This is a genomic window from Streptomyces sp. NBC_00178, assembly GCF_036206005.1.
Lineage (GTDB): Bacteria > Actinomycetota > Actinomycetes > Streptomycetales > Streptomycetaceae > Streptomyces.
Window position 1 is genome coordinate 2,058,271 of record NZ_CP108143.1, and the last position, 56,916, is coordinate 2,115,186.

At 71.3% G+C, this 56,916-nt stretch carries 52 protein-coding genes (2 of these 52 cut by a window edge); 26 read left to right on the forward strand and 26 right to left on the reverse strand.

Going from position 1 to position 56,916, the window contains the following annotated elements; all coding sequences use genetic code 11:
* From trpD to ctaE, 5 genes are all read right to left on the reverse strand, one after another.
* Positions 1-962, reverse strand: the 5' portion of a protein-coding gene (gene trpD / locus OHT61_RS08875; protein ID WP_329036608.1) for an anthranilate phosphoribosyltransferase. 103 nt of this gene lie to the left of the window's left edge; 962 of the gene's 1,065 nt are visible here — the first part of the coding sequence; it begins with the start codon at positions 960-962; its stop codon lies beyond the left edge, outside the window.
* 123 nt (positions 963-1,085) lie between these two features.
* Entirely contained in the window at positions 1,086-2,711 is a 1,626-nt protein-coding gene (gene qcrB / locus OHT61_RS08880; RefSeq protein ID WP_329036610.1) for a cytochrome bc1 complex cytochrome b subunit, read from the reverse strand.
* The gene (gene qcrA, locus OHT61_RS08885) at positions 2,708-3,760 is read right to left on the reverse strand and encodes a cytochrome bc1 complex Rieske iron-sulfur subunit (RefSeq protein ID WP_329036612.1); all 1,053 of its coding nucleotides are present in this window, start codon (positions 3,758-3,760) and stop codon (positions 2,708-2,710) included. Before qcrA ends, qcrB begins: the two co-directional genes overlap by 4 nt.
* Positions 3,757-4,566 carry a cytochrome bc1 complex diheme cytochrome c subunit gene (gene qcrC / locus OHT61_RS08890; protein WP_329036614.1) on the reverse strand — a complete coding sequence of 270 codons (810 nt, stop codon included), beginning with the start codon at positions 4,564-4,566 and terminating at the stop codon, positions 3,757-3,759. Before qcrC ends, qcrA begins: the two co-directional genes overlap by 4 nt.
* A 55-nt stretch (positions 4,567-4,621) precedes the next feature.
* A complete protein-coding gene (gene ctaE / locus OHT61_RS08895; protein ID WP_327119360.1) occupies positions 4,622-5,242 on the reverse strand; it encodes an aa3-type cytochrome oxidase subunit III in 621 nt (206 codons plus the stop codon).
* Between the two features lie 187 nt (positions 5,243-5,429).
* Between ctaE and OHT61_RS08900 the strand changes: the two genes are divergently transcribed.
* On the forward strand, positions 5,430-5,831 hold the full coding sequence (locus tag OHT61_RS08900) for a hypothetical protein (RefSeq protein WP_329036616.1): 402 nt from the start codon (positions 5,430-5,432) through the stop codon (positions 5,829-5,831).
* A 77-nt stretch (positions 5,832-5,908) separates the two neighbouring features.
* On the opposite strand, the gene OHT61_RS08905 is transcribed toward OHT61_RS08900, so the two are convergent.
* The 4 genes from OHT61_RS08905 to ctaC form a co-directional block, all read right to left on the reverse strand.
* On the reverse strand, positions 5,909-7,162 hold the full coding sequence (locus OHT61_RS08905; RefSeq protein WP_329036618.1) for a L,D-transpeptidase: 1,254 nt from the start codon (positions 7,160-7,162) through the stop codon (positions 5,909-5,911).
* 125 nt (positions 7,163-7,287) lie between these two features.
* Complete coding sequence (locus tag OHT61_RS08910) at positions 7,288-7,686, reverse strand: cytochrome c oxidase subunit 4 (RefSeq protein ID WP_329036619.1); 399 nt, start codon at positions 7,684-7,686, stop codon at positions 7,288-7,290.
* Positions 7,683-9,419: an aa3-type cytochrome oxidase subunit I gene (gene ctaD / locus OHT61_RS08915; protein ID WP_329036621.1), complete on the reverse strand. Its 1,737-nt coding sequence runs from the start codon at positions 9,417-9,419 to the stop codon at positions 7,683-7,685. The genes OHT61_RS08910 and ctaD overlap by 4 nt, the downstream gene beginning before the upstream one ends.
* The gene (ctaC, locus tag OHT61_RS08920; protein ID WP_329036622.1) at positions 9,416-10,384 is read right to left on the reverse strand and encodes an aa3-type cytochrome oxidase subunit II; all 969 of its coding nucleotides are present in this window, start codon (positions 10,382-10,384) and stop codon (positions 9,416-9,418) included. Before ctaC ends, ctaD begins: the two co-directional genes overlap by 4 nt.
* A gap of 271 nt (positions 10,385-10,655) precedes the next feature.
* Here ctaC and OHT61_RS08925 point away from each other — a divergent pair, with 271 nt between their 5' ends.
* On the forward strand, positions 10,656-12,038 hold the full coding sequence (locus OHT61_RS08925; RefSeq protein ID WP_329036625.1) for a cysteine desulfurase/sulfurtransferase TusA family protein: 1,383 nt from the start codon (positions 10,656-10,658) through the stop codon (positions 12,036-12,038).
* A 19-nt stretch (positions 12,039-12,057) separates the two neighbouring features.
* Here the strand turns inward: OHT61_RS08925 and OHT61_RS08930 are convergent, their stop codons facing one another.
* Positions 12,058-13,032, reverse strand: a complete 975-nt coding sequence (locus tag OHT61_RS08930; protein WP_329036627.1) for a carbohydrate kinase family protein — start codon at positions 13,030-13,032, stop codon at positions 12,058-12,060.
* A gap of 160 nt (positions 13,033-13,192) precedes the next feature.
* On the opposite strand from OHT61_RS08930, the gene OHT61_RS08935 reads away from it, so the two are divergent.
* Together OHT61_RS08935 and OHT61_RS08940 are read left to right on the forward strand one after the other, a co-directional pair.
* The gene (locus OHT61_RS08935; protein ID WP_329036629.1) at positions 13,193-13,390 is read left to right on the forward strand and encodes a hypothetical protein; all 198 of its coding nucleotides are present in this window, start codon (positions 13,193-13,195) and stop codon (positions 13,388-13,390) included.
* A gap of 144 nt (positions 13,391-13,534) precedes the next feature.
* Positions 13,535-14,989, forward strand: coding sequence for a hypothetical protein (locus OHT61_RS08940; RefSeq protein WP_329036630.1), 1,455 nt, complete (start codon positions 13,535-13,537; stop codon positions 14,987-14,989).
* A 102-nt stretch (positions 14,990-15,091) separates the two neighbouring features.
* On the opposite strand, the gene OHT61_RS08945 is transcribed toward OHT61_RS08940, so the two are convergent.
* Positions 15,092-15,448 carry a HesB/IscA family protein gene (locus tag OHT61_RS08945; RefSeq protein ID WP_327119342.1) on the reverse strand — a complete coding sequence of 119 codons (357 nt, stop codon included), beginning with the start codon at positions 15,446-15,448 and terminating at the stop codon, positions 15,092-15,094.
* A gap of 218 nt (positions 15,449-15,666) precedes the next feature.
* Between OHT61_RS08945 and nadA the strand changes: the two genes are divergently transcribed.
* Positions 15,667-16,854, forward strand: a complete 1,188-nt coding sequence (gene nadA / locus OHT61_RS08950) for a quinolinate synthase NadA (RefSeq protein ID WP_329036633.1) — start codon at positions 15,667-15,669, stop codon at positions 16,852-16,854.
* A gap of 135 nt (positions 16,855-16,989) precedes the next feature.
* Here the strand turns inward: nadA and OHT61_RS08955 are convergent, their stop codons facing one another.
* The 5 genes from OHT61_RS08955 to OHT61_RS08975 form a co-directional block, all read right to left on the reverse strand.
* Positions 16,990-20,145: an efflux RND transporter permease subunit gene (locus tag OHT61_RS08955; protein WP_329036634.1), complete on the reverse strand. Its 3,156-nt coding sequence runs from the start codon at positions 20,143-20,145 to the stop codon at positions 16,990-16,992.
* A gap of 288 nt (positions 20,146-20,433) precedes the next feature.
* Positions 20,434-21,126: a response regulator transcription factor gene (locus OHT61_RS08960; protein ID WP_329036636.1), complete on the reverse strand. Its 693-nt coding sequence runs from the start codon at positions 21,124-21,126 to the stop codon at positions 20,434-20,436.
* Positions 21,123-22,391 (reverse strand): histidine kinase, encoded by a 1,269-nt coding sequence (locus OHT61_RS08965; protein ID WP_329036638.1) that lies wholly within the window; start codon positions 22,389-22,391, stop codon positions 21,123-21,125. The genes OHT61_RS08960 and OHT61_RS08965 overlap by 4 nt, the downstream gene beginning before the upstream one ends.
* A 209-nt stretch (positions 22,392-22,600) precedes the next feature.
* A complete protein-coding gene (gene pspAA / locus OHT61_RS08970; protein ID WP_329036640.1) occupies positions 22,601-22,879 on the reverse strand; it encodes a PspA-associated protein PspAA in 279 nt (92 codons plus the stop codon).
* A gap of 10 nt (positions 22,880-22,889) precedes the next feature.
* Positions 22,890-23,672, reverse strand: a complete 783-nt coding sequence (locus tag OHT61_RS08975; protein ID WP_329036642.1) for a PspA/IM30 family protein — start codon at positions 23,670-23,672, stop codon at positions 22,890-22,892.
* Positions 23,673-23,969: 297 nt separating this feature from the next.
* On the opposite strand from OHT61_RS08975, the gene OHT61_RS08980 reads away from it, so the two are divergent.
* The 3 genes from OHT61_RS08980 to OHT61_RS08990 all read left to right on the forward strand — a co-directional run bounded on the left by OHT61_RS08980 (position 23,970) and on the right by OHT61_RS08990 (position 26,511).
* Positions 23,970-24,569, forward strand: coding sequence for a DUF3043 domain-containing protein (locus tag OHT61_RS08980; protein WP_329036644.1), 600 nt, complete (start codon positions 23,970-23,972; stop codon positions 24,567-24,569).
* A 26-nt stretch (positions 24,570-24,595) separates the two neighbouring features.
* Entirely contained in the window at positions 24,596-25,363 is a 768-nt protein-coding gene (locus OHT61_RS08985) for a class I SAM-dependent methyltransferase (protein WP_443049380.1), read from the forward strand.
* Positions 25,364-25,437: 74 nt separating this feature from the next.
* Positions 25,438-26,511, forward strand: a complete 1,074-nt coding sequence (locus OHT61_RS08990; protein WP_329036646.1) for a S1C family serine protease — start codon at positions 25,438-25,440, stop codon at positions 26,509-26,511.
* Positions 26,512-26,600: 89 nt separating this feature from the next.
* Here the strand turns inward: OHT61_RS08990 and OHT61_RS08995 are convergent, their stop codons facing one another.
* On the reverse strand, positions 26,601-26,804 hold the full coding sequence (locus OHT61_RS08995; RefSeq protein ID WP_329036649.1) for a hypothetical protein: 204 nt from the start codon (positions 26,802-26,804) through the stop codon (positions 26,601-26,603).
* Between the two features lie 86 nt (positions 26,805-26,890).
* Between OHT61_RS08995 and OHT61_RS09000 the strand changes: the two genes are divergently transcribed.
* On the forward strand, positions 26,891-28,093 hold the full coding sequence (locus tag OHT61_RS09000) for a bifunctional adenosylcobinamide kinase/adenosylcobinamide-phosphate guanylyltransferase (protein ID WP_329036654.1): 1,203 nt from the start codon (positions 26,891-26,893) through the stop codon (positions 28,091-28,093).
* A 112-nt stretch (positions 28,094-28,205) separates the two neighbouring features.
* Positions 28,206-29,354, forward strand: a complete 1,149-nt coding sequence (gene cobT, locus OHT61_RS09005; protein ID WP_329036655.1) for a nicotinate-nucleotide--dimethylbenzimidazole phosphoribosyltransferase — start codon at positions 28,206-28,208, stop codon at positions 29,352-29,354.
* Positions 29,355-29,359: 5 nt separating this feature from the next.
* On the opposite strand, the gene OHT61_RS09010 is transcribed toward cobT, so the two are convergent.
* Positions 29,360-30,133, reverse strand: coding sequence for a hypothetical protein (locus OHT61_RS09010; protein ID WP_329036656.1), 774 nt, complete (start codon positions 30,131-30,133; stop codon positions 29,360-29,362).
* An 87-nt stretch (positions 30,134-30,220) separates the two neighbouring features.
* On the opposite strand from OHT61_RS09010, the gene OHT61_RS09015 reads away from it, so the two are divergent.
* The 8 genes from OHT61_RS09015 (at position 30,221) to OHT61_RS09050 (ending at position 41,725) form a co-directional block, all read left to right on the forward strand.
* Positions 30,221-31,003: an adenosylcobinamide-GDP ribazoletransferase gene (locus OHT61_RS09015; protein WP_329036657.1), complete on the forward strand. Its 783-nt coding sequence runs from the start codon at positions 30,221-30,223 to the stop codon at positions 31,001-31,003.
* A 207-nt stretch (positions 31,004-31,210) separates the two neighbouring features.
* The gene (locus OHT61_RS09020; RefSeq protein ID WP_329036660.1) at positions 31,211-32,764 is read left to right on the forward strand and encodes a leucyl aminopeptidase; all 1,554 of its coding nucleotides are present in this window, start codon (positions 31,211-31,213) and stop codon (positions 32,762-32,764) included.
* Positions 32,765-33,105: 341 nt separating this feature from the next.
* Positions 33,106-34,494, forward strand: coding sequence for a dihydrolipoyl dehydrogenase (gene lpdA / locus OHT61_RS09025; RefSeq protein WP_329036662.1), 1,389 nt, complete (start codon positions 33,106-33,108; stop codon positions 34,492-34,494).
* Between the two features lie 57 nt (positions 34,495-34,551).
* Positions 34,552-36,348, forward strand: a complete 1,797-nt coding sequence (sucB, locus tag OHT61_RS09030; RefSeq protein WP_329036664.1) for a 2-oxoglutarate dehydrogenase, E2 component, dihydrolipoamide succinyltransferase — start codon at positions 34,552-34,554, stop codon at positions 36,346-36,348.
* 150 nt (positions 36,349-36,498) lie between these two features.
* Positions 36,499-37,122 carry a GntR family transcriptional regulator gene (locus OHT61_RS09035; RefSeq protein ID WP_329036665.1) on the forward strand — a complete coding sequence of 208 codons (624 nt, stop codon included), beginning with the start codon at positions 36,499-36,501 and terminating at the stop codon, positions 37,120-37,122.
* A gap of 268 nt (positions 37,123-37,390) precedes the next feature.
* Positions 37,391-40,072, forward strand: a complete 2,682-nt coding sequence (gene aceE, locus OHT61_RS09040; protein WP_329036666.1) for a pyruvate dehydrogenase (acetyl-transferring), homodimeric type — start codon at positions 37,391-37,393, stop codon at positions 40,070-40,072.
* A gap of 79 nt (positions 40,073-40,151) precedes the next feature.
* The gene (locus OHT61_RS09045; protein WP_329036667.1) at positions 40,152-41,120 is read left to right on the forward strand and encodes a helix-turn-helix transcriptional regulator; all 969 of its coding nucleotides are present in this window, start codon (positions 40,152-40,154) and stop codon (positions 41,118-41,120) included.
* 83 nt (positions 41,121-41,203) lie between these two features.
* Entirely contained in the window at positions 41,204-41,725 is a 522-nt protein-coding gene (locus tag OHT61_RS09050) for a DUF4240 domain-containing protein (protein ID WP_329043160.1), read from the forward strand.
* Positions 41,726-41,738: 13 nt separating this feature from the next.
* On the opposite strand, the gene OHT61_RS09055 is transcribed toward OHT61_RS09050, so the two are convergent.
* Complete coding sequence (locus tag OHT61_RS09055; protein ID WP_329036669.1) at positions 41,739-42,263, reverse strand: GNAT family N-acetyltransferase; 525 nt, start codon at positions 42,261-42,263, stop codon at positions 41,739-41,741.
* Between the two features lie 95 nt (positions 42,264-42,358).
* Here OHT61_RS09055 and OHT61_RS09060 point away from each other — a divergent pair, with 95 nt between their 5' ends.
* Complete coding sequence (locus OHT61_RS09060) at positions 42,359-43,258, forward strand: TIGR01777 family oxidoreductase (RefSeq protein ID WP_329036671.1); 900 nt, start codon at positions 42,359-42,361, stop codon at positions 43,256-43,258.
* A 186-nt stretch (positions 43,259-43,444) separates the two neighbouring features.
* A complete protein-coding gene (locus tag OHT61_RS09065; RefSeq protein ID WP_329036674.1) occupies positions 43,445-44,758 on the forward strand; it encodes an NAD(P)/FAD-dependent oxidoreductase in 1,314 nt (437 codons plus the stop codon).
* Positions 44,759-44,765: 7 nt separating this feature from the next.
* Here OHT61_RS09065 and OHT61_RS09070 read toward each other — a convergent pair whose 3' ends face one another.
* Positions 44,766-46,331, reverse strand: a complete 1,566-nt coding sequence (locus OHT61_RS09070) for a regulator (RefSeq protein WP_329036676.1) — start codon at positions 46,329-46,331, stop codon at positions 44,766-44,768.
* A 314-nt stretch (positions 46,332-46,645) separates the two neighbouring features.
* Between OHT61_RS09070 and lipB the strand changes: the two genes are divergently transcribed.
* From lipB to OHT61_RS09090, 4 genes are all read left to right on the forward strand, one after another.
* Positions 46,646-47,458 (forward strand): lipoyl(octanoyl) transferase LipB, encoded by an 813-nt coding sequence (gene lipB / locus OHT61_RS09075; protein ID WP_329036678.1) that lies wholly within the window; start codon positions 46,646-46,648, stop codon positions 47,456-47,458.
* A 135-nt stretch (positions 47,459-47,593) separates the two neighbouring features.
* A complete protein-coding gene (lipA, locus tag OHT61_RS09080; protein WP_329036680.1) occupies positions 47,594-48,562 on the forward strand; it encodes a lipoyl synthase in 969 nt (322 codons plus the stop codon).
* Between the two features lie 270 nt (positions 48,563-48,832).
* Entirely contained in the window at positions 48,833-49,033 is a 201-nt protein-coding gene (locus tag OHT61_RS09085) for an SCO2195 family GlnR-regulated protein (protein WP_329036682.1), read from the forward strand.
* A 30-nt stretch (positions 49,034-49,063) separates the two neighbouring features.
* Positions 49,064-49,771: a DUF4191 domain-containing protein gene (locus tag OHT61_RS09090; protein ID WP_329036683.1), complete on the forward strand. Its 708-nt coding sequence runs from the start codon at positions 49,064-49,066 to the stop codon at positions 49,769-49,771.
* Between the two features lie 190 nt (positions 49,772-49,961).
* On the opposite strand, the gene OHT61_RS09095 is transcribed toward OHT61_RS09090, so the two are convergent.
* A complete protein-coding gene (locus OHT61_RS09095; protein ID WP_329036684.1) occupies positions 49,962-50,429 on the reverse strand; it encodes an RDD family protein in 468 nt (155 codons plus the stop codon).
* A 222-nt stretch (positions 50,430-50,651) separates the two neighbouring features.
* On the opposite strand from OHT61_RS09095, the gene glnA reads away from it, so the two are divergent.
* Complete coding sequence (gene glnA / locus OHT61_RS09100; RefSeq protein ID WP_329036685.1) at positions 50,652-52,061, forward strand: type I glutamate--ammonia ligase; 1,410 nt, start codon at positions 50,652-50,654, stop codon at positions 52,059-52,061.
* A gap of 104 nt (positions 52,062-52,165) precedes the next feature.
* Here glnA and OHT61_RS09105 read toward each other — a convergent pair whose 3' ends face one another.
* The 4 genes from OHT61_RS09105 to OHT61_RS09120 form a co-directional block, all read right to left on the reverse strand.
* Positions 52,166-53,977, reverse strand: coding sequence for a choline/carnitine O-acyltransferase (locus OHT61_RS09105; RefSeq protein ID WP_329036687.1), 1,812 nt, complete (start codon positions 53,975-53,977; stop codon positions 52,166-52,168).
* Between the two features lie 48 nt (positions 53,978-54,025).
* Positions 54,026-54,832, reverse strand: coding sequence for a class I SAM-dependent methyltransferase (locus tag OHT61_RS09110; RefSeq protein WP_329036689.1), 807 nt, complete (start codon positions 54,830-54,832; stop codon positions 54,026-54,028).
* A gap of 52 nt (positions 54,833-54,884) precedes the next feature.
* Entirely contained in the window at positions 54,885-55,754 is an 870-nt protein-coding gene (locus OHT61_RS09115; RefSeq protein ID WP_329036690.1) for a HalD/BesD family halogenase, read from the reverse strand.
* Between the two features lie 242 nt (positions 55,755-55,996).
* Positions 55,997-56,266, reverse strand: coding sequence for a hypothetical protein (locus OHT61_RS09120; protein WP_329036691.1), 270 nt, complete (start codon positions 56,264-56,266; stop codon positions 55,997-55,999).
* Between the two features lie 129 nt (positions 56,267-56,395).
* Between OHT61_RS09120 and OHT61_RS09125 the strand changes: the two genes are divergently transcribed.
* Positions 56,396-56,743, forward strand: a complete 348-nt coding sequence (locus tag OHT61_RS09125; RefSeq protein ID WP_329043161.1) for an ArsC/Spx/MgsR family protein — start codon at positions 56,396-56,398, stop codon at positions 56,741-56,743.
* Between the two features lie 10 nt (positions 56,744-56,753).
* Here the strand turns inward: OHT61_RS09125 and OHT61_RS09130 are convergent, their stop codons facing one another.
* A protein-coding gene (locus tag OHT61_RS09130; RefSeq protein WP_329036692.1) for a Gfo/Idh/MocA family protein crosses the window boundary here: on the reverse strand, positions 56,754-56,916 show its 3' end. 767 nt of this gene lie beyond the right edge of the window; only the last 163 of its 930 coding nucleotides appear in the window; its start codon lies beyond the right edge, outside the window — the gene reads right to left on this strand; its stop codon occupies positions 56,754-56,756.

A 56,916-nucleotide genomic window follows, 5' to 3' on the forward strand; every position in this document is an offset into this window, starting at 1 on the left:
AGCGTGCCCGCACCCGGGTCCAGCGCGACCAGCGCTGCCGCGGAGTTGAGGAGCACGGCCTCGCGCACGGGCCCGGTCTCCCCGTCGAGCAGCCGGCGGGCGACATCGGCGTTGTACGACGCGTCGGCGCCCCGCAGGGCCTCGACGGGGACCAGCTGGAGACCGACGTCGCGCGGGTCGAAGGGCTCCTCGCGGACCGTGCCGTCGCGCACGGTCCACACCCGGGAGGTGGCGGTGGTCGTCAGCTCGTCCAGGCCGTCGTCACCGCGGAAGACCAGCGCGGAGTTGCCCCGGTCCGCCAGCACACCCGCCACGATGGGCGCCATCTTCGGGTCGGCGACGCCGATGGCCTGGGAACGCACCCGTGCCGGATTGGTGAGCGGACCCAGGATGTTGAAGGTGGTCTGGGTCCCCAGCTCCTTGCGGGCCTTGGCCGCGTACCGCAGGGCGGGGTGGAACTTCACGGCGAAGCAGAAGGTGATGCCGGCCTCCTCCGCGACGGAGACGACCCGCTGCGGGGTGAGTTCGAGGTTGACGCCGAGCTTCTCCAGCACGTCGGAGGCCCCGCTGGCCGAGGAGGAGGCGCGGTTGCCGTGCTTGACGACCTTGGCCCCCGTCCCCGCGACGACGATGGCGGACATGGTGGAGATGTTGACCGTCTTGGCCATGTCGCCGCCGGTCCCCACGATGTCGACCGTGCGGCCGGGCACCTCGATGGTGTGGGCGTGCTCGTACATGGCGCGGACCAGTCCGGTCACCTCGTCGACCGTCTCGCCCTTGGCCCGCAGCGCGACCGCGAACCCGGCGATCTGCGCGTCCGTGGCCTCACCGCTCATGATGCGGTTCATGGCCCAGGCCGTGTCGTCGGCGCCGAGGTCCTCGCCCCGCAGGAGAGGGGTCAGCACGCCCGGCCAGGTGCGGGCCGCCGTGTTGTCGCCGCCGTCCTGGGTCGCCACGTTCATGGTCCGCTCCTGGGAGTCCACAGCCGGTACAAGGATGTCTCCCACCCTATCCAGCCCGGAGGCAGCGAAGAGCCCCGTCCACCGGATGGACGGGGCTCTCGCTGTGGCGTTCAGCTGAGGTGATCAGTGGTGGCCGTGGCCGCTCGTGATCTCCTTGTACTCCTCGGCGGTGGGCTTGGCGATCTGACTGTCCTCACCGAAGTAGCCCTTGCTGAGGCTCGCCCGCACCTTCTGCAGTACGGACGGCTTGCGCTCGACGCCGTTCTCGTCGACCGTCGGGCCGATCTCGACCGGCTTGTACTGCTCATGCGCGGTGAGCGTGTGCAGCTGCCCCGGGCCGAGCGGCTCGTGGATCTCGACGAACTCACCGTGCGGCAGGCGCTTGATGGTGCCGGACTCGCGCCCGTGCAGCACCTTCTCCTTGTCGCGTCGCTGGAGGCCGAGGCAGATCCGCTTCGTGACGATGAACGCCAGGACCGGGCCGACGAAGAAGGCGATCCGGACGAACCAGCTGATCGAGTTCAGCGACAGGTGGAAGTGGGTCGCCCAGATGTCGTTGCCGCCGCCGATGAGCATGACGAAGTAGATCGTCACCCAGGCGACACCGATCGCGGTGCGGACCGGGGCGTTGCGCGGCTTGTCCAGGATGTGGTGCTCGCGCTTGTCCCCGGTGATCCAGGACTCGATGAACGGGTACATCGCGAGCGCCCCGAGGACGACACCGAACAGGACCAGCGGGATGAGCACGCCCAGGACCAGCGTGTGGCCCCAGAGGTTGATCTCCCAGCCGGGCATCACACGGACGAAGCCCTCGGCGAATCCCATGTACCAGTCCGGCTGGGCGCCCGTGGACACCTGGTCGGGGCGGTACGGGCCGAGCGCCCAGATCGGGTTGATCGAGGCGATGGCCGCGAGGATCGCGATGAAGCCGAAGACCAGGAAGAAGAAGCCTCCGGCCTTGGCCATGTACACCGGCAGCAGGGGCATGCCGACGACGTTCTTGTTCGTGCGGCCGGGGCCGGCGAACTGGGTGTGCTTGTGGAAGAACACCAGGATGAGGTGGCCGACCACGAGCCCGAGCATGATGCCGGGCAGCAGCAGGATGTGGATCGAGTAGAACCTCGCGATGATGTCCGTGCCGGGGAACTCCCCGCCGAACAGGAACATCGAGATGTACGTACCGACGATCGGCATCGACAGGATGGCGCCCTGCGTGAAGCGCACACCCGTACCGGAGAGCAGGTCGTCCGGGAGCGAGTAACCGGTGAACCCGGTGAACATGCCGAGGACGAAGAGCAGGAAGCCGAACAGCCAGTTGATCTCGCGCGGCTTGCGGTACGCGCCGGTGAAGAACACCCGGAACATGTGCACGAACATGCCGGCGAGGAAGATCACCGCTGCCCAGTGGTGGATCTGCCGGACCAGCAGGCCGCCGCGGACGTCGAAGCTGATGTCCAGCGTCGAGGCGTAGGCCTCGGACATCCGGATGCCCTGCATCGGCTCGTACGAGCCGTGGTACACGACCTCGTTCATGCTCGGGTGGAAGAACAGCGTCAGGTACACACCCGTGAGGATGATGATGATGAAGCTGTAGAGGCAGATCTCGCCGAGCATGAAGGACCAGTGGTCCGGGAAGATCTTGCGCATGTTGGCCTTGGCCAGGCCGTAGATGCCGAGCCGGCCGTCCGCCCAGTCGGCCACCCGCTCGCCGGCGGGCGCCTTGCGCTGTGTTTCCGTCGCAGTACTCATCCGCGCTCCCAGAAGGCAGGACCGACGGGCTCTTCGAAGTCACCGAGCGCTTCGAGGTTGCCCTCGCTGTTCACGCCGATCCGCAGCTGCGGGAGGGCGTGACCGGCCGGACCGAAGATGACGCGGGCGCCGTCGGAGAGGTCGAAGGTGGACTGGTGGCACGGGCAGAGCACGTGGTGCGTCTGCTGCTCGTACAGGCTGATCGGGCAGCCGACGTGGGTGCAGATCTTGGAGAAGGCCACGATTCCCTCGTGGGCCCACTCGCGCTCCCGCTTGTCCTTGATGTTGTCCGGCTCGATGCGGATGATCATCAGGGCGGCCTTGGCGATCTGCGTCTGGAAGTCGTGCGCGTCCTCCTCCAGGCCCTCGGGCATGGCGAAGGTGAGCGAACCGACCACGACGTCCTCGGGACGCAGCGGCTCCATCGTGTTCATGTTGACGAGCAGCTTGCCCTTGGCCCACAGGGTGTTGCGGAGCTTCTTCTCCGGAAGCGGACCGAGGTCGCGCAGCAGCACCACACCGGAGAGCGGCACCAGGGCCAGCGCGCCGAACATGGTGTTGCGGATCAGCTTGCGCCGTCCCAGCGCGGACTCCTCGGCACCGGCCGCGAAGTCCGCCATGACCTTGGCCTTGACCTCGGGCGTGGCCTCGATGGCGTGCCGGTCGTCGGCGACCTCGACGTCGGACATCAGGGTGCGCGCCCAGTGGACGGCGCCCGCGCCGATGAGGAACAGCGCCAGGCCGAGCGTCAGCCCCAGGGAGAAGTTGAGCACGCTCACGTGGCCGAAGGGCCAGATGAACACGATCTTGTCGACCGGGAAGATGACGTAGCTGGCGATGAAGCCGACCGTCGCCAGCATGGACAGCGTGAACATGAACGCGACGGTGCGCTCGGAGCGCTTCGCGGCACGTTCGTCGATGTCCTGGATGCGCGGCCGGTGTGCCGGCAGCCCCGGGTCGGCGAACGGGTCGTCCGCGACCGCTACCGCGCCGTGCGCGGTGTCCTGCCCTGCAGGCAGGCCCTCTTCTGAAATCTCTTGGCTACTCATGACTTCTTGGCCTTAGCGGTGTGGGCCGCGACCCAGACGGCGATGGCGACCAGTCCGCCCAGTCCGAAGATCCAGCCGAAGAGACCCTCACTCACGGGACCGAGGCCACCGAGCGAGAGCCCGCCGGGGCTCGCGGAGTCGCCACCGTTCACGGTCTTGATGTACGCGATGATGTCTTTCTTCTCCTGCTCCGGCATGGTGCTGTCCGGGAAGGAGGGCATGCTCTGCGGGCCGGTCTGCATGGCCTCGTAGATGTGCTTCGGGCTCACGCCTTCCAGGCTGGGGGCGTACTTGCCGTGTGTCAGCGCGCCGCCCTCGCCGGTGAAGTTGTGGCACTGCGCGCAGTTGGTGCGGAACAGGTCCCCGCCCTTGGCCACGTCGGCGCCCGAGGGGTCGACCTGGCTCTTGGTGGGCGTGATCGGACCGGCGCCCAGCGACGAGATGTACGCCGCGAGCTGGTCGATCTCGGCCTGGTTGTAGATGACCTTCTTCTTCGGCACCTGGGCGCCCGGCTGCTGGGCCGGCATGCGTCCGGTGGCGACCTGGAAGTCGACGGCGGCGGAGCCGACGCCCACGAGGGACGGTCCGTCGGTGGTGCCCTGACCGCCGGCCCCGTGGCAGCTGGCACAGCCCACGGAATAGAGCTTCTTGCCCTCGTCGATGGCGAGGGACTGGGCGGTGTCGTCGGCCTGCGCCTTACCCGCAGGCGCGAACGCGGCGTACAGCCCCCCGGTGGCCGCCAGCGCGAGGAGTAGTACGACGACCGCCGCCAGCGGATGGCGTCGTCGTGCGGAGAGCTTTTTCACGGATTACCCCGGTGTCAGGATCTTCTGCGTCGATGATGGGTGGGCGCGAGCCCGGTTACTTGATCATGTAGATCGTGGCGAACAGGCCGATCCACACGACGTCGACGAAGTGCCAGTAGTAGGACACGACGATGGCGGCGGTGGCCTGTTCGTGGGTGAATCTCGAGGCCGCGTATGTCCTGCCCAGGACGAGCAGGAAGGCGATGAGGCCGCCTGTCACATGCAGACCGTGGAAGCCGGTCGTCAGGTAGAACACCGAACCGTACGGGTCGGAGGACAGGGAGAGTCCGTCCTTCTTGACCAGCTCGGTGTACTCGAAGACCTGGCCGCCGATGAAGATCGCGCCCATCACGAACGTGATCATGAACCAGGTGCGGAGCTTCTTCACATCGCCGCGCTCCGCGGCGAAGACGCCGAGCTGGCAGGTGAGGGAGGAAAGCACCAGGATCGTGGTGTTCGTCGCCGAGAACGGGAAGTTCAGATGGTCGGCCATCTCCTTCCAGTGATCGGGTCCCAGCACCGATCGCAGGGTGAAGTACATCGCGAAGAGGGCCGCGAAGAACATCAGCTCGGAACTCAACCAGATGATGGTTCCGACGCTGGTGAGGTTCGGCCGATTGACCGACGGGTGCGCGTGCCCGGTTTCTACTGTCGTTGCTGTCGCCACGACCGACATTATGTCGGTCGCTTATCCCGCCCTCACTCCGGGGGGTGCCGTTCGGTGTGTCAGCGGCGTGTGTCCTCACCGAACGGCCCATCGAATCGCTGTCTTTACCGGTGCTGACACGCTGTCGGCCGGAGTACGATCCGCCCATCGGTTCATGCCCACAGAGCCCCGAAGACACAGACGTCACGGAGGAACAATGCAGCCGACCGCCACGGTCCTGGTCTACAGCGACGACGCCAACACGCGTGAGCAGGTGAGGCTGGCAGCCGGGCGCAGGCCCGCGGCGGACGTGCCGCCGGTGGAGTTCCTGGAGTGCGCCACCCTGCCCGCCGTGCTGAGCGCGCTCGACAAGGGCGGGATCGACGTCTGCGTACTGGACGGGGAGACCGCGCCCGCGGGCGGCATGGGCGTCTGCAGGCAGATCAAGGACGAGATCTTCGACTGCCCGCCGGTGCTGCTGCTGATCGGGCGCCCGCAGGACGCCTGGCTGGCCACCTGGAGCCGTGCCGACGCCGCTGTGACGCTTCCGGTGGACCCGGTCGGCTTCGCGGACGCCCTGGCGTCCGTGCTGCGGCACAGGCTGTCCGTAGGGGCCTGAAGGGCGCGGCGCGGCGGAGGGGCCCCGATCCCCTCCGCGGTGTCCTCCCGGGGCGCGAAGGCGCACTCCCGGCCTGGTCAGACCTGGGGGCGCAGGCGCGCGGTCTGCACGTCGGTACCGGCGTCCGGCGTACCGCTGCGCAGTGCACTGCCCTTCTGCCAGGCGTCCCAGTCCAGGTTCCAGTCGCCGAAGCCGTTGTCGAACGGCGTCATGGTCTCGCCCTCGCTGCCGACGACCTTGACCACGTCGCCCTCGCGGACCGTGTCGAAGAACCATTCGGCGTTGGCCGTGCTCATGCCGGTGCAGCCGTGGCTGACGTTGGCGCTGCCCTGGGAGCCCGTGGACCAGGGCGCGGCGTGGACGTACTCGCCGCTCCAGGTCACCCGTGTCGCCCAGTAGACCGGCAGGTCGTAGGACTCCGAGGAGCCGGCGGCGATGCCGATGCTCTCACCGCGCATGCGTACGAACTGCTCCTTGGCCAGCACGACCTTGACGCCGTTGCGCGTGTCGAAGCCGGGCTTGCCCGTGGTGACCGGGATGGTGTTGATCACTTCACCGTTGCGCAGGACCGTCATCGAGTGGTCCGACGCGTCGGTGATGGCTTCTATCCGGTCGCCGGTCTTGAGTTTCAGGGCCTTGGCGTCACCGCCGTACAGGGCGTTGCCCACCTTTATGCCCTTGAGGTTGCTGCGCAGGTCGATGGTGGCGTTGGCCGGCCAGTACTCCTGGGGGCGGTAGTGCAGGGTCTTGTCGTCGACCCAGTACCAGGAGCCGGTGACGGCGGGCGCGGACCGGACCTGCAGCCCCCGCTCGACGGTGGCGCGGCCCGCCCGGTCGGCGACCGGAGCGCTGAGTTCCGCTGTGAGGGGCTGTCCGACCCCGTAGGTGCCCGCCTGCGGGCCGAAGGTGACCTTCAGGAACTTCTTGGCCGAGGTCGTGCCGAACGTGTACGTACGGCTGCCGGGGGCGCCGTCGTCGTTCTCGGTGGAGACCTTGACGGTGTATCGGGTCCCGGCGGCGAGCGAGGTGGTGGAGTGCCACCGCTTGCCGTCGGCGTCGAGCTCACCCGCCAGATGGCGGCCCTCGGTGTCGACGGCCGTCACGTCCGTGATGGTCACGTCGTCGTCCTTGACGGTGAATTCGAGGGGCTTGTCGGGGTCGGCCTTCTTGTTGCCGGAGGGGCCGTTGAAGGAGACGTGGTCGGCTGCGTCGTAGGGCCTCAGGGACAGTTGATGCCCGTCAGGCTCTCCACAGGCGGTCGCACCCGCTACCAGGGCGACGACCAGCAGGGTGCAGCTCACTACGGTGCGGATGCGCGGCGTGTGGTTCATGAACCCACGCTAAGAAGATTCATCCGATCCAGCGCGTTCAGTGACTGCAAACGGGGGCCCGGTCCGCTCATTGCTGAGCGGACCGGGCCCCCGTACGGGTACTGCGTGCCCTTCGGCGGCGTGTCCTACTGGGTGCGGTTCTCGCCCCGGTAGTACTCGAACACCCAGCCGAACAGGCCGATCAGGAGCAGCGGCGCCGCGAAGTAGGCGAGCCACCAGCCGAAGACGACGCCCATGAAGAGGAAGGCGCCTCCGATGGCCAGCGAGAGCGGCTGCCAGCTGTGCGGCGAGAAGAAGCCCACCTCACCGGCCTCGTCCGCGACGTCGGCCTCCTTGTTGTCCTGCGCCATCGCGTCGACCCGGCTGGCCGTGAAGGCCAGGTAGAAGCCGATCATGAGGGTCAGGCCGAAGGACAGGACCAGCGCGGTGGTGCCGACCGGCTCCTTGGACCACACGCCGTACGTGACGGCCATGGCCAGCATGAAGAGGCTCAGCCAGAGGAAGAGCTTGCCCTGGATCTTCACTTGCCGTCCTCCTTGCCGCCGACGAGGACCTTGTCACCCTCGGAGAGGTGGTCCAGCTGCTCCAGCGCCGCGATCTCCGGGTGGTGGAGGTCGAACGCCGGGGATTCGGAACGGATCCGCGGCAGGCTGACGAAGTTGTGCCGCGGGGGCGGGCAGGACGTCGCCCATTCGAGCGAACGGCCGTAGCCCCAGGGGTCGTCGACCTCGACCTTCTTGCCGTACTTGGCGGTCTTCCAGATGTTGTAGAAGAACGGCAGCATCGACAGACCGAGCACGAACGAGGAGATCGTCGAGATCGTGTTCAGGGCGGTGAAGCCGTCGGCCGCGAGGTAGTCCGCGTACCGGCGGGGCATGCCCTCGGCGCCGAGCCAGTGCTGCACCAGGAAGGTGCCGTGGAAGCCGGTGAACAGCGTCCAGAAGGTCATCTTCCCGAGCCGCTCGTCCAGCATCTTGCCGGTGAACTTCGGCCACCAGAAGTGGAACCCGGCGAACATCGCGAAGACCACGGTGCCGAAGACGACGTAGTGGAAGTGCGCGACGACGAAGTACGAGTCGGAGATGTGGAAGTCCAGCGGCGGCGACGCCAGGATCACACCGGTCAGACCACCGAAGGCGAAGGTGATCAGGAAGCCGACGGACCAGAGCATCGGTGTCTCGAAGGACAACGACCCCTTCCACATCGTGCCGATCCAGTTGAAGAACTTCACACCGGTCGGTACCGCGATGAGGAATGTCATGAAGGAGAAGAACGGCAACAGCACACCGCCCGTGACGTACATGTGGTGGGCCCACACCGTCACGGAAAGACCGGCGATGGCGATCGTCGCGCTGATCAGACCGACATAACCGAACATCGGCTTGCGGCTGAATACCGGGATGATCTCCGAAATGATTCCGAAGAACGGCAGAGCGATGATGTACACCTCTGGATGGCCGAAGAACCAGAAGAGGTGTTGCCACAGCAATGCGCCACCGTTCGACGCATCGAAGATATGTGCGCCGAATTTACGGTCGACCTCCAGCGCGAAGAGCGCGGCGGCCAGGACCGGGAAGGCCAGCAGGACCAGAACACCGGTCAGCAGGACGTTCCACACGAAGATCGGCATGCGGAACATCGTCATGCCGGGGGCGCGCATGCAGATGATCGTGGTGATGAAGTTGACCGAACCGAGGATCGTGCCGAACCCGGAGAAGGCCAGACCCATGATCCACATGTCGGCGCCAATGCCCGGCGAGCGGACCGCGTCCGACAGCGGGGAGTAGGCGAACCAGCCGAAGTCGGCGGCACCCTGCGGGGTGAGGAAGCCGGCCACCGCGATGAGCGAGCCGAAGAGGTACAGCCAGTACGCGAACATGTTCAGCCGCGGGAACGCCACGTCGGGCGCGCCGATCTGCAGCGGCATGATCCAGTTCGCGAATCCGGCGAACAGCGGCGTCGCGAACATCAGCAGCATGATCGTGCCGTGCATCGTGAACGCCTGGTTGAACTGCTCGTTCGACATGATCTGCGTACCGGGGCGGGCCAGCTCGGCGCGCATGAAGAGCGCCAGAAGGCCACCGATGACGAAGAACGCGAACGATGTGACCAGGTACATCGTGCCGATCGTCTTGTGGTCAGTGGTGGTCATCCACTTGACGACGACACTCCCCGGCTGCTTGCGCCGCACCGGCAGCTCGTCCTCGAACGAGTCGTCTGCTGCCGCGGCACCCTGGGATTCATTGAGGATGCTCACAGTTTGTTCGTCTCCGCATTCCTGGCCGGGTCCGTCTGCTCGATGCCTGCCGGCACGTAGCCCGTCTGACCCTTCTCCGCCAGCTCCTTGAGGTGCTGCTGGTAACGCTCGGGAGAGACGATCTTGACGTTGAAGAGCATCCGGGAGTGGTCGACGCCGCACAGCTCGGCGCACTTGCCCATGTAGGTGCCCTCCTTGTTCGGCGTGACCTCGAAGGAGTTGGTGTGGCCCGGAATGACGTCCTGCTTCATGAGGAACGGCACCACCCAGAAGGAGTGGATGACGTCACGCGAAGTCAGAACGAAGCGGACCTTCTCGCCCTTGGGCAGCCACAGGGTCGGACCCGGGTTGCCGTTCTGCGGGTTCCTCGTGCCGGGGACGCCCACGTCGTAGACGCCGCCGGCACCCTTCGGGAAGTCCTCACGGAACCTGTCGGGGATGGCGTCGAGTTCCTTGGGGACCTCGTTGCCGGCGGAGGGCTGGCCCTCCACCTTCTCGATGTAGTTGAAGCCCCAGCTCCACTGGTAGCCGACCACGTTGATCGTGTGGGCAGGCTTCGGGCTGAGCTCGAGGAGCTTCGATTCATCGCGCGCGGTGAAGTAGAACAGCACCGAGACGATGATCAGGGGAACCACTGTGTACAGCGCCTCGATAGGCATGTTGTACCTGGTCTGGTGCGGTACCTCCACCTTGGTCCTGCTACGCCGGTGGAAGATGACGCTCCACAGGATCAGCCCCCAGACAAGGACACCCGTGGCGAGCGCTGCCGCCCACGAGCCCTGCCAGAGGGAGAGGATCCGTGGGGCCTCTTCCGTTACCGGGGTGGGCATACCGAGGCGGGGGAAATCCTCCCAGTTGTATGAACAACCGGAGGCCGTCGCCAGGACCAGGCCCGCAGTCAGCACCTGCGGCAGCTTCCGCCGCATCGGGCGCCGCGACGAGCGGTCGGAGCCGTTGGGACTCACGTAGCGCCTTCCCGAGAGTCTCGCCCGCACGGTCGGCGCGCCCGTCTCACTTGGTCGGTCGCCGGCCCTGACGCGGGCAGGGGTTTGGATGTTTATGCGGACCAAACCCTACTGGACGCTATCTGGGGTCGCGCGGGGAGGGTGCCCAACGCGCCGCCCGACTCCCCGAAGGGGTGGAATCCGCGCGTCCGGCCACCATCTGACGCCCCCTCTTCCACCGCACGGGGAGCCCGTCACCTGGGGAAGCCCTCCCGCGGACTAGCGTGACGGCGTGCCCTACTTCGACGCGGCTTCCTCCGCTCCCCTGCATCCCGTCGCCCGCCAGGCCCTGCTTGCCTCCCTGGACGAGGGCTGGGCGGATCCCGCGCGGCTCTACCGCGAGGGGCGGCGCGCCGCGCTGCTGCTGGACGCGGCCCGGGAGACCGCCGCGGAGGCGGTCGGCTGCCGTCCGGACGAGCTCGTGTTCACCTCTTCGGGCACCCGGGCGGTGCACTCGGGAACGGCCGGAGCGCTTTCCGGCCGTCGGCGTGTCGGCCGCCATATGGTCCTCTCCGCCGTCGAGCACTCCTCGGTCCTGCACGCGGCGGCGTCCCTGGAGGCGGCCGGCGGTTCGTCCACCGAGGTGGCGGTGGACCGGACCGGGGCGGTGGACCCGGCGGAGTTCGGCAGGGCGCTGCGCGCGGACACCGCGCTGGCCTGCCTGCAGTCCGCCAACCACGAGGTAGGCACCGAGCAGCCGGTGGCTCGGACCGCCGAGATCTGCGCCGAGGCCGGTGTGCCGCTGCTGGTGGACGCCGCCCAGTCGCTGGGCTGGGGGCCGGTGGCCGGCCGCTGGTCGCTGCTGACCGCGAGCGCCCACAAGTGGGGCGGGCCGGCCGGTGTCGGGCTGCTCGCCGTGCGCAAGGGGGTCCGCTTCGCGCCCCAAGACCCCGTCGACGAAAGGGAGTCGGGCCGTGCCGCCGGCTTCGAGAACATCCCGGCGATCGTGGCGGCGGCGGCCTCGCTGCGGGCAGTGCGCGCGGAGGCGGCGGCGGAGGCGGTCCGGCTGCGCGCCCTGGTGGAGCGCGTCCGGGCGACGGTGCCCGGCCTGGTGCCCGACGTGGAGGTGGTCGGCGATCCGGAACGGCGGCTGCCGCACCTCGTCACCTTCTCCTGTCTCTATGTCGACGGGGAGACACTGCTCCACGAGCTGGATCGCGCCGGATTCTCCGTTTCATCCGGTTCGTCCTGCACGAGCAGCACACTGACGCCCAGCCACGTCCTCAAGGCGATGGGGGTGCTCACCGAGGGGAACGTGCGCGTGTCGCTGCCCGCCGGAACCACCGGGGACGAGGTCGACCGCTTCCTGGGCGTGCTCCCCGGCGTGGTGGCGGGGGTGCGGGCCAGGCTCGGCGCGCCCGCCGCACCGGCGCCCTCGCCGGGCACGCGGGCCTCACTCGTGGTCGACGCGCTGGGCCGGCGCTGCCCGATCCCGGTCATCGAACTCGCAAAGGTGATCGGAGAGGTACCCGTCGGCGGCACGGTGACGGTGCTCGCCGACGACGAGGCGGCCCGGCTCGACATCCCGGCCTGGTGCGAGATGCGCGAACAGGAGTACGTGGGAGAGGAGCCGGCGGACCGCGGCTCGGCCTATGTGGTCCGCCGGCTCCTCTGACACCCGGTCGGCGGAGCCCTCAGGAGAGGTGCTTGCGGACCTCGGAGGCGGCCTCGTCGCCGTAGGCCTTGGTGAAGCGGTCCATGAAGTGGGTGCGGCGCAGGGTGTACTCCTGGGTGCCGACCGTCTCGATGACCAGGGTCGCGAGCATGCAGCCGACCTGGGCGGCGCGCTCCAGGCTGACGCCCCAGGCGAGGCCCGAGAGGAAGCCGGCGCGGAACGCGTCGCCGACGCCGGTCGGGTCCACCTTGCGCTCCTCCTCGGCGCAGCCGACCTCGATGGGGTCGTGGCCGGCCCGCTCGATCCGGACGCCGCGGGCACCGAGGGTGGTGACGCGGTGGCCGACCCGGGCGAGGATCTCCTCGCCGGTCCAGCCGGTCTTGGACTCGATGAGCCCCTTCTCGTACTCGTTGGAGAAGAGGAAGGTCGCTCCGTCGACGAGGATGCGGATCTCCTCGCCGTCCATCCGGGCGATCTGCTGGGAGAAGTCGGCGGCGAACGGGATTCCCCGCGAGCGGCACTCCTCCGTGTGGCGGAGCATCGCCTCGGGGTCGTTGGCTCCGATGGAGACGAGGTCGAGGCCGCCGACGCGGTCGGCGACGCTCTTGAGCTCGATCAGCCGGGCCTCGCTCATCGCTCCTGTGTAGAAGGAGCCGATCTGGTTGTGGTCCGAGTCCGTCGTGCAGACGAAGCGCGCCGTGTGCAGGACCTCGGAGATGCGGATCGACTCGGTGTCGACACCGTGCCGGTCGAGCCAGGCGCGGTACTCCTCGAAGTCCGCCCCGGCGGAGCCGACCAGGATCGGCTGCGTGCCGAGCACACCCATGCCGAACGCGATGTTGGCGCCGACACCGCCGCGGCGCACGTCGAGGTTGTCGACCAGGAAGGAGAGCGAGACCGTGTGCAGCTGGTCGGCGACCAGCTGGTCCGCGAACCGGCCGGGGAAGGTCATGAGGTGGTCAGTGGCGATGGAGCCTGTGACTGCGATGCGCACGGGGAGGCTGCTCCTGCGGAAGGCGGGGGGAACGCGTGAGCGCACCCTCCGGGACGGCGTGACAGTTCACGCTACCCGGTGACGCCAGGGTGCCTGAAAGGGCAAAACTACCTGATAGTAGGTCTTTCTACCTGGGGCCCACCCTGCGTACGGTGCGTTTATGTCGAACACGATCGTTTCGCGCGAGTCCGAGATGAGCCTGGCGGAGCTGCGCGGTGACTGCGCGCGCATGGCACCGCACTGGGTCGTACCCGAGAGGACACCCGTGAAGCCGGTGGAACCCTCGCTCATCCACGGAGTCACGGTGCCGCCGTCCTCCGCCCGGCTGATCGACGGCATGTCCGACTACGGGGACTGATCCCGGCCGTGCGCGGCCCTCGGCGCGTCCGTGCGGAGCACCCGGTGGAACCGTGCGCTTCCCTGCCCCGTCCCACCGGTGTCCTCCGGCCCCGGAGGACGGAGGACGTGCCGGCGACGGCAAGGCAGCCGAAGGAGCGATCCGGTGAGCGACGGGCGACCAGAGAATGACGTGACCGGTAGCCGGCGGCGGCGTTCGCCGCTCGCCGTGACCACGGTGGCGGCGGCTGTGCTGCTGGCCGGAGGCGGAGCGGCGTACTGGGCCTCCAGCGCGTCGGGCCGGGGCGGGGCGGACGCCGGCCCGGCCGCCGCCGGTGACGCCGCTCCCCCGCTGCTGGCGCTGGACCACGCGGACGGCCCGACCGGACCGCCGCCGGGGATCGCGCCCGGTGAGCCGGACCCGCACGGCGGCGGGGTCGTCTACCGCGCCGCCGGCGAACTGCCCGACGGGCCCGCCTCGGCCGCGGTCCGGCGCGCCGGGGGCACCGTCACGGCCGCCGAGGTGGCGCGGCTGGCCGAGGCCCTCGGGGTACCGGGCGCGCCGCGTGCGGACGGCGACGCGTGGAGGGTCGGCAGCGACGGGGACGGGTCGGGACCGGTGCTGCGCGTCCTCAAGCAGGCGCCGGGCACCTGGACCTTCGCCCGCTACGCCTCGGGCGGGCCCGACGCCTGCGAGTCCGCGCGCACCTGCGCGAAGCGGGATTCCGCGCCGCGATCCGGCTCCCCGGTCGACGAGAAGGCCGCGAAAGCGGCGGCCGTCCCCGTACTGAAGGCCGTGGGGCAGGACGACGCCTCGCTCGACGCCCGGCAGGTGATGGGCTCGGTGCGGGTCGTGAACGCCGACCCGATGGTGGGCGGACTGCCGACGTTCGGCTGGTCGACCGGTATCCAGGTGGGCGCCACCGGCGAGGTCGTCGGAGGCACCGGGCACCTCAAGGGCCTGGAGAAGGCGGACAGCTATCCGGTGATCGGCGCGGACGAGGCGCTGGAGCAGCTCAACGCGGAGGGCCGCCGGTCCGCGAAGGGCGGCCCGGGTGACTGCGCCACCCCCGTGCCGCTGGAGGACGGCGCGGCCGCGTCCGCCTCCGCGCCGTCGGGCGACTGCGGTGCCCCGGGTGCGCCGGAGCCCGCCACCGCGGTGGTCGACAAGGCCGTGTTCGGCCTTTCCGCGCAGTACGCGGACGGGGAACAGATCCTCGTGCCCTCGTGGATCTTCTCCGTGCGGTCCGTCGATGGCGGCCCGGCACACACCGTGGTCCGCGTCGCGGTCCACCCGGACCACCTGGCCCCGCCGAGCAGCCCGCCCGCCCCGGAGCCCACGAAGGACCCCGGAGCCGGGGACAGGGCCATCACCTCGTACACCGCGGACGGCAGGACCCTGGAGGTCACCTTCTGGGGTGGCGTGTGCAGCACCTACACGGCACGTGCCACGGAGAGCGGCTCGGCGGTCCGGGTCACGGTCACCGAATCGCGGCGGGAGCCGGGGAAGGCCTGCGTCATGATCGCGAAGGAGCTGACCCGGAAGGTGACGCTGGACACACCGCTGGGTGAGCGCAACGTGGTCGACGCCGAATCGGGCGCGAGGGTGCCCCGCACCTGACACCGGGCGCACACATGACGGCGGCGGCGCCCCCCGGTCCGGGGGGCGCCGCCGTCGTACGTCTCGGACTTCGGCCGGGTCCTGCCGTGGCCGAATCGCGCTCTAGCTGAAGGAGTCGCCGCAGGCGCAGGAACCCGTCGCGTTCGGGTTGTCGATCGTGAAGCCCTGCTTCTCGATGGTGTCCACGAAGTCGACGGACGCGCCGCCCAGGTACGGGGCGCTCATCCGGTCGGTGACGACCTTGACGCCGCCGAAGTCCTTCACGACGTCGCCGTCGAGCGAGCGCTCGTCGAAGAAGAGCTGGTACCGCAGGCCCGAGCAGCCGCCGGGCTGGACGGCGACGCGCAGCGCCAGGTCGTCCCGGCCCTCCTGCTCCAGCAGGGTCTTGACCTTGGATGCGGCGGCGTCGGACAGGAGGATGCCGTCGCTCACGGTGGTGGTCTCGTCCGATACGGACATCTGCTTCTCTCCCGGGTTGTACGGACTGCTTGCCGACGGTCCAACCATCGGGGCCACGGATTCATTCCGGGCCGGGCGTGTCTGTTCCCTTCATGCTCGCACACCGCACCGGCGGGCGGATGCGTCACATCGACGCTATCGGCATCGTCAAGCTGACGCGAAGCGGTTATGATAGATAGCGTCAATTAGACGAAAAGGCGTTCCGCAGAAAAGAGAGGGTGCGTGTCGTGACCACCGCCCAGCCCCTGGATGTCCAGCCGACCCCGCTCGCCCTCCTGCTGCTCGGCCGCGAGGCCGACCCGCGGAGCGAGCGCGGGGTCGAGTGCCCCGGCGACCTGCCCTCACCGTCCGACCCGGACCTGGTGGAGCGGGCCCGCGCGGCCAAGGAGAAGCTCGGGGACAAGGTGTTCATCCTCGGCCACCACTACCAGCGCGACGAGGTCATCCAGTTCGCGGACGTCACCGGCGACTCCTTCAAGCTCGCCCGCGACGCCGCCGCCAGGCCCGACGCGGAGTACATCGTCTTCTGCGGCGTGCACTTCATGGCCGAGTCCGCGGACATCCTCACCGGCGACGACCAGAAGGTCGTGCTGCCCGACCTGGCGGCGGGCTGCTCGATGGCCGACATGGCCACCGCCGAGCAGGTCGCCGAGTGCTGGGACGTGCTGACCGAGGCGGGCGTCGCCGACGGGGTCGTGCCGGTCTCGTACATGAACTCGTCCGCCGACATCAAGGCCTTCACGGGCCGGCACGGCGGCACGATCTGCACCTCCTCGAACGCGAAGCGGGCGCTGGAGTGGGCCTTCGAGCAGGGCGACAAGGTGCTCTTCCTGCCGGACCAGCACCTGGGCCGCAACACCGCCGTGCGGGACATGGGGATGAGCCTGGAGGACTGCGTCCTCTACAACCCGCACAAGCCGAACGGCGGACTGACCGCCGAGCAGCTGCGCGACGCGAAGATGATCCTGTGGCGCGGGCACTGCTCGGTGCACGGCCGCTTCTCGGTGCAGTCCGTCGAGGACGTACGGGAGCGGATCCCGGGCGTCAACGTGCTGGTGCACCCGGAGTGCAAGCACGAGGTCGTGGCGGCCGCGGACTACGTGGGCTCGACGGAGTACATCATCAAGGCCCTGGAGGCAGCTCCGGCCGGTTCCAAGTGGGCCATCGGTACGGAACTGAACCTGGTGCAGCGGCTGGCGAACCGTTTCGCCGCCGAGGACAAGGAGATCGTCTTCCTCGACCGGACGGTCTGCTTCTGCTCGACGATGAACCGGATCGACCTGCCGCACCTGGTGTGGACCCTGGAGTCGCTGGCCGAGGGGAACCTGGTCAACCGCATCCAGGTCGACGAGGAGACCGAGAAGTTCGCGAAGCTGGCGCTGGAGCGGATGCTGGCGCTGCCGTAGGGCGCGTCGCGTGAACGGTGGAGCTGAACGCACCCGCCGGCGCGCACGAGAGGGCCCCTGGCACCGTCCGGACGGACGGTGCCAGGGGCCCTCTCCCTTCTGGTCGTGAACCGCTCCTCACGAAGCGGCGGCAGGTCAGGCCTTCGCGGGCTCCGGCTCCTCGGAGGAGACCTCCTCGGGCGCCTCCGCGGCCGGGGTGCCGGACGTCGCCTCGCGCCTGGCGGCCTTCTTCTTCGCGCGGCGCTCCTTGCGGAGCTCCACCACCGCGTAGAGCGTCGGCACCAGGAGCAGCGTCAGCAGCGTGGAGGTGATCAGACCACCGATCACCACGACCGCCAGGGGCTGGGAGATGAAGCCGCCCTCGCCGGTCACACCGAGCGCCATCGGGAGCAGCGCGAAGATCGTCGCCAGTGCCGTCATCAGGATCGGGCGCAGGCGGTGACGACCGCCCTCGACGACCGCCTCGACGACGCCCATGCCCTGCGACCTGTACTGGTTGATCAGGTCGATGAGCACGATCGCGTTGGTCACCACGATGCCGATCAGCATCAGCATGCCGATCATCGCCGGCACACCCATCGGGGTGCCCGTGAGGACCAGGAGGCCGATGGCTCCCGTCGCGGCGAACGGGATGGAGACCAGCAGGATCAGCGGCTGGATCAGCGACCGGAAGGTCGCCACCAGCAGCATGAAGACGATCGCGATGGCCGCCAGCATGGCCAGCCCCAGCTTCACGAAGGCGTCGCCCTGGTCCTGCGTGACACCGCCGATGGTCGCGGTGGCGCCCTCGGGGAGGTCCAGTTCGTCGATCCTGCTCTGGAGCGAGGCGCCGACCGCGCCGGTGTTGTCACCGGTCGGCTTGGCGGTGATCGTCGCCGCGCGCTGGCCGTCGATCCGGGTCATGGAGACCGGGCCGGGCACCAGTCGGACGTCGGCGATGTCGCCGAGCTTCACGGGGCCGAGGGGCAGCGCCTTCAGCTCGGCCATGGTGGTGGCCGGACGCGAGGACTTCACGACGATGTCGCGCTCGGCGTCATCCATGATCGCCTTGCCGGACGGGGTGCCCTGCACCGCGCCCGCGACCACCGCGCCCAGCGTGGTCTGGTCGAATCCGGCGTCCGCCGCCTTGTCGTTGGCCTTGACCGAGATGCGCGGCACGCTCTGCGCCAGGTCGCTCTGGACGTCGGTGACGTCCTTCAGCTTCGCGACCTCTCCCCGGACCGCTTCCGACGCCTTCCGCAGGACGTCCCCGTCGGCGGCCTTGACCACGACGCTCAGGTCCTGGCTGCCGAACCCGTCGCCCGCCGCGATCGTGGTGTCGCCGATCCCGTCGAGCTTGCCGAGGGCCTCGTCGATCCGCTCCTGCGTGGCCTCGAAGTCCGCCGAGTCCTTGAGGGTGATCTGGTAGGACGCCTGGTTGGCACCCGTACCGCCGCCGAAGGCCGCCATGAAGCCGGAGGAGCCGACGGTGACCTGGTAGTCCTCCACGCCCTTGTCGGCGGCGAGGACCTTCTCGACCTTCCGCGCGGCCTCGTCCGCCGCTTCCAGGCTGGTGCCGGGGGTCAGCTCCTGCTTGATGGAGAGGACCTCCTGCTCGCCCTGGTCGAAGAAGTTCGTCTTCAGCAGCGGCGCCATGCCGAAGGTGCCGAACAGGACCGCGAAGGCGATGAGGACGCTGGTGACGCGGCGCCGGGTGGCGAAGCGCAGGACGGGGACGTAGATCCGCTGGAGCCGGCTGGCGGCTTCCTTCTCCTCGGCCTTGCGGCGCGCCTCGTCCGGGTCCGCGTCGGTGCCCTTGGGGGGCCGCAGGAACCAGTACGAGAGGACCGGCACGACGGTCAGGGAGACCAGCAGCGAGGCCAGCAGCGCCGCCGTGACGGTGAGGGAGAACGAGCCGAAGAGCTGGCCGACCATGCCGCCGACCAGGCCGATCGGCAGGAAGACCGCCACGGTGGTGAGCGTGGACGCGGTGACCGCGCCGGCCACCTCCCGGACGGCGGCGATGATCGCCGGCTGCCGCTCCTCGCCGTAGCCGAGGTGCCGCTTGATGTTCTCCAGGACCACGATCGAGTCGTCGACGACGCGGCCGATCGCGATGGTCAGCGCCCCGAGCGTGAGCATGTTCAGCGACAGGTCACGGGTCCAGAGCACGATCAGCGCCAGGACCACGGACAGCGGGATGGAGACGGCGGTGACCAGCGTCGAGCGGATCGACGCGAGGAAGACGAGGATCACGACGACCGCGAAGACCAGGCCGAGCCCGCCCTCCGTGGTGAGACCGGAGATCGCCTTGGAGACGGCGGGCCCCTGGTCGGACACGACGGTCAGCTCGGCGGACGCGCCGAGGTCCTTGCGCAGGTCCGGGAGCTTGTCCTGGACGGCGTCGGAGATGGCGACGGCGCTGCCGTCCTTGTCCATCGTCGCCATGACGGCGAGGCTGGGCTTGCCGTTCGTCCGGGTGATGGAGACCGCGGTGGCGGGCTCCTGCGTCACCGTGGCGATGTCGCCGACACGGACGGCCTTGCCGCCCTTGCCCGCGCCCTCGGCGGCCGGCGGGATCCTCAGGTCCTGGATCTGCTGGAGCGAGGAGAAGGCACCGCCGACCTGGATGGTGCGGCTCTTGCCCGACTCGGAGAAGGAACCGGCCGGGACGGTGGCGCCGCCCGCCTGGAGGGCCTGGGCCAGCGAGCCGGCGTTCAGACCGGCCGCGGCGAGCTTCCGGTCGTCGGGGACGACGGAGACCTGGAGGTCCTGCACGCCGTCGACCGTCACCTGGCCCACGCCGTCGATGTCCTCGAGCGCCGGGACGACCGTGCGGTCCAGCTGGTCGGCCAGCGCCTGCTGGTCCTTGTCGGAGGTGACCGCGAGGACGACGGTGGGGATGTCGTCGGTCGAGCCCGCGACGACCTGCGGGTCCACCGCGTCGGGCAGCTGGGCGCGGGCGCGGTTCACGGCCTGCTGGATGTCGGCGACGAGCTGCTTCGTGCCCTCGTCACCGAAGTCGAACGTCGCCATGATGACGGCGTTGCCCTCGCTGGCGGTCGAGGTGATGCCCTCGACGCCGTCGACGGCCTTGATGGAGTTCTCGAGGGGCTCGACGACCTGCTTCTCGACCACGTCGGGAGACGCACCCTGGTAGGGCGCCAGCACCGACACCATCGGGAGTTCGATGGTGGGCAGCAGCTGCTGCTTGAGCTGCGGGATCGCGATGGCTCCGAAGACGAGCGCGACGATCGAGATCAGCCCGATCAGGGCCCGTTGCGCGAGGCTGAATCTGGACAGCCAGGACATGGGTGGGTCTCTCTTCCGTGGCGTACGCGGCAGTGGGGCGGCTGTTCGGTGACGCGACAGCGGACACAGCAGGGACTCAGCCCGCCCACCTATACGATCGCCGCTCCCGCGCGCGAAGACGTCGGCCCCCGGGTTGCTTTCTTATCTCCCGCATACCGCGCCTGGAGTACGCCGTCTCCACCTTCCGCTCCACCCGGGAGCGGGCCCGTCTCCACCCGGGGCAGGCCCGGCACCACCGGGGAGCGGGCCGTCTCCTCCCCGCGCTCCCCCGGGTGCGTACCGGGCCGCTCACTCCGCCCGGGGGCGCACCAGACCCGACTCGTAGGCGATGACGACCAGTTGGGCCCGGTCGCGCGCGGACAGCTTGGCCATGGCCCGGTTCACGTGGGTCTTCACGGTGAGCGGGCTGACGGCGAGGCGTTCGGCGATCTGGTCGTTGGAGTGGCCTCCGGCGACCAGCACGAGCACCTCGCGCTCGCGCTGGGTGAGGGCGGCGAGGCGTTCGGTGTACTCCGCCGCGTCGGGCCCCTCGCCCGCGGTGCCGCCCTGGGCCAGGAACGTGGCGATGAGGCCCTTGGTCGCGGCCGGGGAGAGCAGCGCCTCGCCGGCCGCGGCGATGCGGATGGCGTTCAGCAGCTCGTCCGGCTCCGCGCCCTTGCCGAGGAAGCCCGAGGCACCGGCCCGCAGGGACTGCACCACGTAGTCGTCCACCTCGAAGGTGGTGAGCATGACGATCCGTACGCCCGCCAGGTCGGGGTCCGCGCTGATCATCCGGGTGGCGGTGAGGCCGTCGGTGCCCGGCATGCGGATGTCCATCAGCACGACGTCGGCGAGGGTCGAGCGGGCGAGCGAGACGGCCTCGGCACCGTCCGCGGCCTCGCCGACGACCCGCATGTCCGGCTCGGAGTCGACCAGCACCCGGAACGCGCTGCGCAGCAGGGCCTGGTCGTCGGCCAGCAGCACCTTGATGGGCGTCGTCATGCGGATCCCCCCGTCGTCTCCGCGGTGACCGGCCCCTCCGGCGCACGTGTGCGGGACGTGACGGGCAGGATCGCATGGACCCGGAATCCGCCTCCGTAACGGGGTCCGGCCGTCAGTGTGCCGCCGAGGGCGGTGACCCGCTCGCGCATGCCGATCAGGCCGTGGCCGCCGCCGTCGGAGGAGGACGCCGGGCGCGGTTCCGCGCCCCTTCCGTCGTCGAGGACGGTGATCTCCGCGGTCTCCCCGACCCGGACGACGCTGACCTCGGCCTTCGCGTCACCCCCCGCGTGCTTGCGCACGTTCGTCAGGGCCTCCTGGATGATCCGGTACGCGGCGAGGTCGGCGGCGGCGGGCAGCGGGCTGTCGCGGTCGGCGCAGGCCACCTCGACGGGCAGTCCCGCGTTGCGGAAGGTGTCGACCAGCGTGTCGAGGACCGCGAGCCCGGGTGCGGGTTCGGTGGGCGCCTCCGGGTCGCCGGACTGCCGCAGGAGCCCGACGGTGGCCCGGAGTTCGTTGAGCGCGGAGCGGCTGGCCTCGCGGACGTGGGCGAGCGCCTCCTTGGCCTGGTCGGGGCGCTTGTCCATGACGTGGGCGGCCACCCCGGCCTGCACGTTGACCAGGGCGATGTGGTGGGCCACGACGTCGTGCAGGTCGCGGGCGATCCGCAGGCGTTCCTCGGCGACCCTGCGGCGGGCCTCCTCCTCGCGGGTGCGTTCCGCGCGCTCGGCCCGCTCCCTGATCGCGCCGATGAACGCCCGCCTGCTGCGTACCGCGTCCCCGGCGGCGCCGGCCAGTCCGGTCCAGGCGAGGACGCCGAGGTTCTCCTGGCTGTACCAGGGGGTGCTGCCGACGACCATGGCGGCCACGGTCAGCACGCCCATGGTCAGCAGGCCGACCCGCCAGGTGGTGGGCCGGTCGGTGCGGGACGCGACGGTGAACAGGGCGATGACCGTGCTCATCACGACGGGGGCGGGCGGGTCCATCAGGACGAACTCGACGGCGGACAGCAGGCCCGTCGCGGCGAGCACGGCCATGGGCCTGCGCCGGCGCATCACCAGCGCCCCGGCGGCCAGCGTCATCAGCAGCACACTGGACGGTTCCGGGGTGCGGGCGCCGAAGATGGGTTCGTGGCCCGGGTTCGGCTCGGCGAACGACGCGCAGATCATGCAGGCCAGCACGGCCGCGGCCAGTCCCCGGTCGAAGGCGAGGGGATGGCCGCGAAGCCAGCGGCGGGGCCGCACGAAGCCGGTTCCGAGGGTGGTCACGTCGAGCAACGGTACGGCGTGTCGCCGACGCCGTGGTCCGTTCCGTGCGAGGGCGCCGTCACAGCACCGGGGACGGACCCGCCGGGCGCCGTCACAGCGCCGGGAACGGGCCCGCCGCGTGGAGGGGCGCTCCGGCAGCACGCCGCCCCGCTCCGGAGGGACCGGAGCGGGGCGGCGTGAGGAGTGCGGTGGGGAGGGACCCGGGCCGTTCAGCCGGGGATGAGCCCGTCGTCGCGGAGCATGGAGCGCACCTCTTCGAGGGTGGCGTCGGGTGCCGGAAGGATCAGTTCGGACGGCTCCAGGGAGTCGTCGGGGAGCGGCGAGCCGAGCTCGCGCACCTTGTCCAGGAGCGCGTGGAGCGTGGTCCGGAAGCCCGGTCCGTCACCGCTCTCCATCTCCGCGAGGAGTATGTCGTCGAGCTCGTTCAGCTCGGCGATGTGACTGTCGGCCAGGCTGACCTGGCCCTCCCCCATGATCCGTACGATCATGACGCCGCCCTCACTGCTTGTCGAACTTGTGCGGGGACTGCTGCGACTGCGGTGCCGCGTCCTGCGTGCCGCCCTCGATGGCCTGCTGCTGTCCGGCGGAGCCGCCGGCCAGCTCGGCCTTCATGCGCTGGAGCTCCAGCTCCACGTCCGAACCACCGGAGATCCGGTCCAGCTCGGCGGCGATGTCGTCCTTCGCCGTGCCGGACGGGTCGTCGAGCGCGCCCGAGGCCAGCAGTTCGTCGATGGCCCCGGCCCGCGCCTGGAGCTGCTGGGTCTTGTCCTCGGCCCGCTGGATCGCGAGGCCGACGTCGCCCATCTCCTCGGAGATGCCCGAGAAGGCCTCGCCGATCCGGGTCTGGGCCTGGGCGGCGGTGTAGGTGGCCTTGATGGTCTCCTTCTTCGTGCGGAAGGCGTCGACCTTGGCCTGGAGCCGCTGGGCCGCGAGAGTGAGCTTCTCCTCCTCGCCCTGCAGCGTCTGGTGCTGCGTCTCCAGGTCGGAGACCTGCTGCTGGAGAGCGGCGCGCCGGGACAGCGCCTCGCGGGCCAGGTCCTCGCGACCGAGCGCGAGCGCCTTGCGGCCCTGGTCCTCCAGCTTGGACGACTGGCCCTGCAGCTGGTTCAGCTGCAGCTCCAGCCGCTTGCGCGAGGTCGCCACGTCGGCGACACCGCGGCGCACCTTCTGCAGCAGTTCGAGCTGCTTCTGGTACGAGTAATCGAGGGTCTCGCGCGGATCCTCGGCCCGGTCAAGGGCCTTGTTTGCCTTCGCGCGGAAGATCATTCCCATACGCTTCATGACACCGCTCATGGGCTTCGCGCGCCCCCTTCTGACGGACTGAGCTCCAGCACTCCAACAGAACCCACAGTACGGGCCCTGTCTCCATTACCGCACTGTTCGAGCACGGATGTGCTCCTCCCCAAGGACGACTGCGGCCGGTGGACGCTCCCGCCCAGGGAGTAGACGAAGATCAGGGAAAGTCGCGGCACCCGTCCGTTCTGCCCCCGTCACGCCGCTTTTCTGGACGCGGGCCGTTGCCGGATCGTTCCCGGCCGGTCCCCGGTTGTCGCGGGCGACCCCTTACCCTTGGGTTTTGTGTTCCGTAGCCGTTCCAAGGAAGAGAAGGCCCCCACCGACAAGGTGACGGCGGACCTCTCCAAGCAGCCCCGCGACCCCCAGGCTCCCAAAGGTCGCCCCACCCCCCGGCGCAGCGACGCCCAGACGCAGCGTCGGCGTGCCTCCAGTGGTGCGCCGGCGGACCGCAAGGAGGCCGCCAAGCGCCAGCGCGAAGCACGCCGCTCCGACATGGCCCGGCAGCGCGAGGCGCTCGCCTCGGGCGACGAGCGCTACCTGCCGGCACGCGACAAGGGCCCGGTGCGGCGCTACGTCCGTGACTTCGTGGACTCGCGCTTCTGCATCGCGGAGTGGTTCCTGCCGCTCGCGGTGATCATCCTGATCCTCAGCGTGATCCAGGTGCAGAACATCCAGAACATCTCGCTGCTGCTCTGGCTCGGCGTGATCGTGCTGATCGTCGTCGACTCCGTCGGCCTCGGCTTCCGGCTCAAGAAGCAGCTCGCGCAGCGCTTCCCGGACACCCCGAAGCGCGGCGCGGTGGCCTACGGGCTGATGCGCACGCTGCAGATGCGCCGTCTTCGTCTGCCGAAGCCGCAGGTCAAGCGGGGAGAGCGGCCCTGAGCACGGAGACCTCCGGCTTCACGGGGGTGTCGTCCCAGTGGCTGGACGGGCTCGGTGGACTGCGCAACACGGTCCGCCAGGAGCTCGTCGCCCGGCAGCTCGACGAGCAGATAGCCGGGCGCTTCCCCGTGGGGCAGCGGCTGCGGGTGCTGGACGTCGGCATGGGCCAGGGCACCCAGGCCCTGCGCCTCGCGCGGGCCGGCCACTCCGTGACGGGCCTCGAGTCCGACCCCGAGATGCTGCGGTCCGCGCGGGAGTCCCTCGCGGGCGAGCCCGAGGGCATCCGGGAGCGGATGCGCCTCATCGAGGGCGACGGCCGTGACACCGGGGTGCACTTCCTGCCCGGCAGTTTCGACGTGGTCCTCTGCCACGGCGTGCTGATGTACGTCCCCGAGCCCGATCCCATGCTGGCCGGCCTGGCCCGGATGCTGGCGCCCGGCGGCCTCCTGTCGCTGCTCGTGCGCAACGCGGACGCCCTGGCGATGCGGCCCGGGACCGCGGGCGACTTCGGCGCGGCGCTCGCGGCGTTCGACTCGGACACCTACACGAACAGGCTCGGCCTCGACGTCCGGGCCGACCGGCTCGGGACGCTGCGGGACACGCTCGCCGGCATCGCGGCGCCGCTGCACGCCTGGTACGGCGTGCGCGTCTTCACGGACAACGCGGACAACGCGGCGGAGCTGCCCGGCCCCGAGGAGCTGGCGCGGGTGTTCGCCGCCGAGGACCGCGCGGGGCGCACCGACCCCTACCGCGGGATCGCCGCCCTGCTGCACCTGTGCGGGGTACGCGGCTGAACCGCGCCCGGGCGTACGCCTGATCGGCCCACCAGCGCAGGGCACCGGCTCCGTGGCCCGGCGATACTCCGGGCATGGACGCATCGCCGTACCGAAGCCGTGTACGCCGCTTCCTCGTGCCGTCGGCCGCCGCCGTGTGCGCGGCCGTCCTGGCGGGGGGCTGTTCGGGGCCCGGCCCCGCACCGGCTGCGGCTCCGGCGCGGCAGGGGGTGGTGTCGCGGGCGGCCGGTGACCTCGAGGACCAGTACCAGGCGGTCATCAAGGACGTGCTGCCCTCCGTGGTGCAGATCGCCGCCGGGGACGGGCTCGGATCGGGCATCGTCTACGACGACAAGGGCCACATCGTCACGAACGCGCACGTCGTGGGCAGCGAGAAGACCTTCGACGTCAGCGTCGCGACCGGTGAGAAGGAGCTGAAGGCCACGCTGGTCTCCTCCTATCCGGAGCAGGACCTGGCGGTCGTCAAGCTCGACAACGTGCCCGAGGGGCTGCGCGCCGCGCGTTTCGGTGACACCGACACCGTCGAGGTGGGGCAGATCGTCCTGGCGATGGGTTCCCCGCTCGGGCTGTCCAGCAGCGTCACCCAGGGCATCGTCTCGGCCGTGGGCCGGACCGTCAGCGAGAGCGCGTCCGGCGGCGGCACGGGGGCGACGCTCGTCGACATGGTGCAGACGTCGGCGGCCATCAACCCCGGCAACAGCGGCGGCGCGCTGGTCAACCTCGACAGCGAGGTGATCGGCATCCCGACGCTCGCGGCAACCGATCCCCAGCTGGGCGAGGGCGCGGCACCGGGGATCGGTTTCGCGATCCCCGTCTCCATGGTCCGCACGGTCGCCGACCAGATCATCGAGTCGGGCAAGGTCACCGACTCGGGCCGGGCGGCGCTGAACATCACGGGCCGCACGGTCGTCGACGACGAGTACCGGCCGGCGGGCGTCGCGATCGTCAGCGTCCAGAAGGGCGGCGCGGCCGCCGGTGCGGGTCTGCGCGTCGGGGACGTCATCACCCGGATCGGCGACGACCGGGTCACCACCATCACCTCGCTCTCGGAGGCGCTGGCGGACGACGAGCCCGGCGAGAAGGTCACCGTGGCGTACACCCGGGGGGACGCGAAGAAGACGGTCCAGGTCACCCTGGGCGAGATCTAGGGTCCTGCGGCCGGGACCGCGGGGCCCGTCCGGCGCCGGGAACCGGTGGTGCCCCGCCCGGACACCGGGTCCGGGCGGGTCCGGGAGCCTCAGTCGGCCTGGAGACTCATGGGTCCGTAGATCTTCGTCGCGTCCTCGAAGAGCGTCACCTGGTGCGCACCGCCTTCCAGGAGTTCCTTCCAGAACTCACCGATCCAGGACTCCGCGTCGCCCTGCGTCGTGAACTCCTCCGGCTGCAGCGCCGGCTCCGTCTCCGTACCGTCGGACTTCTCGAACCGCCACGTCCACGCCATGTCCGCCTCCTGGGTCACGTTGCTCCCCGAAGACTAGTGGGTGTGCCGGGCGCGCAGGTGCTTCACGGACACGGGAGGATCGGAGCGTGGAACTGACTCTGCTCGGCACCGGAGCCCCCGACGGGCTGCCGCGGCCCGACTGCCCGTGCGCCGTATGCGCGTCGTCCCGCGGTGCGCGGGCCCGCGCCGCCACCGCGCTGCTCGTCGACGACGCCCTGCTGCTGGATCTCACCCCGGGAGCCGTGTTCGCCGCGGCGCGCGCCGGCCGTTCGCTCTCGGGCGTGCGCCAGGTGCTGCTGACCCATCCTCATGACGGGCCGGCGGTGGAGCTGCCCGCCTCCCTGCCCGCCGCCGGACGGGTGCCGGACGGCCAGGAGCTGACGCTGATCAGCGGCCACCGGGTCCGGGCCATGGCGATGGACGCGCCCGGCACCGGATACGAGGTGACGTCGCCGGAGGGCGAGCGCCTGCTCTACCTGCCTCCCGGGGCCTCCCCCGCCGGTCTGGCCGATCCGTTCGCCGAGCCCTACGACATGGTCGTGTGCGACGTGACCGGCAGGCCGGACGCCGTGGCCAGGCTGCGCGCCGTCGGGGCGGTCACCACCGCCACCGAGGTCGTCGCGGTCCACCTGGACCACGACGCGCCGCCGGGCGCCGAACTGGACCGGCGGCTCGCGGCCGCCGGGGCCCGGGCCGTGCCGGACGGGACGACCCTGCCGGTCGGCGCGTACCACGCGGTACCCGAGGTGCCCCGGCGCACGCTGGTGACCGGCGGGGCGCGGTCGGGGAAGTCGGTGGAGGCCGAGCAGCGCCTCGAGACGTATCCCGAGGTGGTGTACGTCGCGACCGGCGGCCGGCGGCAGGGCGACACGGAGTGGGAGGCCCGGATCGGCCTGCACCGGGAACGCAGGCCGGCGGCGTGGCGCACCGAGGAGACGTGCGAGCTGGCGGGGCTGCTGGAACAGGACGGGCCGCCCCTGCTGATCGACTGCCTGTCGCTGTGGCTGACGGACGCCATGGACCGGGTGGACGCGTGGGACGACACCGGGTGGACGGACGGCGGGCAGGCGAAGCTGCGCGAGCGGGTCGCGGAACTGGTCCGCGCGGTGCGCGGGACGCGTCGCACGGTCGTCGCGGTGACCAACGAGGCCGGGTCGGGCGTGGTCCCGGCGACGGCCTCCGGCCGCCGTTTCCGTGACGAACTGGGCCGTCTGAACGCGGCGTTCGCCGCCGAGTGCGAGGAGGTGCTGCTGGTGGTGGCCGGGCGGGCCCTGGTGCTGCGCGGCTGATCGCCGTGGGTGCGGGGACGGGGATGTGCGCGGGGCTGCCGGGTACTGTTCCCGGCAGGAGCCCTCAGCGGGGTTCCGGCCCACCCTGTGACGACCCGCGAGGCAGACCCCCGTGAATCTGGACGACTTCTCCGACCTGATCGAACGCCCCGACGGGGGTGTGCGGCGTGACGCCGAGGAACGCCGGGAGCGGCTGGCCGTGCCCGTGGGCGCGCTCGGCAGGCTCGACGAACTGGGTGAATGGCTGTCGGCCGCCCAGCAGTCGGTACCGGTCAAGCCGGTGGACCACCCGCGCGTCGTGCTGTTCGCCGGTGACCACGGGGTCGCCGGGCTGGGGGTCTCCGGCCGGGCCGCCGGGACCGCGCACCGGCTGGTACGGGCGACGCTGGACGGCGCCACCCCCGTCGCCGTGCTGGCCCGCCGCTTCTCCGTGCCCGTACGGATCGTGGACGCCGGCCTGGACTGCGACCCCGGGCTGCTGCCGGACGCCGTGGTGCGCGACCGCGTGCGACGGGGCAGCGGCCGGATCGACGTCGAGGACGCGCTCACGGCCGAGGAGGCCGAGCGGGCCGTACGCCTCGGGATGCGCGTCGCGGACGAGGAGGCCGACTCCGGCACGGACCTGGTGGTGCTGGGTGACCTCAGTGTCGGCGGCACGACGGCGGCCTCGACGCTGATCGCCGCCCTGTGCGGCACGGACGCCTCGGTGGTGACGGGGCGCGGCGGCGCCGGCATCGACGACCTGGCGTGGATGCGCAAGTGCGCGGCGATCCGGGACGCGCTGCGGCGGGCCCGCCCGGTGCTCGGGGACCAGTTGGAGCTGCTGGCGGCGGTGGGCGGCGCGGATCTGGCGGCGATGACCGGCTTCCTGCTGCAGAGCGCGGTGCGCCGGATGCCCGTGATACTGGACGGCGTGGTCGCGGCCGCGTGCGCGCTGGTGGCCCAGCGCGCGGCCTTCCGGGCCCCCGACTGGTGGCTCGCCGGCCAGGTGAGCGGTGAGCCCGCGCAGGCGAAGGCGCTGGACCGGATGGCCCTGACCCCGCTGTTGGACCACGGGGTGACGGTCGGTGAGGGAAGCGGCGCGCTGCTGGCGCTCCCCCTCGTGCAGGCCGCCGCGGCGCTCGCGGCGGAACTCCCCGAGCGGGAGCAGGAGTCGGCCGGGGACGGGGCGAAGCCCTCGGAGGACGCCGGGCAGGAAACGGGGTCCGCCGGGGACAGCGAGGCGCCCGGGGACCCGCGGCCGGCCGGGACGACCGCCTGAGCGTCTCAGGGACCGGGGCCGGGCCGGGGCCCCGGGAGCGGGGTCCTGTCCGGGGCCCCGCCGATCAGGTCCTGGAAGCGGCGCCGGGGACCGGCCCAGCGGACGTCGTGGTGATACGCCCTCAGGACCGCTCTGGCACGGGCCCGGTGGCGGCGGCGGTAGAAGCGCTTCGCCCAGAACGAGGCGGGCCTCGCCAGCCGGATCGCCCCGATGAGCGCGATGAACGGGATGAGCGTCCCGATCACCGCCATCCGGGCCTTGCCCTTGAACAGGGCGGTCAGCACGAAGCCGAAGTTGCAGATGTAGGTCAGGACGACGCCGGTCCTGCTCTGCTGCTCCTCACCCGTCAGCTCGTCCACGCCGAGCGGTGAGAACCCGAGCAGCACGAGCAGGACGAGCGAGGCGGTGAGGACGACGACCTCCACGCTCTGCCGGCCCTCCTCGGTCCAGTACACGTCGTCCAGGTGCAGGATCAGGGCGAACTCGTCGAGCACGAGGCCCGCGCCGATGCCGAAGACGACCGCGAAGGCCCCGGCGGCCACGCCCTGCTGGCCGCTCGCGACCGCGCCGAACCCTCCGACCACCGAGAGCACGACGCCGGGCACCACGTGGTGGACGTGAACCCCGCCGGGCGTGATGTTGCGGAACGGCCCCTTCCCCGCCCTGATCATGCGGGTGATCATCCGGGTGACGGCGAAGGTCAGGACGAAGGCGCTGAGGGCGATCAGCAGCGGGAGCTTGCCCGGTTCGACGATGTTCTGCTGGAACCAGTGACCCATGCCACCTCCACCCGGAGACCCACCTATGCGGCTTTCGAGCCACTTTGCCCCATCTGGCGCCCGGTCACACCGGCTAGCGTGCGCGCGGTGACCTCCCTGAACAGCCACGGCCTGCGTTTCGCCTTCGGCACCCTGACCGCGCTCCCCGTCCGCGTCACCCGCTGGGACCGCCGGACCGCCCGCGCCGGCATGCTGTGCGCTCCGCTCGCCGGGCTCGCCGTGGGCCTGCTCGCCGCCGTCCCCGGGAGTCTGCTGCTGCTCGGCGGGGCGGGGCCGCTGGCGGCGGCGGTCGCCTCGGCCGCGCTCCCGGCCGCGGTGACCAGGGGGCTGCACCTGGACGGTCTCGCGGACACCGCCGACGGGCTCGGCAGCGCGAAGCCCGCCGAGGCGGCGCTGCGCATCATGAAGCAGTCGGACATCGGCCCGTTCGGCGTCGTCACCTTGCTGTTCGTGCTGCTGGGCCAGGTCGCCGCCCTCTTCGAGCTCTACGGCCGGGGGTGGGCCGACGGCGCGCTGGGCACGGTGGCCGCCGCCGTCACGGCCAGGCTCGCGCTGACGCTCGCCTCGCGCCGCGGTGTCCCGGCGGCGCGGCCGGAGGGCCTGGGCGCGGCGGTCGCGGAGACGGTGCCGCCGCTGCGCGCGATGGCCGTGGCCTGCGCCGTGGTCGCCTGCTGCGCCGGGGCCGGCGTCCTGCTGGGCGGACCCGGCGCGGCACTCCACCAGGCGCTCGCCGCCCTGGCGGGCGCCGGAGCGGCGCACCTGATGCTGCGTCACTGCGTGCGGCGCCTCGGCGGGGTGACCGGAGACGTGTTCGGCGCGCTGGAGGAGACCGCCGCCACCACGGCCCTCCTGGTGCTCGCACTGGGCTGACCGCCCCGCCCGCAGGCCGCCCGCAGGGCCCTGCGGGCGGCCGCCGCGGGCGCCGAGCCCGGCGGACGGGCCCGCCCCCGTGAGGCCGGGACTCGGGCGCGCGTAGGCTCATATCCGGCACATCGCGGCGGTGTCCACGATGCGCCGGGCCCGGTCGGCCCACCCCTCGACCGGCACACAACTCAACGAAAGCGAGATTTCACCACCGTGACTGCTCTCACTCTCAGCACCTCAGGTGCGGCGACGCTGCGCGCCGACGCACTCGTCGTCGGTGTCGCCAAGGGCGCTGGGTCCAAGTCCGGGGGCCTGGTCGTGGCACCGGGCGCCGAGGCCGTGGACAAGGCGTTCGACGGAAAGCTCGCCGCCGTCCTGGAGACGCTGGGCGCCTCCGGGGCCGAGGGCGAAGTGACCAAGCTCCCCGCCCCGTCCGGCCTGAAGGCCCCGGTCGTCATCGCCGTCGGACTCGGTACGGCCCCGGAGAAGGACGACGCCTACGACGCCGAGACGCTGCGCCGGGCCGCCGGCAGCGCCGCCCGTGCGCTGAAGGGCTCGAAGAAGGCCGGATTCGCACTGCCGACCGAGTCGGTCGAGGACGCCTCGGCCGTGGCGGAGGGCGCCCTCCTCGGCGCGTACGCCTTCACCGCCTACCAGGGCGGCGAGAACAAGCTCGCCCCCAAGGGCGCCAAGCCCGACGCCCGGAAGCTGCCGCTCGGCGAGGTCGCCCTGCTCGGCACCAAGCCGCGCGACAAGGCCTTCAAGGCGGCCGCCGAGCGCGCCGTCGCGCTGGTCGAGGAGATCAACCGCGCCCGCGACCTGATCAACACCCCGCCGAACGACCTGTACCCCGAGTCCTTCGCCGCCGTGGCCACCGCCGCCGGCAAGGAGCACGGCATCAAGGTGCAGGTCCTCGACGAGAAGGCGCTCGTCAAGGGCGGTTACGGCGGCCTGCTCGGCGTCGGTCAGGGCTCCACCCACGGACCGCGCCTGGTCAAGCTGGCCTACACCCACCCCAAGGCCGAGAAGACCCTGGCCCTCGTGGGCAAGGGAATCACCTACGACTCGGGCGGCATCTCGCTCAAGCCGGCCGGCCACAACGAGACGATGAAGTGCGACATGAGCGGTGCGGCCGCCGTGTTCGCCGCCGTCGTCTCGGCCTCCCGCCTCGGCCTCCAGGTCAACGTCACCGGCTGGCTGGCCCTGGCCGAGAACATGCCCTCCGGCAACGCCACCCGCCCGGGTGACGTGCTGCACATGTACAGCGGCAAGACCGTCGAGGTCCTCAACACGGACGCCGAGGGCCGCCTGGTCCTCGCCGACGCGCTGACCCGCGCCTCGGAGGAGAAGCCCGACGCGATCGTCGACGTCGCGACCCTGACCGGCGCGATGGTCATGGCCCTCGGCGCCCGCACCTTCGGTGTGATGTCGAACGACGACGCCTTCCGTACGTCGATCCACGAGATCGCCGAGGAGGTCGGCGAGGCCTCGTGGCCGATGCCGCTCCCCTCCGACCTGCGCAAGGGCATGGACTCCCCGACCGCCGACATCGCCAACATGGGCGAGCGCATGGGCGGCGGCCTGGTGGCCGGCCTGTTCCTCAAGGAGTTCGTGGGCGAGGGCATCGCCTGGGCGCACCTGGACATCGCGGGCCCGGCCTTCCACGAGGGCGCGCCGTACGGCTACACGCCCAAGGGCGGCACCGGCTCCGCGGTCCGCACCCTGGTCAGGCTGGCCGAGCGCACGGCGGCCGGCGACCTCGGCTGAGGTCCGGTCCGCCCGCCTCGCGCGGACGCTCCGCCCGCGGTGCTCACGCGCCGTACACGGCCCCGGGCATAACGTCCGGGGCCGTGGGCGTTCCCCCTTCGGCTCCGGCCTGCTTTCCGGAGATCCGTACGCATCGGTAACGGGCCGGGCCCGGTGATCGTCCGGCCCGGAGCAGGGGCCCGCGTCCCGTCCGCCCGCAACAAGTGCGAAGATGGGTTCTCGGCAGGACAGGGCCCCCACCACAGGGCCGAACAACGCAAGCGGCCGAACACCAGCCGACCGGCCGGTCACACCCCAGCGACGGGGCCCGGCATACGGCGCACATGCATGGAGGACGTGACGTGGCGAACGACGCCAGCACCGTTTTCGACCTAGTGATCCTCGGCGGTGGCAGTGGCGGTTACGCCGCGGCCCTGCGCGGAGCTCAGCTGGGCCTGGACGTCGCACTGATCGAGAAGGGCAAGGTCGGCGGCACCTGCCTGCACAACGGCTGCATCCCCACGAAGGCGCTGCTGCACGCCGGCGAGATCGCCGACCAGGCCCGCGAGGCCGAGCAGTTCGGCGTGAAGGCCACCTTCGAGGGCATCGACATGGCGGCCGTCCACAAGTACAAGGACGACGTGATCTCGGGCCTCTACAAGGGCCTGCAGGGACTCATCGCCTCGCGCAAGGTCCACTACATCGAGGGTGAGGGACGCCTGTCGTCGCCCACCTCGGTGGACGTGAACGGCCAGCGCGTGCAGGGGCGCCACGTGCTCCTGGCGACCGGCTCCGTGCCGAAGTCGCTGCCGGGTCTGGAGATCGACGGCAACCGCATCATCTCCTCGGACCACGCGCTGAAGCTGGACCGCGTGCCCAAGTCCGCGATCGTCCTGGGCGGCGGCGTCATCGGCGTCGAGTTCGCCTCGGCGTGGAAGTCCTTCGGCACCGACATCACGATCGTCGAGGGCCTGAAGCACCTGGTCCCGGTCGAGGACGAGAACAGCTCGAAGCTCCTGGAGCGCGCGTTCCGCAAGCGCGGCATCAAGTTCAACCTCGGCACCTTCTTCGACAAGGCCGAGTACACGCAGGACGGCGTCAAGGTCTCCCTCGCCGACGGCAAGACCTTCGAGGCGGAGGTGCTGCTGGTCGCGATCGGCCGCGGCCCCGTTTCCCAGGGTCTGGGCTACGAGGAGGCGGGGGTCGCGATGGACCGCGGCTACGTCCTCGTCGACGAGTACATGCAGACCAACGTCCCGACGATCTCGGCCGTGGGCGACCTGGTCCCGACCCTCCAGCTCGCGCACGTCGGCTTCGCCGAGGGCATCCTCGTGGCGGAGCGTCTGGCCGGCCTCAAGACCGTGCCCGTCGACTACGACGGCGTGCCGAAGGTGACGTACTGCCACCCCGAGGTCGCCTCGGTCGGCATCACCGAGGCCAAGGCCAAGGAGATCTACGGCGCGGACAAGGTCGTCGCGCTCAAGTACAACCTGGCGGGCAACGGCAAGAGCAAGATCCTGAAGACCGCGGGCGAGATCAAGCTCGTCCAGGTCAAGGACGGTGCCGTGGTCGGCGTCCACATGGTCGGTGACCGTATGGGCGAGCAGGTCGGCGAAGCCCAGCTGATCTACAACTGGGAGGCGCTGCCGGCCGAGGTCGCGCAGCTCATCCACGCCCACCCGACGCAGAACGAGGCCATGGGCGAGGCCCACCTGGCCCTGGCCGGCAAGCCTCTCCACTCCCACGACTGATCCAGTCCCGGGCGACGACCGACCACATCCGCACTTTCGTAAGGAGCAACTGAAACCATGTCGGTTTCCGTAACCCTTCCGGCGCTCGGCGAGAGCGTCACCGAGGGCACTGTCACCCGTTGGCTGAAGGCCGAGGGCGAGCGCGTCGAGGCCGACGAGCCGCTGCTCGAGGTCTCGACCGACAAGGTCGACACCGAGATCCCGGCCCCCGCGTCGGGCATCCTCTCGTCGATCAAGGTCGCCGAGGACGAGACCGTCGAGGTCGGCGCCGAGCTGGCCGTCATCGACGACGGCTCGGGCGCACCCGCGGCCGAGTCCGCGCCGGCCGCCGAGCCGGAGGCCGCTCCGGCCCCGGCCGCCGAGGAGCCCGCCGCCGAGGCCCCCGCCCCCGAGGCGCCCGCTGCCCAGGCCCCGGCCCCCGCAGCCGCTCCGGCCGGTGGTGCCTCCGGTACCGACGTCACCCTCCCCGCGCTCGGTGAGAGCGTCACCGAGGGCACCGTCACCCGCTGGCTGAAGGAGGTCGGCGAGGAGGTCGCGGAGGACGAGCCCCTGCTCGAGGTCTCCACGGACAAGGTCGACACCGAGATCCCCGCGCCGGTCGCCGGTGTGCTGCTGGAGATCGTCGTCGGTGAGGACGAGACCGCCGAGGTCGGCGCCAAGCTCGCCGTCATCGGTGCTCCGGGTGCCGCCCCCGCCGCCGCTCCGGCCGAGGCCGCTCCGGCCCCCGCCGCCGCTCCGGCACCGGCTCCGGCCGCTCCCGCCCCGGCCGCGCAGGCTCCGGCACCGGCCGCTCCGGCACCGGCACCGGCACCGGCGGCCCCCGCGGCTCCGGCACCCGCCGCGCCCGCTCCGGCCCCCGCGCCTGCCGCTCCGGCTCCGGCTCCGGCCGCGCAGGCACCGGCCGCCCCGGCCGCGCCCTCCGGTGACGACGGCGCGTACGTCACGCCGCTGGTCCGCAAGCTCGCCGCCGAGAACGGCGTCGACCTGGGCTCGGTCAAGGGCACCGGCGTCGGTGGCCGCATCCGCAAGCAGGACGTCGCCGCCGCCGCGGAGGCCGCCAAGGCCGCCGCGGCTCCGGCTCCGGCCGCAGCCGCTCCCGCGGCCAAGGCCGCGCCGAAGCTGGAGGCGTCCCCGCTGCGCGGTCAGACGGTCAAGATGACCCGCATGCGCAAGCTCATCGGCGACAACATGATGAAGGCGCTGCACTCGCAGGCCCAGCTGACCACGGTCCTCGAGGTCGACATCACCAAGCTGATGAAGCTGCGCAACCAGGCGAAGGAGTCCTTCGCCGCCCGTGAGGGCGTCAAGCTGTCCCCGATGCCGTTCTTCGTGAAGGCGGCGGCCCAGGCGCTGAAGGCCCACCCGGTCGTCAACGCCCGGATCAACGAGGACGAGGGCACCGTCACGTACTTCGACTCGGAGAACATCGGCATCGCCGTGGACGCCGAGAAGGGTCTGATGACCCCGGTCATCAAGGGTGCGGGCGACCTGAACATCGCCGGTATCGCGAAGAAGACCGCCGAGCTGGCCGGCAAGGCACGCGGTGGCGGCCTCACTCCGGACGACATGTCCGGCGCGACCTTCACCGTCAGCAACACCGGTTCGCGCGGCGCGCTGTTCGACACGGTCATCGTGCCTCCGAACCAGGCCGCCATCCTGGGCATCGGTGCCACGGTCAAGCGTCCGGCGGTCATCGAGACGGCGGAGGGCACGGTCATCGGCATCCGTGACATGACCTACCTCTCCCTGTCCTACGACCACCGTCTGGTGGACGGCGCGGACGCCGCCCGTTACCTGACCACGGTCAAGGCGATCCTCGAGGCGGGCGAGTTCGAGGTCGAGCTCGGTCTCTGAGCGGCAGAGCTGTAACCAGCCTCACCAGCGGCGCCCCCGTCCGGAACCCTTCCGGGCGGGGGCGCCGCCGTATTGTCTAGACACCACCGGTCGTTCCCCGGCCGCCGTTGCCCGCGCAGGCATCAACGGTTCGCCACGAAGGAGCCCCTCATGACCCCGCCCGTCGTCCACTCGCTGCGCGAACAGATCCGCGAGCACATCGTGGAGGGAATAGTCAGCGGGCGCTGGAAGCCGGGCGAGCGGATCGTGGAGCGCCGCATCGCGACGGAGCTGGAGGTCAGCCAGACCCCGGTGCGCGAGGCGCTGCGGGAGCTGGAGACGCTGCGGCTGATCGAGTCGGCCCCCAACAAGGGTGTCCGGGTGCGCAGCCTCACGGCGGCGGACCTGGAGGAGAGCTATCCCGTACGGGCGGGGCTGGAGCAGATCGCGGCCGAGCTCGCGGCTCCGGCCCTCGCCGAGGACTGCTCGGCGCTCGCGCCGCACGTGGCGGCCCTCTACGAGGCGGACCGGCTGGCCGACGGCGAGGCGCAGGTGCGGCACACGGTCGCCTTCCACCGCGAGATGGTGCGGGCCGCCGGGAACGCCGTGCTGCTGCACACCTGGGAGGGGCTGGGCATCGAGGTGTTCACGGCGCTGTCGATCCGCTGGCTGGGCACGGTGCAGAAGTCGTACGCCGAGGAGCACGAGGCTCTCATCGACGCGTTCCTGCGGCGGGACCCGCAGATCGCCGTCCTCGTGAAGGAGCACGTCCTCGGGTGCGCCCCGCGCGCGTGAAAAGCGGCCTGACCTGGGCGCCCATCTGCGACACCCCGCGCTCTGCCGTGCACACCGAGGTCCTTTTCACCCCTTTGATCCCGTCACTCCGTGCCCCGTTTCGCGGCACCGCATGCCACTTTTCTTCATATCGAGAAGTTTTGCCCTTCACCCTTTGATCGATCATCGATCGACGACTTACAGTTCAGTCGCGGGCCCACCGGCCCGATCGCCCTGTCCTGCCCGTCAGGGCCTTCTCCACCCCCCTCCACTCCGGAAGGCGGCGATCATGACCGACCCCGTAGCAAAGCTTCCGAGCGAGCTCGACCAGCTCCCGGACCGCGACCCCGAGGAGACCGCCGAATGGGCGGCCTCCCTGGACGCCGTCACCAAGGCCGCGGGCCCGCACCGCGCCGCGTACCTGATGCGGCGCTCTCTCCAGCACGCCGAGGGCGCCGGCATCGCGCTGCCCAAGCTGCTGGAGACCGATTACGTCAACACCATCCCCACCTCCGCGGAGCCCGCCTTCGACGGCGACCTGGAGATGGAATCGAAGATCACCGCGTGGAACCGCTGGAACGCGGCCGCGATGGTCACCCGGGGCGCCCGGTACGGCGTCGGCGGCCACATCGCCACGTTCGCCTCGGCGGCCTGGCTGTACGAGACCGGCTTCAACCACTTCTTCCGCGGCAAGGAGGGTGACGGCTCCGGCGACCAGCTCTACATCCAGGGCCACGCCTCGCCCGGCATCTACGCCCGCGCCTTCCTCGACGGCCGCATCGGCGAGCAGCAGCTCGACAACTTCCGCCAGGAGTCGGGCGGCGACGGCCTGCCGTCCTACCCGCACCCGCGGCGGCTGCCCTGGCTGTGGGAGTTCCCCACCGTGTCGATGGGCCTCGGCCCGCTCTCGGCCATCTACCAGGCGCGTTTCAACCGCTACCTGGCGAACCGCAAGATCAAGGACACGTCGAACTCGCACGTCTGGGCCTTCCTGGGCGACGGCGAGATGGACGAGCCCGAGTCGACCGCCGCCCTCGCCCTCGCGGCGCGCGAGCGGCTCGACAACCTGACCTTCGTCATCAACTGCAACCTGCAGCGCCTCGACGGCCCCGTCCGCGCCAACTTCCGCGTGGTCCAGGAGCTGGAGGGCGCGTTCCGCGGAGCCGGCTGGAACGTCATCAAGACGCTCTGGGGCAACGCCTGGGACGAGCTGTTCCAGCTGGACACCACCGGTGCGCTGATCCGCCGCCTGCGCGAGGTCCCGGACGCCCAGTTCCAGACGTACGCCACCCGTGACGTGGCCTACATCCGCGAGCACTTCTTCGGCGCCGAGCCCGCGCTCGCCGAACTGGCGAAGCTGCTGAGCGACGCGAAGATCGCCGAGTGCTTCTACAGCTCCCGCGGCGGCCACGAGGCCCGCAAGGTGTACGCGGCCTACCGCGCCGCCGTCGAGCACAAGGGCGCGCCGACCGTGATCCTGGCCCAGACGGTCAAGGGCTACACGCTCGGCAAGGGCTTCGAGTCCAAGAACGCCAACCACCAGATGAAGAAGCTGTCCATCGACGAGTTCAAGGGCATGCGCGAGCTGCTCGGCCTCCCGATCCCGGACAGCGCCTTCGAGGACGGGCTGGTCCCCTACGGCCACCCGGGCGCCGACTCCCCCGAGGTCCGCTACCTCCAGGAGCGCCGTGCCGCCCTCGGTGGTCCGGCCCCCGCCCGCCGGGTGCACGCCGTGGCGCTGCCCGAGCCGGAGGAGCGCGCCTTCAAGGCCCTGTACAAGGGCTCGGGCAAGCAGGAGATGGCCACCACCATGGCGTTCGTCCGCCTGGTGAAGGACCTGATGCGGGACAAGGAGACGGGCAGGCGCTGGGTTCCGATCGTCCCGGACGAGGCCCGTACCTTCGGCATGGAGTCGCTGTTCCCGTCGGCGGGCATCTACTCGCCGCTGGGCCAGACGTACGACCCGGTCGACCGCGACCAGCTGATGTACTACAAGGAGGCCACGGACGGCCAGATCCTCAACGAGGGGATCACCGAGGCCGGCGCCATGGCCGACTTCATCGCCGCCGCCACGTCGTACGCGACGCACGGCGAGACGATGATCCCGTTCTACATCTTCTACTCGATGTTCGGCTGGCAGCGGACCGGCGACCAGATGTGGCAGCTCGCCGACCAGCTCGGCAAGGGCTTCATCGTCGGCGCCACCGCGGGCCGCACGACGCTGACCGGTGAGGGCCTCCAGCACGCGGACGGCCACTCGCACCTGATCGCGTCCACGAACCCGGCGTCGCTCAACTACGACCCGGCGTTCGCGTACGAGATCGCGGTGATCGTCAAGGACGGTCTGCGCCGGATGTACGGCCAGGCGGCCCCCGGCGAGGACTCGGACGTCTTCTACTACCTGACGGTCTACAACGAGCCCAAGCAGCAGCCCGCGATGCCCGAGGGCGTCGAGGACGGCATCGTCAAGGGCCTGTACCGCTTCAAGGAGGGCGCGCCGGCGGCGGAGGACGCCCCGCGCATCCAGCTCCTCGGTTCGGGTACGGCGATCCACTGGGTCCTGGAGGCCCAGGAGCTGCTCGCCGCCGACTGGGGTGTCACGGCCGACGTCTGGTCCGCCACCTCGTGGGGCGAGCTGCGCCGCGACGCCCTGGAGTCCGACGCGGCGCTGCTGCGCGGCGAGGAGCGCGTGCCGTACGTGACGCAGGCGCTCTCCGGCGCGCCGGGCCCGGTCCTCGCGGTCAGCGACTGGATGCGCGCGGTGCCGGACCAGATCAGCCAGTGGGTGGAGCAGGACTGGTCCTCGCTCGGCACGGACGGCTTCGGCCTCTCCGACACCCGCCAGGGTGCGCGCCGCCACTTCGGGGTCGACGCCGAGTCGGTCGCGGTCGCCGCGCTGGCCCAGCTCGCCCGCCGTGGTGAGATCCCGGCCTCGAAGGTCAAGGAGGCCCGGGAGAAGTACGGGATGTGAGTCCTCGGCGGGGGCGGGTACCGGGTTCGCCCGGTGCCCGCCCCCGTCGTCGTACCCGCCGGGCGCCACAATGGTCCGCATGCGTGCCGCCCGCCTGATCAAGATGGTGCTGCTCCTGCAGTCCCGCGCCTCCATGACCGCCGCCGAACTGGCGCGGGAGCTGGAGGTGTCGGAGCGCACCGTGACGCGGGACGCCCAGGCCCTCTCCGAGGCCGGGGTGCCCGTGTACGCCGACCGGGGCCGGACGGGCGGCTACCGGCTCGTCGGCGGCTACCGGACGCGCCTGACCGGTCTGGCGCGCCACGAGGCGGAGGCCCTGTTCCTGTCCGGGCTGCCCTCCGCGCTGCGCGAGATGGGCCTCGACGACGCGGCGTCGGCCGCGCGGCTCAAGGTCTCGGCCGCCCTCCTCCCCTCGCTCCGGGACGCCTCGCACACGGCGGCCCGGCGCTTCCACCTGGACGCCCCCGGCTGGTACCACGACCCGGTCACCCCGGAGCTGCTGCCCGCCGTGGCGGAGGCCGTCTGGGACGACCGGCTCGTCCTCGCGCGCTACCGCCGCGGGCCCGGTGCCGAGGTGGAGCGCGAGCTGGCGCCGTACGGACTCGTCCTGAAGGCCGGGGTCTGGTACGTCTGCGCGCGGGCGGGCGAGGACGTGCGGGTGTACCGCGTCGACCGGTTCACCGCGGTCGCCGTGTCCGGGACCCGCTTCGACCGGGACGAGGACTTCGACCTGCCGGGCTTCTGGGAGGAGCGGGCGGCGCAGTTCGCCCGGTCGATCCTGCGCGCGGAGGTGACGGTGCGGCTGTCGGAGGCGGGTGTGCGCCGGCTGCCGCAGGCCGTGGACCGGGCCGCGGCCGAGGAGGCGCTGGCAGCGGCGGCCGGTCCGGACGCCGACGGGCTGCGCACGGTCGTCCTGCCGGTCGAGTCGGCCGACGTGGCCTACGAGCAGTTGCTGGCCCTCGGGGCGGAGGCCGAGGTCCTCGCACCCGCCGCCCTGCGCGAACGTTTTGCCGGTACGGCCGAACGTCTGCGCGACCTCTATGGCTGAACGTCCCCGGATGTGACGCCGAAGGCCTCATTTCGGTGTCTGGGCGTGCGTCGCCCGCCGTCGGGGCAGATGCTGGACCCGTGATGGACGAGACGGAGTTCTGGCAGATCATCGACAGCACCCGCGAGGCCGCCGACAGCGACCCCGAGGAGCATGCCGATCTGCTCGTCGAACGGCTGGTGCGGCTCGATCCCGACTCGGTGCTGGACTTCGCCCGGCACTTCGAGGCCCGCTACAACCGCGCGTACCGCTGGGACCTGTGGGGCGCGGCGGCCGTGCTGCTCGGCGGGGCGGGCGACGACGCGTTCGACTACTTCCGCTGCTGGCTGATTGCCCAGGGTCGGGAGGTCTTCGAGGGGGCGATGCACGATCCGGACAGCCTCGCCGAGCTGCTGGACGACTTCGGCGAGGAGCTCGACGGGGACGGCGAGGAGATCGGCTTCGCCGCCGACGAGGCCTACGAACAGCTCACCGGCGTGGTCGCGCCCGATCTCGGGCTCCCGCCGCAGGCCGCGAAGCCGGAGGGCACGCCCTTCGGCCTCGACGACGACGGGGTCCTCGCGGAGCGCTACCCGGCGCTCTGGGAACGCTTCGGGCCGGCCTGACCGCGGCCGTCGGTCAGACGGTGAGTGAACGGCCCATCAGGACGTCGTCGACGTAGCGGCCGTGCAGGTGGAACTCCCCGGGCAGTACGCCCTCGACGGTGAACCCCTCCGCCGCGTAGAGCGCCCGTGCGGGGCCGTTGTGCCCGAGCACGCGCAGGGTGAGCCGTCCCGCCCCCTGCCGCCGCGCCTCCGCGCAGGCGGCGCGCAGGAGGGTCCGTGCGATGCCGTGGCGTCGAGCCCACTCGGCGACGGCGAGCCCCTGGATCTGGCGTACGTGGGCGTTGCAGGCGAGCGGGGTGGGGCGCCCCAGCCGGAGGTAGCCCGCCGGCCTCTCCCCGTCCCCGGTGACGGCCTCGGCGACCAGGAAGTCCCCCGGCCTGTTCCGGTCGTCGAAGAAGGGCGCGTAGGGCGGCTGCGGCCTCGGCTGGACGGAGTGGAGGCCCGACCACGTCGCCCGGTCGAGCTCCGCCAGCCCGGCCTCGTCCTCGGGCACGGCGAAGCGGACGGGACGGAGGGAGCTGATCTGCGGCGCGGCCATGCGCGCCACTGTGCCACGCGGCCGCCCCGCCCGGCATCCGTGTTCCGCGCCCCGCGTCACGGATGGGACGCGGCGCGTGGGGCAGGATGGACGCCATGCTGCGTTCCCGAATCGCCGTCACCGGATCGACAGGTCTCATCGGAGCGGCGCTCGTGCGTTCGCTGCGCGCCGACGGGCACGAGGTGGTGCGTCTGGTGCGCCGCCCGGCCGCGAGCGGCGACGAGGTGGAGTGGGACCCGAAGCGTCAGTACGTCGACGTCGCGGGGCTCGTCGGATGCGACGCGGTCGTGCACCTCGCCGGCGCGGGTGTCGGCGACCACCGCTGGACGGAAGCGTACAAGCGGGAGATCCGGGAGAGCCGGGTGCTGGGCACGGCGGCCGTCGCCGAGGCTGTCGCCTCGCTCGACACCCCGCCGAAGGTGCTGCTGTCGGGTTCCGCCATCGGCTACTACGGCGACACCGGGGACCGCGCCGTCGACGAGAGCGCCCCGCCCGGCGAAGGTTTCCTGCCGTCCGTGTGCGTCGAGTGGGAGGAGGCCACGGCGCCGGCCGAGGAGGCCGGGGTCCGCACGGTCCACACCAGGACCGGGCTGGTCGTCGCCCGGGAGGGCGGGGCCTGGGGCCGGCTCTTCCCCTTGTTCAAGGCGGGGCTGGGCGGGCGGCTCGGCAACGGCCGGCAGTACTGGAGCTTCATCGCCCTGCACGACCACGTCGCCGCGCTGCGGCACGTCCTGGACACCGAGAGCCTGTCGGGCCCGGTGAACCTGACCGCCCCCACCCCCGTCACGAACGCGCAGGTGACGGCGGCCATGGGACGGGTGCTGAAGCGCCCGACCCTGTTCACCGCACCGGCGCCGGCGCTGAAGATCGCGCTCGGCGAGTTCTCCGAGGACGTCCTCGGCAGTCAGCGGGTACTGCCCGGCCGGCTCCTCGACTCGGGCTTCGCGTTCGCCTTCCCCGGCGTCGAGGAGGCCATCCGCGCCGCGCTGCGCTGACCCGCCCGGCCGGGTCGGGGCGGCCCGCCCGCGCGGCCGCCGTGCGACCCCGTGCACCGGTGCCCTGGGTGCGCGCGACTGCGCCCGTATCGGCCATCCACCTAGCCTCGACCCGAACTCCGGCATTCCGGGGCCGCGTTGGGGGAAATAGCCCCCCAGCGTTCGCACCGACTCGGGGAGGGGCACGTGCTCACGGCACACACAGCAGACCACGCGGATGTGGTCATCATCGGGGCGGGTATCGCCGGCCTGACGGCGGCTCACCGGCTGCTCGGCGCGGGGGTGGACGTCAGTGTCCTGGAGGCCGCCGAGGAGGTGGGCGGCCGGATGGCCACCCATGAGGCCGACGGCTTCCGGCTCGACGGCCCGGGCCCGCTGCTCAACACGGCGTACCCGGATCTCACGGGCGCACCGGGACTCGGGGACCTGGTCCTGAGGGAGTTCGCACCCGGGGTGCTCGTCCACAGCGGGGGGCGGCAGTACCGCGCCGGCGACATACGGAGCGCGCGGGGCGCACTCCGCGCAGTGCGCTCCCGATCGAGCGCCCCCAGCGCACCCCTGGGGGGAGCGATCGAGCAGGCCCGCCTCGGCGCCTGGCTGGCCCGTCTCGCCACCACACCCGAGTCCCGCATCACCGCCCGGCCCGACAGGCCCGCGCTCGCGGCGCTCTCGGCACGCGGCCTCCCGCCGCGCACCGTCGGCGGGTTCCTCCGCCCCCTGCTCTCGGCGCTGCTCTGCGACCCGGAACTGACCACGTCGAGCCGCTGCGCCGAGCTCGCCCTGCGCGACTACGCGCGCGGCCGGCTCTGCGTGCCCGCGGGCGGCTCCTCGGCCCTGCCCCGGCTGCTGGCCGCCGCGCTGCCGCCCGGGACCGTGCGCACCGGGGTGCACGTGACGTCGGCGGGCATCACCTCCGTACGCACCAAGGAACACGGCGAGCTCGGCTGCCGGTCGCTGCTGCTGGCGACCGGTGCGGGCGCCGCCGCGGAACTGCTGCCCGGCCTGCGCACGCCGGCGTTCCACCCGGTGACGGTGCTGCACCACACGGCGCCCCTCGCGCCGCCGACCGGGGCGCGTCTCCTGATCGACGGGGACCGGTCGGGCCCGGTCGCCCATACGGCGGTGATGAGCGAGGTGGACCCCTCGCGTGCGCCGCGCGGCCGCGTCCTGATCAGCTCCACGGTGCTCGGCCCGCAGCCGCCGGACCTCGACCGCACCGTCCGCGCGCACCTCGCCCGGCTGTACGGGACGCCCACGCACGACTGGGAGCTCCTGGCCGCCCGGCACGATCCGGAGGCCGTCCCCGCGATGCCGCCGCCGCACGATCCAAGGCGGCCCGTCCGGTTGCTCGCCGGCCTGTACGTGTGCGGCGACCACCGCGACACGAGCAGTGTCCAGGGCGCCCTGGCCTCCGGCCGGCGGGCCGCCTCGGCGATCCTCGCCGACCTGGGGGTGAGCCGGCCCCGCGAGGACGGGGCGCACCTTCCCGCCGCCGCGTAGGCACCCGTCAGCCCAGGGCGGCGACCCGGTCCCGGTAGCCCCGCACGGCGACGGCGTCGCGGTACGGCTCGAGGCGCCGTTCGAAGTCCCGGACGTACTCCGTCGCACGCACCGACCGCATCTCGGCCGCCTGCTGGGCCGCCTCGGCGCCCAGCAGGCAGGCCTGGTCCAGCTCGCCGAGCCCGAGGCGCGCCGAGGCCAGCACCACTCGGCAGAACAGCCTGCTCCGGGCGAAGGCGGGCGCGCGCAGCTGGAGCGACCGCTCGGCGTGCTGCGCGGCCACCCGGTACTGCTGCAGATCGCGGTGGCAGTGGCCGAACTCGTCGGCGAGCTGGGCCTCGTCGAAGAAGCGCGCCCAGTGCGGCACGTCGTCGCCCGGCCTCGCGCCCTGCAGTGCCCGTTCGGACCGGACGAGGGCGGCGACACAGGCCCGGGGCTCCCCCAGGACGCCGTGTCCGCGCGCCTCCACCGCGTGCAGCAGCGCCATGACGAGCTGCGGCGCGGCGGAGCCGATGCCCTGCTGGGCGACGCGGGCGAGCTGGATGGCCTCCCTGCCGTGCCCGAGGTAGACGGCCTGCCGGCTCATCGTGATCAGGACGAAGGCGCCGTAGGCCCGGTCACCGGCCGCCTGGGCGAGGCGCAGCGCCTGCACGAAGTAGCGCTGGGCGAGTCCGTGCGCCGCGATGTCGTACGAGGTCCAGCCCGCCAGCCTGGTCAGGTCGGCGGCGGCGGAGAACAGCCGCCTGCCGATGGCCTCGCCGTAGCTCCCGCGGAGCATGGGCTCGGCCTCGTGCTCCAGGTAGCGGACGAGAGCCTGCCGGGCGTGGCCGCCGCCGTAGGCGTTGTCCAGGGTGCGGAAGAGCTCGCCCACCGAGCGCAGTGCGGCGACGTCCCCGCTGCCGACCCGCTGGCCGGCGCCCCGCTCGGTCTGCCGCTGGCGCGGTACACCGAGGGGCGGCACGGCGGGCGCGGGAGGCCGTGGGAGGCCGGGCCCACGGGATCCGTTCGACGGCACCCCCGGTGCCTGCGGCGCCCCGCTCCCGTTCGCCTGGTGGAGTTCCTGCGGGGGCCTGGCCTCCGTGGTGGCGCGCGGGGCGGGCGCCCGGTCGGCGCTCCCGCCGCGGCCGACCCATTCGTCGGCGCGCCCGATCAGCCAGTCCCGGCTGGGGACGACGAGTCCGGCCGGGGTGAAGGCGATCTTGCGCAGTTCGGCGTGACTGCCCGAGTCCTTGCGCCACAGGCCGCTGACGATGTCGACGGCCTCCGCGGGCGTCGCCGCGAACTCCAGGCCCGCGTAGACGGGTGCGCACGCGTCCAGGCCGAGGTCCTGGGCCGAGAGCCGGCGCCCGAGGCGACGGGTGAAGACCTCGGCGATCAGTGCGGGGGTGGTGCCCCGGGGCTGCTGACCGCGCAGCCAGCGGGTCACCGAGGTCTTGTCGTATCGCAGATCGAGCCCGTGTTCGAGGCCGAGCTGGTCCACCCGGCGGGCGAGCCCCGCATGGGAGAACCCGGCCTCCGCGATGAGAGCGGCGAGGCGCCGGTTCGGGGTGCGCTGGGGCGGTCGTTCCGACATCAGCTGAAAGGTCTCCTGCCATCGAGCCCGGGCGGGCGGCCCTCCCGGGCTCCCCCGCGAGTGGGAGCGGGCGAGCCCGTTATGGAACGGCGCGAATTTAGCCGCCCCGGCGGCGGTCCCAGCGCCGTTCGCTCCACGTTCATCCGATCGTGTGAGGATTGCCCGGATCGCTGACGAATGCGCCCGCGTACGGCCTGCCGGACCCGGCGTCCGGCACCGGTCGTACAGTGGCCGGGGGCGCACATCAGTGCATGGTGACGTGGTTCCGGGGACACCCCCCGGCCCCGCGGCACCGCGAGTAGGGAGGCACCCGAGTGAGTGAGCTGCGGTTCGTCCGTCTGGGATTCGGCGATGAGGCCGTCGACTACCAGGAGGCCTGGCAGAAGCAGCGCGAGGTGCACGCCGCACGGTTCGAGGACACCGTCCCCGACACCTGCCTGCTCCTCGAGCACACGTCCGTCTACACGGCGGGCCGGCGCACGACGGAGAGCGAGCGCCCGCTGGACGGTACGCCCGTCATCGACGTCGACCGCGGCGGGAAGATCACCTGGCACGGCCCCGGGCAGCTCATCGGATACCCGATCCTGAAGCTCCCCCGCCCGGTGGACGTGGTCGCCCACGTGCGCCGGCTGGAGGACGCGCTGATCCGCACGGCCGCCGAGTTCGGCCTGGAGACCAGCCGGGTGGAGGGCCGCAGCGGAGTCTGGGTGCTCGGCGACCCGGTCGAGGAGCGCCCGGCCCTCGGCGGACTGTCCCTGGACTTCGACCCCCGGCTGCACGACGAGGAGTTCGACCCCCGGCTGAACGGCCCCGAGTACGCGCCGTCCAACGCGGGCCAGCGCCGGGAGGACCGCAAGCTCGCGGCGATCGGCATCAGGGTCGCCAAGGGCGTCACGATGCACGGCTTCTCGCTGAACGTGAACCCGGACAACACGTCCTTCGACCGGATCGTGCCGTGCGGCATCCGGGACGCGGGGGTGACCTCGCTCGCGTACGAGCTGGACCGCGAGATCACGATCGACGACGTCCTGCCGGTCGCCGAGCGGCACCTGCGCGAGATCCTGGAGAACGCGGAGCCCGCGCCGCGCGTGGTCGCCGCCCCCGAGAACGCCGTCGCGCCCGCCTGAGACGGTCCCCACAGGCCCGCCGGGAATAGGGCCTCTCGGCCACAGGTTGGGCAGACGTAAGACCGTTCTAACCACGGGCGTACCCTGGTGTTTACCGAAGATTCCAATGCAGTGAGAGCTAAGGGGAGTGCCGGAGTGTCCGCTGTCGCACCCGACGGGCGCAAGATGCTGCGCCTCGAGGTCCGGAACAGCCAGACCCCCATCGAGCGCAAGCCCGAGTGGATCAAGACCCGGGCGAAGATGGGCCCCGAGTACAACCAGCTGCAGAAACTCGTGAAGAGCGAGGGACTGCACACGGTGTGCCAGGAAGCCGGCTGCCCCAACATCTTCGAATGCTGGGAGGACCGCGAGGCCACCTTCCTCATCGGCGGGGACCAGTGCACGAGGCGCTGCGACTTCTGCCAGATCGACACGGGGAAGCCGCAGGCCCTCGACCGTGACGAGCCCCGCCGCGTGGGCGAGTCCGTGGTCACGATGGACCTGAACTACGCCACCATCACCGGCGTCGCCCGCGACGACCTGGAGGACGGCGGTGCCTGGCTGTACGCGGAGACCGTGCGCCAGATCCACGCGCTGACGGCGGAGCGGGAGGCGGGCGCGACCAAGGTCGAGCTGCTGATCCCCGACTTCAACGCCGAGCCCGAGCAGCTGGCCGAGGTCTTCTCCTCGCGCCCGGAGGTGCTCGCGCACAACGTCGAGACGGTGCCGCGGATCTTCAAGCGCATCCGCCCCGGCTTCCGTTACGAGCGTTCCCTGGAAGTCATCACGCGGGCCCGCGAGGCCGGCCTGGTGACCAAGTCCAACCTGATCCTCGGCATGGGCGAGACCCGCGAGGAAGTCAGTGAGGCGCTCCAGGACCTGTACGACGCGGGTTGCGAGCTCATCACGATCACGCAGTACCTGAGGCCCTCCGTCCGGCACCACCCGGTCGAGCGCTGGGTGAAGCCGCACGAGTTCGTGGAGCTCAAGGACGAGGCCGACGCGATCGGTTACTCCGGTGTCATGTCGGGTCCGCTGGTGCGGTCGTCGTACCGCGCCGGACGCCTCTTCCAGCAGGCGATCGAGCGCCGCGGTGCCACCGCGGCGTCCACACCCTCGGTGTGAATCGCCGCACAAGTCATTACTGAACAGTAATAGCCGCGACGACGCGGTCCGTACGTCCCCCGCAGGTCGGGGGCCCGTATGGGCCGCGTCGACGTGCGCGGCGCCGAAATCAGAGTTTCATTGGTGTTTGACCGACCGGTCATGCACTGGTAACACCGAGCAGTGACCCTAGGTACATACGCGGTGGCTCCCGTGGCCACCGCCGTCATTGCTTCCCGCTACTCAGTGCGCGCCGGGTGCGCGCATCCGCTCCGAGGGGGAACGTCCACGATGCACGCCGCGCCGGTTCGAGCCAACACGATCCCGACCGTCACCACCGCACTCCGCGCCGTCGAGTCGCTGCTCCTCAGCAGCGGCCAGCGCACCGCCCGCCGGAACGCCTGGACGGCGGTCCTCGAGGACCGCCGCAGGGCGCAGGACCGGGTCGAGGCGGAGCACGTGCTGAAGGCTGTGGCCGACCACCGTTCCTAGGTCACCTCCGGGCCACGTAAACTTCGCTGCATGGCGAGGAAGGCAAACACTGACGGCGCGGACAGCGCCGAGAACGCGGGGCGGCTCAAGCAGATCGCCCTGACCTACAAGATGACCAGGCGGTCGGACCCGAAGGTGGGTCTCGTCGTCGCGGGTGTGGGAATCATCACCTTCGGTGTCCTCCTCGCCATCGGTTTCGTGATCGGTCACCCGGTCTACGCGGGCATCCTGGGCTTCGTACTGGCATTCCTCGCGATGGCGATCGTCTTCGGGCGCCGCGCGGAGCGGGCGGCCTTCGGGCAGATGGAGGGACAGCCGGGGGCCGCGGCCGCGGTGCTGGACCGCGTCGGCCGTGGCTGGACCACGACTCCGGCGGTCGCGATGAACCGGAGCCAGGACGTCGTCCACCGGGCGGTCGGCAAGGCGGGGATCGTGCTCGTGGCCGAGGGCAACCCGAACCGGGTGAAGAGCCTCCTGGCCGCGGAGAAGAAGCGCATGGCCCGCATCGTGGTCGACGTGCCCGTGCACGACATCATCGTCGGCGACGGCGAGGGGCAGGTGCCGCTGAAGAAGGTGCGCACCAGGATGCTGAAGCTCCCCCGGGTCCTCACCGGCCCGCAGGTGACCGCGGCCAACGACCGGCTGCGCGCGATGGGCGACCTGATGAGCAACATGCCGCTGCCGAAGGGCCCGATGCCGAAGGGCATGCGGATGCCGCGCGGCGGAAAGATGCGCTGACGCCGCGGAAGCGTGGAACGGCGCGGCCCCGGACGAGATCTCGTCCGGGGCCGCGCCGTTTCGTCGTTCCTCGTGCATCCGCGTCCTGGGCCCGGCCGACAGGCGCCGTCGCCCCGGAACGCGCCCCACGCATCCGCCGGCGCCGGAGAACGGCGCGCCCGCGCACCCGGGTGTCCGGGATGCGGACGGCTCAGATGCGGACCTGCACCGCGCGCGTCAGACGGTCGTGGAGACCCCGGCTGTCGCGGTCCCAGACGATGGCCGGGATGACCAGGAGGAGCAGCACGCTCCGCAGGGCGACCCGCGGGAACCCGAGCCGCCCGCCGTCCTCGGCGACGACCCGCAGGCCCATGATCCGCTTGCCCGGGGTGGAACCGATGGTTCCGACCGTCAGCAGACTCATGACGAGGAAGACGCCGAGCGCCCAGTTCCCCGCCACCTGCTGATCACCGCGAGCGAGCAGGCCGTATGCGATCACCATGCACACGATCCAGTCGATGAAGAGCGCCCCGAAACGCCTGCCGAGCGGGGCGATCGACCCCGGGCCCTCCTGGGGCAGACCGAGGCGCTCGCCGCGGTAACCGAAGTCGGCGCCCATCTCCTCGGCCGCCGCGCGCGGCCCCGAGAGCCACGATCCGATTGCTTGCCTGTTGTCCACCCGACCACGGTACTGCGCCCACGTTTGCACCTGGCCGGGCGGGGCACGGAACACGTCGCCGAGGTGCCGCGGGCAACCGGGCTGGTTAACTTGTGCGAAACAAATGGGTCATGCTGGAGAAATCCCTTCTGCCTATGGTCGGGTCCAGCGTGTGCCACCGCACTGGCCACACAGACGAGCTGCAACCCCGCCCTTTCCCGGGCCGGGAGTAGGAGGAGTTGGATGTTCCAGAACGCCGACGAAGTCCAGAAGTACATCGCCGACAACGACGTCAAGTTCGTCGACGTCCGGTTCTGCGACCTGCCGGGTGTGATGCAGCACTTCACGATCCCCGCGGCGTCCTTCGACCCGTCCGAGGAACTGGCATTCGACGGCTCGTCGATCCGTGGCTTCCAGGCCATCCACGAGTCCGACATGGCGCTGCGCGCGGACCTGTCGACGGCCCGTGTCGACCCGTTCCGGCGCGACAAGACCGTGAACATCAACTTCTTCATCCACGACCCGATCACCGGCGAGCAGTACAGCCGTGACCCGCGGAACGTCGCGAAGAAGGCCGAGGCCTACCTCGCCTCCACCGGTGTCGCCGACACCGCCTACTTCGGCCCCGAGGCCGAGTTCTACGTCTTCGACAACGTCCGCTTCCAGACGTCGGCGAACGAGAGCTTCTACCACATCGACTCCGAGGCCGGCGCCTGGAACACCGGTGCGGTCGAGAACAACCGCGGTTACAAGGTCCGCTACAAGGGCGGCTACTTCCCGACCCCGCCGGTCGACCACTTCGCGGACCTGCGCGCCGAGATCTCCATGGAGCTGGACAAGAACGGCCTCCAGGTCGAGCGCCAGCACCACGAGGTCGGCACCGCGGGCCAGGCCGAGATCAACTACAAGTTCAACACGCTGCTCGCCGCGGCCGACGACCTGATGCTCTTCAAGTACATCGTGAAGAACGTCGCCTGGCGCAACGGCAAGACCGCGACCTTCATGCCGAAGCCGATCTTCGGTGACAACGGCTCGGGCATGCACGTCCACCAGTCCCTGTGGTCCGGCGGCTCCCCGCTGTTCTACGACGAGCAGGGCTACGCGGGCCTCTCGGACATGGCGCGCTACTACATCGGCGGCATCCTGAAGCACGCCCCGTCGCTGCTCGCGTTCACCAACCCGACCGTGAACTCCTACCACCGTCTGGTGCCCGGCTTCGAGGCCCCGGTCAACATGGTGTACTCGCAGCGCAACCGCTCCGCCGCGATGCGCATCCCGATCACGGGCTCGAACCCGAAGGCCAAGCGCGTCGAGTTCCGCGCGCCGGACCCGTCCTCGAACCCGTACCTGGCGTTCTCGGCCCTGCTGATGGCCGGCCTCGACGGTGTCAAGAACAAGATCGAGCCGCCGGAGCCGATCGACAAGGACCTCTACGAGCTGGCTCCCGAGGAGCACGCGGGTGTCCAGCAGGTCCCGACCTCGCTGCCCGCCGTCCTCGACGCCCTCGAGGCCGACCACGAGTACCTCCAGGCAGGCGGCGTCTTCACGCCCGACCTGATCGAGACGTGGATCGACTACAAGCGCACGAACGAGATCGCCCCGATCCAGCTGCGCCCGCACCCGCACGAGTTCGAGCTGTACTTCGACCTCTAGGCGGTCCGGGAGCGTGAGCTCCCCCGTCGCCGAAGGGCCGCCGTCCCGTACGGGACGGCGGCCCTTCGGCGTGCGCGGCCGGGAGCCGGTCCCGCCCGACGTGATCAGTCCGCCAGCAGCTCCCGCAGTTCGGTGACCGCCTCGCGGAGCCGGTCGGCGAAGGCGTGCATCTGGCCGGCGACCGTGCGCGGGGTGCTCAGGTACAGGTTGAAGCGCTGCGGCAGCAGGACGTAGGCCACGCCGATGCAGCGGCTGCTCGTGGAGCCGAACCCGAAGTACTGGATGTTCTCGGACGGTGCCGAGCTGGTGCTCAGGTAGTCGTCCCGCATGACCGTCCAGCCCGGGGAGCGGTACAGGGAGGGCTGTTCGCCGACGCCGAGCTCCTCGCCCCGGCGGCGCTGGATCAGCTCCAGTTCCCAGAGGTGCTGCTCGGGCGCGTCGCCGGCCTGGCACTCCTTGGCCCGGGCGACGTGGGCCGCGGCGGCGGCCCGGAACGCGGCGCGGCGGGCGTCGCGGTCAGCGACGGGGTCCTCCATCGCGGCGACGAAGGCCGGCATCTCGGGGGTCACGACCCGCATGGCCTCGGTGCGGCCGTGGCGGAACTGCCGGGTGGCGATGGACTCGTACGTCGCCCCCAGATGCCCCTTGGCGCGCTGGTGGGCCAGTTGGTAGGCCACCTGCACGAAGGCGTCCGGGGACACCCCGAGCGCCTTGGCCGCCGTGCTGCCGAAGTCGTCGAAGGACACCGTGGTGGTGGCGGTGTCCCGCCCGTACGCGGCGAACGCGTCGGCGGCGGTGCGCACCTGGGCCCTCAGCGCCTCGTCCAGTTCGAGAGCGAGCGGCTGCGGGACCGGCTGCCCCTGGGGCCGTGCGCCGGAGCGGCGGGAGTGCTCCTCGGGCGGGGTGCCGAGCAGCGCGTCGGTGAAGCTGAGGATCGTCGTCCCGTCCAGCTCGCAGTGCTCGACGTTGATCCCTGCCCGGCCGTCCGCGTACACGACGAAGGAGACGGCCTTGTCGAACCACCGGTTCCCCCGGTCGCCGTACAGCAGTTCGTCGCAGGTCTCCTGGATGTCCCCGGGTGCGAAGTCCTCCAGGCAGACGCAGAAGAGCGCGGTCTCGATGTCGTCCAGCGCCGTGGCGTTGCCCGGGCCCGCCGCAGTGAGTTCCTGGCGCGCGGCCGCCCATTCGGCCCGGGCCAGGGTGGTGAGGTGTCCCGCCCGGTCCTCCTCGGCCGTGTGGACGTCGGCCTTGGTCACCGCGCGCAGCCCGGCCTCGATCTCGTCGAGGCTGTGGGGGACGCCGTCGGGGCCGATGACGTCCAGCCGGAACATGGTGCCGCGGAAGAGGACGACGATGTGCCGGGCCGTGGAGGGGCCGGGAGCCTGCTCGCTGTACGGGGCGCGCACGGTGTCCAGCGGCACTCCGGGGATGCGCGTGGTGGAGAAGAGGTACTTGTTCTGGACCATGGACTGCGGAACTCCGCGCTGCTCCACCGGGGCCACGAGCCCCTCGTCGAGACGCCGCTTGTAGTGGAGCGCCCCGGCGACGAGTCCGGCCGCACGGTCGAGCTGTCCCTCGCCGGTGTCCTGGAAGAGGAAGAAGAAGTTGGCGTTCAGCGCGATGCGGTCCCGGCGTCCGAGGTAGCGGTAGGGCCAGAAGGTGTCGAGCCAGCTGTGCACCCCCTCCGTCGCGTCGTACTCCTCCAGCGCCGCGTGCAGGGTCCGGCCCGGGCCGCCGGGCCGCAGGAAGGCGGCGACCTCGGCCTCGGTGGCCGCCCGCTCCTCCTCGGTCAGCAGGGGGGCGCACCAGGCGAGGAACCTCTCGCAGCTCGCCTCCAGCGTGGGCAGCGGCACCTTCGGCAGGCTGCCCTCACGGGCGAAGGTCGCTGCGGTCGCTGCTTCCTGACGGACGTTCAATGCGGCTCTCTTCTCGTTGAGTAGGGCGGGAACGGGATCTGCGGGGGTCTAGCGGTTCCGGGGCGTGGAGAGGTGGAGCCGGGCGTAGAGCCAGCCATCCTCCTCCAGTCCGCTCGCGTCCACCTCGGCCTCGGCCATGCCGTCCAGGACCCGTCGGCGTTCCTGGGGCCCCGCGAACCGTCGCTGCCTGAAGACCCCGTCGACGGTGATCGTGCGGTAGCCCAGGTCGGCCAGGGCCTGTTCGACGGGGTCGAAGGGGAACATGCGCAGGACGAAGTGCGCCATCCAGGGGAGGCGGCCGTCCTGCGCGCGGACGACGCGGACGAGCGTCCGTTCGGTGACGTAGCCGATGCATCCGGTCGAGATCACCAGGTCGGTGCCGGCGAGCCGGGCGCGCTGCTCCGGGGTGGGGTCGTGGGTCTCCAGGTCGGCGTGGACGGTGTCGTCGAGGAAGCCGGCCTCGCGGGCGTAGGCCAGGGCGGCGGTGGAGGCGTCCAGGCCGGTGAACCGCAGTGCGTTCGCGGGGCTGCGGGAGCGGGAGAGCTCCTGGTCGCGCGCCAGGAGCCCTTCGCGCGTGGCGGGGCCGGTGCCGTCGTAGCGGGCGTAGAGCTCGTCCATCGTGAGGTCGTAGTTGAGCAGGGCCGCGTTGATCCCGTACGAGCACCCGATGTCCAGCACCCGGGGGGCAGCGACCCCCTCGGTCTCCCGGTACTCCTTGACGAGCTTCTCGAAGTAGGGCTTGGCCAGTTGGGGCACGCAGTAGCCGAGGGGGCGCAGTTCCTGGAAGTAGCTCCGGGGGTCGGGGGCGGTGTAGATGTGGTCCAGCGAGACTTTTCCGGTCGCGTCGAGGCGCAAGGGGCTTCTCCTTGGTGGATCGCGTGGCGGGGACCTGGGCCGGAGAAGTCCGTCAGTCCAGCAGCCGGTCCCCCCGCACCGCCCGGCCCTCCGCGGCCAGGTGTTCGGGCAGTACGCGGCCGAAGAGCTGCCTGGTGCGGGCCACGCTCCCGATGACCCCGGGGCGCTCGCTGTAGGCGAAGATCGCGCTGTGCCGCGCACGGCCGCCCCGCACGGGGCTGACCCGGTGCAGCGAGTAGCGGCCCATGAACAGCTGGAGGTCGCCCGGCCTCAGGGGGAGGCGCCGGGTCAGCGGTCCGCCGCGGCCGTCGAGGACGTCCCGTACGTCGTCGAAGCACTCGTCGTCCGCGGACCGGATGTGCGGGCAGTACTCGAAGTCGCCGCCGCTCTCGGCCTCCTGGGTCAGCATGCTGACGGTGTACTCGTTGGTGTCGAAGTGCCAGGGGTGCTCCATTCCCGGGCGTACGACGTTGAGCACGAGCCCCGACAGCGGGTCGGCGAGCTCGTGCAGGCGGGGCAGCGCGAAGCAGTCGGCCACGAAGCGCTGGAACAGCTCGTGGCCGTAGAGGCGGGCGATGAGGGCGTCCGCGGGCACCCGGTCGCGGGCGACGAAGGCGTTGCCGCGCTGGAAGGTGCGCCTGCCGGGGTGGTCCTCGGGCAGTTCGGCGTCCACGTCGATGTTGTAGACGTTCACCGTCTCCGTGTCGAAGTACGCCTGCGGGGCGATGGCGGCGCATTCCCGCCGCAGGGTCTCGTGGAGCGCGGGCCGGACGAAGTCGGGGAGCACGGTGCAGCCGGCCGCGGCCAGTTCGCCGCGCGCCCGCTCGACCACGGCCGCGCGTTCGGTGCTCTCCGGGTCCGACAGGGGGTAGCGGTCCGTGTCGACCACCTGGTCGAGCGTGATGGCTTGCAGAGTGCTCATTCGACCCTCTCCACGCGCGCGTCGCGACTGGATGTCGTCAACTCGACTCATGAGTAGCAGAGTTGAAGTTCCCACAGCGCTGCCGCTCTGTCTGTGACACGTCACACTTCCCCGAGGGGTGTGGATCACCACGGCGGCGTCCGCGCCGTATACGGAAGGGCGCGGTCTGCCGCCCTGTCGGGCGAACCGCACACCCGTGCCCCCGAACACGTCCGGGGGCACGGGTGGCACGGGCGGTGGCGTCAGCGGCCGTAGCGGATCAGGGCGCGGACCATGCGGCAGGTGGTGTCGGACGGCGGGTGGATGGCGAGACGGCCGGCCGTCTCGCGTATCCGGTCGTTGTCGGCGCTCGACGGGTGGTGGACACCGGTGTCGAGCAGGGCGATCGCCAGGCGCATGGCCTTGAGGCGACGGTTGTGCGAGACGTACCACTCGCGAGGCCGGCCCGCGGGCAGCGGCTTCTTGCGCAGTGGCGTGTGGAGCGGCTCGGTCGTGACTGTGGCGACGGCCATCGGCAACCTCCTGGCACGGTGGTGGAACCCTCACGAACTCCCTCCATTTTACTGCCCCGCACTGACAATCGCCCCTGGCCAGAGGGCTTTTCGGGGTCACTCCCGTACCCTGGGCCCCATGGAGTCTGGATCAATCCCGCCTGTTCCAAGTGCCGCAGCGCGGTGAGCCTGCTCGACGCGGAGGGCGCCGACTACACCGTCCGCCGCTACCTGGAGGACGTACCCTCCCCCGAGGAGATCCGGGACGTGCTCGGCCGCCTCGGGCTGGAGCCGTGGGACATCACCCGCACCGGGGAGGCCGAGGCGGTGGAGCTCGGGATCGAGGAGTGGCCGAGGGAGCCCGGTTCGCGCGAGCGGTGGATCGCGGCGCTGGCCGGGCACCCCCGGCTGATCCAGCGCCCGATCATCACCTCCGAGGACGGGACCGCCGTGGTGGCCAGGTCCGACGAGGCCGTCCGGGACGCGCTCGGGCGCTGAGCCGCCGGGGTCAGGCGCGTACCCGCGCGAGCTGCTCCTCGGCACGGGCGAGCACCTCGGTGAGCCGCAGCCCGAACCGTACGTCGCAGGGGTGCGCCACACCCGTACGCGCCGCCTCCGCGAGCGCGTCCACGGCGATCCGGAAGGCGTCGCGGGCGTCCACCGCGTCCGCG

Bases quoted from the DNA above. Each gene is read 5' to 3' on its own strand.
- OHT61_RS09120 (WP_329036691.1), bottom strand. From the start codon at position 56,266: ATGGCCGTCGCCACAGTCACGACCGAGCCGCTCCACACGCCACTGCGC.
- aceE (WP_329036666.1), top strand. From the start codon at position 37,391: ATGACCGACCCCGTAGCAAAGCTTCCGAGCGAGCTCGACCAGCTCCCG.
- glnA (WP_329036685.1), top strand. From the start codon at position 50,652: ATGTTCCAGAACGCCGACGAAGTCCAGAAGTACATCGCCGACAACGAC.
- OHT61_RS09050 (WP_329043160.1), top strand. From the start codon at position 41,204: ATGGACGAGACGGAGTTCTGGCAGATCATCGACAGCACCCGCGAGGCC.
- OHT61_RS09035 (WP_329036665.1), top strand. From the start codon at position 36,499: ATGACCCCGCCCGTCGTCCACTCGCTGCGCGAACAGATCCGCGAGCAC.
- OHT61_RS09090 (WP_329036683.1), top strand. From the start codon at position 49,064: ATGGCGAGGAAGGCAAACACTGACGGCGCGGACAGCGCCGAGAACGCG.
- OHT61_RS08935 (WP_329036629.1), top strand. From the start codon at position 13,193: ATGTCGAACACGATCGTTTCGCGCGAGTCCGAGATGAGCCTGGCGGAG.
- qcrA (WP_329036612.1), bottom strand. From the start codon at position 3,760: ATGAGTAGCCAAGAGATTTCAGAAGAGGGCCTGCCTGCAGGGCAGGAC.
- OHT61_RS09045 (WP_329036667.1), top strand. From the start codon at position 40,152: ATGCGTGCCGCCCGCCTGATCAAGATGGTGCTGCTCCTGCAGTCCCGC.
- OHT61_RS08995 (WP_329036649.1), bottom strand. From the start codon at position 26,804: ATGGCGTGGACGTGGCGGTTCGAGAAGTCCGACGGTACGGAGACGGAG.
- OHT61_RS08900 (WP_329036616.1), top strand. From the start codon at position 5,430: ATGCAGCCGACCGCCACGGTCCTGGTCTACAGCGACGACGCCAACACG.
- OHT61_RS08945 (WP_327119342.1), bottom strand. From the start codon at position 15,448: ATGTCCGTATCGGACGAGACCACCACCGTGAGCGACGGCATCCTCCTG.
- OHT61_RS09010 (WP_329036656.1), bottom strand. From the start codon at position 30,133: ATGGGTCACTGGTTCCAGCAGAACATCGTCGAACCGGGCAAGCTCCCG.
- qcrB (WP_329036610.1), bottom strand. From the start codon at position 2,711: ATGAGTACTGCGACGGAAACACAGCGCAAGGCGCCCGCCGGCGAGCGG.
- ctaE (WP_327119360.1), bottom strand. From the start codon at position 5,242: ATGTCGGTCGTGGCGACAGCAACGACAGTAGAAACCGGGCACGCGCAC.
- OHT61_RS08955 (WP_329036634.1), bottom strand. From the start codon at position 20,145: ATGTCCTGGCTGTCCAGATTCAGCCTCGCGCAACGGGCCCTGATCGGG.
- OHT61_RS08960 (WP_329036636.1), bottom strand. From the start codon at position 21,126: ATGACGACGCCCATCAAGGTGCTGCTGGCCGACGACCAGGCCCTGCTG.
- OHT61_RS09060 (WP_329036671.1), top strand. From the start codon at position 42,359: ATGCTGCGTTCCCGAATCGCCGTCACCGGATCGACAGGTCTCATCGGA.
- OHT61_RS08990 (WP_329036646.1), top strand. From the start codon at position 25,438: ATGGACGCATCGCCGTACCGAAGCCGTGTACGCCGCTTCCTCGTGCCG.
- OHT61_RS09055 (WP_329036669.1), bottom strand. From the start codon at position 42,263: ATGGCCGCGCCGCAGATCAGCTCCCTCCGTCCCGTCCGCTTCGCCGTG.
- OHT61_RS09115 (WP_329036690.1), bottom strand. From the start codon at position 55,754: ATGAGCACTCTGCAAGCCATCACGCTCGACCAGGTGGTCGACACGGAC.
- OHT61_RS08905 (WP_329036618.1), bottom strand. From the start codon at position 7,162: ATGAACCACACGCCGCGCATCCGCACCGTAGTGAGCTGCACCCTGCTG.
- OHT61_RS09085 (WP_329036682.1), top strand. From the start codon at position 48,833: ATGCACGCCGCGCCGGTTCGAGCCAACACGATCCCGACCGTCACCACC.
- pspAA (WP_329036640.1), bottom strand. From the start codon at position 22,879: ATGATCGTACGGATCATGGGGGAGGGCCAGGTCAGCCTGGCCGACAGT.
- OHT61_RS09070 (WP_329036676.1), bottom strand. From the start codon at position 46,331: ATGTCGGAACGACCGCCCCAGCGCACCCCGAACCGGCGCCTCGCCGCT.
- OHT61_RS08975 (WP_329036642.1), bottom strand. From the start codon at position 23,672: ATGAAGCGTATGGGAATGATCTTCCGCGCGAAGGCAAACAAGGCCCTT.
- sucB (WP_329036664.1), top strand. From the start codon at position 34,552: ATGTCGGTTTCCGTAACCCTTCCGGCGCTCGGCGAGAGCGTCACCGAG.